Source organism: Stenotrophomonas sp. 10L48, from assembly GCF_056395105.1.
Map to the genome: position 1 here is coordinate 1 of NZ_JBFTIX010000017.1, position 49,915 is coordinate 49,915.

52 protein-coding genes are annotated in these 49,915 nt (G+C 67.6%); 30 read left to right on the plus strand and 22 right to left on the minus strand.

Translation table 11 applies throughout. The annotated features are described in order from the left end of the window. Positions 1–299: 299 nt before the first annotated feature. The 3 genes from AC1DCU_RS19535 to sufT all read right to left on the minus strand — a co-directional run bounded on the left by AC1DCU_RS19535 (position 300) and on the right by sufT (position 4,255). Positions 300–2,039 carry a S8 family peptidase gene (locus tag AC1DCU_RS19535; RefSeq protein ID WP_032977471.1) on the minus strand — a complete coding sequence of 580 codons (1,740 nt, stop codon included), beginning with the start codon at positions 2,037–2,039 and terminating at the stop codon, positions 300–302. 510 nt (positions 2,040–2,549) lie between these two features. After that, positions 2,550–3,644, minus strand: a complete 1,095-nt coding sequence (locus tag AC1DCU_RS19540) for a branched-chain amino acid aminotransferase (RefSeq protein WP_025877977.1) — start codon at positions 3,642–3,644, stop codon at positions 2,550–2,552. A gap of 59 nt (positions 3,645–3,703) precedes the next feature. Then, on the minus strand, positions 3,704–4,255 hold the full coding sequence (gene sufT, locus AC1DCU_RS19545; protein ID WP_025877975.1) for a putative Fe-S cluster assembly protein SufT: 552 nt from the start codon (positions 4,253–4,255) through the stop codon (positions 3,704–3,706). 121 nt (positions 4,256–4,376) lie between these two features. Between sufT and AC1DCU_RS19550 the strand changes: the two genes are divergently transcribed. After that, a complete protein-coding gene (locus tag AC1DCU_RS19550; RefSeq protein ID WP_442252036.1) occupies positions 4,377–4,796 on the plus strand; it encodes a hypothetical protein in 420 nt (139 codons plus the stop codon). Positions 4,797–4,897: 101 nt separating this feature from the next. On the opposite strand, the gene AC1DCU_RS19555 is transcribed toward AC1DCU_RS19550, so the two are convergent. After that, a complete protein-coding gene (locus AC1DCU_RS19555) occupies positions 4,898–6,358 on the minus strand; it encodes an NAD(P)(+) transhydrogenase (Re/Si-specific) subunit beta (RefSeq protein WP_025877971.1) in 1,461 nt (486 codons plus the stop codon). Next, positions 6,355–6,675, minus strand: a complete 321-nt coding sequence (locus tag AC1DCU_RS19560; protein WP_025877970.1) for an NAD(P) transhydrogenase subunit alpha part 2 — start codon at positions 6,673–6,675, stop codon at positions 6,355–6,357. Before AC1DCU_RS19560 ends, AC1DCU_RS19555 begins: the two co-directional genes overlap by 4 nt. 97 nt (positions 6,676–6,772) lie before the next feature. Here AC1DCU_RS19560 and AC1DCU_RS19565 point away from each other — a divergent pair, with 97 nt between their 5' ends. From AC1DCU_RS19565 to AC1DCU_RS19575, 3 genes are read left to right on the plus strand one after another with little or no spacing between them, the layout of a single operon-like run. After that, on the plus strand, positions 6,773–7,357 hold the full coding sequence (locus AC1DCU_RS19565) for an RNA polymerase sigma factor (RefSeq protein ID WP_080149966.1): 585 nt from the start codon (positions 6,773–6,775) through the stop codon (positions 7,355–7,357). Then, positions 7,354–7,680 carry a hypothetical protein gene (locus tag AC1DCU_RS19570; protein ID WP_025877968.1) on the plus strand — a complete coding sequence of 109 codons (327 nt, stop codon included), beginning with the start codon at positions 7,354–7,356 and terminating at the stop codon, positions 7,678–7,680. Before AC1DCU_RS19565 ends, AC1DCU_RS19570 begins: the two co-directional genes overlap by 4 nt. Positions 7,681–7,683: 3 nt before the next feature. Next, on the plus strand, positions 7,684–8,148 hold the full coding sequence (locus tag AC1DCU_RS19575) for a DUF3106 domain-containing protein (RefSeq protein WP_032977476.1): 465 nt from the start codon (positions 7,684–7,686) through the stop codon (positions 8,146–8,148). An 87-nt stretch (positions 8,149–8,235) separates the two neighbouring features. Here the strand turns inward: AC1DCU_RS19575 and AC1DCU_RS19580 are convergent, their stop codons facing one another. Beyond that, on the minus strand, positions 8,236–9,315 hold the full coding sequence (locus AC1DCU_RS19580) for an NAD(P) transhydrogenase subunit alpha (protein ID WP_279208899.1): 1,080 nt from the start codon (positions 9,313–9,315) through the stop codon (positions 8,236–8,238). 52 nt (positions 9,316–9,367) lie between these two features. Further along, a complete protein-coding gene (locus AC1DCU_RS19585; RefSeq protein ID WP_140224692.1) occupies positions 9,368–11,689 on the minus strand; it encodes a DUF1631 domain-containing protein in 2,322 nt (773 codons plus the stop codon). A 332-nt stretch (positions 11,690–12,021) separates the two neighbouring features. Between AC1DCU_RS19585 and AC1DCU_RS19590 the strand changes: the two genes are divergently transcribed. From AC1DCU_RS19590 to AC1DCU_RS19605, 4 genes are read left to right on the plus strand one after another with little or no spacing between them, the layout of a single operon-like run. Continuing rightward, on the plus strand, positions 12,022–12,600 hold the full coding sequence (locus AC1DCU_RS19590) for a nitroreductase family protein (RefSeq protein ID WP_025877963.1): 579 nt from the start codon (positions 12,022–12,024) through the stop codon (positions 12,598–12,600). Further along, positions 12,585–13,541: a 5'-3' exonuclease gene (locus AC1DCU_RS19595; protein WP_442252038.1), complete on the plus strand. Its 957-nt coding sequence runs from the start codon at positions 12,585–12,587 to the stop codon at positions 13,539–13,541. Before AC1DCU_RS19590 ends, AC1DCU_RS19595 begins: the two co-directional genes overlap by 16 nt. Then, entirely contained in the window at positions 13,538–14,092 is a 555-nt protein-coding gene (locus AC1DCU_RS19600; protein WP_025877960.1) for an NUDIX hydrolase, read from the plus strand. Before AC1DCU_RS19595 ends, AC1DCU_RS19600 begins: the two co-directional genes overlap by 4 nt. Further along, positions 14,085–14,882: an N-formylglutamate amidohydrolase gene (locus AC1DCU_RS19605; protein WP_032977480.1), complete on the plus strand. Its 798-nt coding sequence runs from the start codon at positions 14,085–14,087 to the stop codon at positions 14,880–14,882. Before AC1DCU_RS19600 ends, AC1DCU_RS19605 begins: the two co-directional genes overlap by 8 nt. Before the next feature lie 115 nt (positions 14,883–14,997). Here AC1DCU_RS19605 and AC1DCU_RS19610 read toward each other — a convergent pair whose 3' ends face one another. Then, a complete protein-coding gene (locus AC1DCU_RS19610) occupies positions 14,998–15,666 on the minus strand; it encodes a DUF7716 domain-containing protein (protein ID WP_032977482.1) in 669 nt (222 codons plus the stop codon). Beyond that, entirely contained in the window at positions 15,663–17,081 is a 1,419-nt protein-coding gene (locus tag AC1DCU_RS19615) for an MFS transporter (protein WP_442252035.1), read from the minus strand. The genes AC1DCU_RS19610 and AC1DCU_RS19615 overlap by 4 nt, the downstream gene beginning before the upstream one ends. Positions 17,082–17,187: 106 nt before the next feature. On the opposite strand from AC1DCU_RS19615, the gene AC1DCU_RS19620 reads away from it, so the two are divergent. Continuing rightward, positions 17,188–18,072: a LysR family transcriptional regulator gene (locus tag AC1DCU_RS19620; RefSeq protein WP_442252037.1), complete on the plus strand. Its 885-nt coding sequence runs from the start codon at positions 17,188–17,190 to the stop codon at positions 18,070–18,072. 122 nt (positions 18,073–18,194) lie between these two features. After that, positions 18,195–18,515 carry a hypothetical protein gene (locus tag AC1DCU_RS19625; RefSeq protein WP_478013639.1) on the plus strand — a complete coding sequence of 107 codons (321 nt, stop codon included), beginning with the start codon at positions 18,195–18,197 and terminating at the stop codon, positions 18,513–18,515. 38 nt (positions 18,516–18,553) lie between these two features. Here AC1DCU_RS19625 and pip read toward each other — a convergent pair whose 3' ends face one another. Together pip and prmC are read right to left on the minus strand one after the other, a co-directional pair. Then, positions 18,554–19,495, minus strand: a complete 942-nt coding sequence (gene pip, locus AC1DCU_RS19630; RefSeq protein ID WP_032977488.1) for a prolyl aminopeptidase — start codon at positions 19,493–19,495, stop codon at positions 18,554–18,556. A gap of 49 nt (positions 19,496–19,544) precedes the next feature. Then, positions 19,545–20,402, minus strand: coding sequence for a peptide chain release factor N(5)-glutamine methyltransferase (prmC, locus tag AC1DCU_RS19635; RefSeq protein WP_442252034.1), 858 nt, complete (start codon positions 20,400–20,402; stop codon positions 19,545–19,547). A 306-nt stretch (positions 20,403–20,708) separates the two neighbouring features. On the opposite strand from prmC, the gene ahpC reads away from it, so the two are divergent. The 5 genes from ahpC (at position 20,709) to AC1DCU_RS19660 (ending at position 25,668) form a co-directional block, all read left to right on the plus strand. Next, positions 20,709–21,272, plus strand: coding sequence for an alkyl hydroperoxide reductase subunit C (gene ahpC, locus AC1DCU_RS19640; protein ID WP_025877950.1), 564 nt, complete (start codon positions 20,709–20,711; stop codon positions 21,270–21,272). 214 nt (positions 21,273–21,486) lie between these two features. Then, complete coding sequence (gene ahpF, locus AC1DCU_RS19645; protein ID WP_033830402.1) at positions 21,487–23,079, plus strand: alkyl hydroperoxide reductase subunit F; 1,593 nt, start codon at positions 21,487–21,489, stop codon at positions 23,077–23,079. An 80-nt stretch (positions 23,080–23,159) separates the two neighbouring features. Further along, positions 23,160–24,125, plus strand: coding sequence for a LysR substrate-binding domain-containing protein (locus AC1DCU_RS19650; protein WP_025877947.1), 966 nt, complete (start codon positions 23,160–23,162; stop codon positions 24,123–24,125). Between the two features lie 123 nt (positions 24,126–24,248). Next, positions 24,249–24,653: a nucleoside diphosphate kinase regulator gene (gene rnk / locus AC1DCU_RS19655; RefSeq protein WP_025877946.1), complete on the plus strand. Its 405-nt coding sequence runs from the start codon at positions 24,249–24,251 to the stop codon at positions 24,651–24,653. Positions 24,654–24,711: 58 nt separating this feature from the next. Next, a complete protein-coding gene (locus tag AC1DCU_RS19660) occupies positions 24,712–25,668 on the plus strand; it encodes a transaldolase (RefSeq protein WP_442252033.1) in 957 nt (318 codons plus the stop codon). Between the two features lie 618 nt (positions 25,669–26,286). Here AC1DCU_RS19660 and msrA read toward each other — a convergent pair. Further along, entirely contained in the window at positions 26,287–26,952 is a 666-nt protein-coding gene (msrA, locus tag AC1DCU_RS19665; protein WP_032974988.1) for a peptide-methionine (S)-S-oxide reductase MsrA, read from the minus strand. Between the two features lie 30 nt (positions 26,953–26,982). Continuing rightward, entirely contained in the window at positions 26,983–27,246 is a 264-nt protein-coding gene (locus AC1DCU_RS19670) for a putative signal transducing protein (RefSeq protein ID WP_132825899.1), read from the minus strand. Positions 27,247–27,364: 118 nt separating this feature from the next. Between AC1DCU_RS19670 and AC1DCU_RS19675 the strand changes: the two genes are divergently transcribed. The 5 genes from AC1DCU_RS19675 (at position 27,365) to AC1DCU_RS19695 (ending at position 32,128) form a co-directional block, all read left to right on the plus strand. Beyond that, a complete protein-coding gene (locus tag AC1DCU_RS19675) occupies positions 27,365–29,113 on the plus strand; it encodes a glutamine--tRNA ligase/YqeY domain fusion protein (RefSeq protein ID WP_025877940.1) in 1,749 nt (582 codons plus the stop codon). 177 nt (positions 29,114–29,290) lie between these two features. Continuing rightward, a complete protein-coding gene (locus AC1DCU_RS19680) occupies positions 29,291–30,022 on the plus strand; it encodes a DUF6348 family protein (protein ID WP_442252181.1) in 732 nt (243 codons plus the stop codon). 96 nt (positions 30,023–30,118) lie between these two features. Further along, positions 30,119–30,679, plus strand: a complete 561-nt coding sequence (locus AC1DCU_RS19685; RefSeq protein ID WP_032974948.1) for a nucleoside deaminase — start codon at positions 30,119–30,121, stop codon at positions 30,677–30,679. Beyond that, positions 30,663–31,730, plus strand: coding sequence for a 23S rRNA (cytidine(2498)-2'-O)-methyltransferase RlmM (rlmM, locus tag AC1DCU_RS19690; RefSeq protein ID WP_025877934.1), 1,068 nt, complete (start codon positions 30,663–30,665; stop codon positions 31,728–31,730). Before AC1DCU_RS19685 ends, rlmM begins: the two co-directional genes overlap by 17 nt. Beyond that, the gene (locus tag AC1DCU_RS19695) at positions 31,730–32,128 is read left to right on the plus strand and encodes an EF-hand domain-containing protein (RefSeq protein WP_313445973.1); all 399 of its coding nucleotides are present in this window, start codon (positions 31,730–31,732) and stop codon (positions 32,126–32,128) included. The genes rlmM and AC1DCU_RS19695 overlap by 1 nt, the downstream gene beginning before the upstream one ends. A gap of 274 nt (positions 32,129–32,402) precedes the next feature. Here AC1DCU_RS19695 and AC1DCU_RS19700 read toward each other — a convergent pair whose 3' ends face one another. Both AC1DCU_RS19700 and ubiH read right to left on the minus strand, forming a co-directional pair. Further along, positions 32,403–33,584 carry a UbiH/UbiF family hydroxylase gene (locus tag AC1DCU_RS19700; RefSeq protein WP_442252180.1) on the minus strand — a complete coding sequence of 394 codons (1,182 nt, stop codon included), beginning with the start codon at positions 33,582–33,584 and terminating at the stop codon, positions 32,403–32,405. Further along, the gene (gene ubiH / locus AC1DCU_RS19705; protein ID WP_154879417.1) at positions 33,581–34,786 is read right to left on the minus strand and encodes a 2-octaprenyl-6-methoxyphenyl hydroxylase; all 1,206 of its coding nucleotides are present in this window, start codon (positions 34,784–34,786) and stop codon (positions 33,581–33,583) included. Before ubiH ends, AC1DCU_RS19700 begins: the two co-directional genes overlap by 4 nt. 107 nt (positions 34,787–34,893) lie before the next feature. Between ubiH and AC1DCU_RS19710 the strand changes: the two genes are divergently transcribed. The 10 genes from AC1DCU_RS19710 (at position 34,894) to AC1DCU_RS19755 (ending at position 44,744) form a co-directional block, all read left to right on the plus strand. Continuing rightward, positions 34,894–35,478 carry a hypothetical protein gene (locus tag AC1DCU_RS19710; RefSeq protein ID WP_025877927.1) on the plus strand — a complete coding sequence of 195 codons (585 nt, stop codon included), beginning with the start codon at positions 34,894–34,896 and terminating at the stop codon, positions 35,476–35,478. An 8-nt stretch (positions 35,479–35,486) separates the two neighbouring features. Beyond that, the gene (locus AC1DCU_RS19715) at positions 35,487–36,041 is read left to right on the plus strand and encodes a cob(I)yrinic acid a,c-diamide adenosyltransferase (protein WP_025877925.1); all 555 of its coding nucleotides are present in this window, start codon (positions 35,487–35,489) and stop codon (positions 36,039–36,041) included. 6 nt (positions 36,042–36,047) lie between these two features. Next, positions 36,048–36,986, plus strand: a complete 939-nt coding sequence (locus tag AC1DCU_RS19720; RefSeq protein ID WP_313445967.1) for a histone deacetylase family protein — start codon at positions 36,048–36,050, stop codon at positions 36,984–36,986. A gap of 89 nt (positions 36,987–37,075) precedes the next feature. Next, the gene (gene lptD / locus AC1DCU_RS19725; protein ID WP_235189888.1) at positions 37,076–39,556 is read left to right on the plus strand and encodes an LPS-assembly protein LptD; all 2,481 of its coding nucleotides are present in this window, start codon (positions 37,076–37,078) and stop codon (positions 39,554–39,556) included. After that, the gene (locus AC1DCU_RS19730) at positions 39,553–40,896 is read left to right on the plus strand and encodes a peptidylprolyl isomerase (RefSeq protein WP_478014266.1); all 1,344 of its coding nucleotides are present in this window, start codon (positions 39,553–39,555) and stop codon (positions 40,894–40,896) included. Before lptD ends, AC1DCU_RS19730 begins: the two co-directional genes overlap by 4 nt. A gap of 3 nt (positions 40,897–40,899) precedes the next feature. After that, positions 40,900–41,880, plus strand: coding sequence for a 4-hydroxythreonine-4-phosphate dehydrogenase PdxA (pdxA, locus tag AC1DCU_RS19735; RefSeq protein WP_282280400.1), 981 nt, complete (start codon positions 40,900–40,902; stop codon positions 41,878–41,880). Continuing rightward, entirely contained in the window at positions 41,877–42,680 is an 804-nt protein-coding gene (rsmA, locus tag AC1DCU_RS19740; protein ID WP_025877916.1) for a 16S rRNA (adenine(1518)-N(6)/adenine(1519)-N(6))-dimethyltransferase RsmA, read from the plus strand. Before pdxA ends, rsmA begins: the two co-directional genes overlap by 4 nt. A 13-nt stretch (positions 42,681–42,693) precedes the next feature. Next, positions 42,694–43,077 (plus strand): Co2+/Mg2+ efflux protein ApaG, encoded by a 384-nt coding sequence (apaG, locus tag AC1DCU_RS19745; RefSeq protein WP_025877914.1) that lies wholly within the window; start codon positions 42,694–42,696, stop codon positions 43,075–43,077. A 15-nt stretch (positions 43,078–43,092) separates the two neighbouring features. After that, positions 43,093–44,103, plus strand: coding sequence for a symmetrical bis(5'-nucleosyl)-tetraphosphatase (locus AC1DCU_RS19750; RefSeq protein WP_033830390.1), 1,011 nt, complete (start codon positions 43,093–43,095; stop codon positions 44,101–44,103). After that, positions 44,100–44,744: a DUF1287 domain-containing protein gene (locus tag AC1DCU_RS19755; RefSeq protein ID WP_442252178.1), complete on the plus strand. Its 645-nt coding sequence runs from the start codon at positions 44,100–44,102 to the stop codon at positions 44,742–44,744. The genes AC1DCU_RS19750 and AC1DCU_RS19755 overlap by 4 nt, the downstream gene beginning before the upstream one ends. A 48-nt stretch (positions 44,745–44,792) precedes the next feature. Here AC1DCU_RS19755 and AC1DCU_RS19760 read toward each other — a convergent pair whose 3' ends face one another. From AC1DCU_RS19760 to AC1DCU_RS19790, 7 genes are all read right to left on the minus strand, one after another. Beyond that, positions 44,793–45,284 carry a dihydrofolate reductase gene (locus tag AC1DCU_RS19760; protein WP_442252177.1) on the minus strand — a complete coding sequence of 164 codons (492 nt, stop codon included), beginning with the start codon at positions 45,282–45,284 and terminating at the stop codon, positions 44,793–44,795. A 12-nt stretch (positions 45,285–45,296) separates the two neighbouring features. Continuing rightward, entirely contained in the window at positions 45,297–45,860 is a 564-nt protein-coding gene (locus tag AC1DCU_RS19765) for a hypothetical protein (RefSeq protein WP_032974939.1), read from the minus strand. Further along, entirely contained in the window at positions 45,857–46,651 is a 795-nt protein-coding gene (locus AC1DCU_RS19770) for a thymidylate synthase (RefSeq protein ID WP_033830389.1), read from the minus strand. Before AC1DCU_RS19770 ends, AC1DCU_RS19765 begins: the two co-directional genes overlap by 4 nt. Beyond that, positions 46,648–47,535: a prolipoprotein diacylglyceryl transferase gene (lgt, locus tag AC1DCU_RS19775; RefSeq protein WP_025877907.1), complete on the minus strand. Its 888-nt coding sequence runs from the start codon at positions 47,533–47,535 to the stop codon at positions 46,648–46,650. The genes AC1DCU_RS19770 and lgt overlap by 4 nt, the downstream gene beginning before the upstream one ends. An 84-nt stretch (positions 47,536–47,619) precedes the next feature. Further along, positions 47,620–48,114: a TPM domain-containing protein gene (locus tag AC1DCU_RS19780; RefSeq protein ID WP_333622759.1), complete on the minus strand. Its 495-nt coding sequence runs from the start codon at positions 48,112–48,114 to the stop codon at positions 47,620–47,622. Continuing rightward, positions 48,114–48,998, minus strand: a complete 885-nt coding sequence (locus AC1DCU_RS19785) for a TPM domain-containing protein (RefSeq protein WP_033830385.1) — start codon at positions 48,996–48,998, stop codon at positions 48,114–48,116. Before AC1DCU_RS19785 ends, AC1DCU_RS19780 begins: the two co-directional genes overlap by 1 nt. Positions 48,999–49,001: 3 nt before the next feature. Next, positions 49,002–49,622 carry a LemA family protein gene (locus AC1DCU_RS19790; RefSeq protein ID WP_025877902.1) on the minus strand — a complete coding sequence of 207 codons (621 nt, stop codon included), beginning with the start codon at positions 49,620–49,622 and terminating at the stop codon, positions 49,002–49,004. Positions 49,623–49,915: the final 293 nt, after the last annotated feature.

Below are 49,915 nucleotides of genomic sequence, written 5' to 3' on the forward strand. Positions count from 1 at the left end.
CCATAAACCCATCCCTGGGGGCTCGATGGCGCCTTGCTCGTGTGCGCTGTCCTGCGCACACGGCAAGACCGGGGTTGGGCGTCCTGCCCAACCCGCCCGAGGCATGCCTCGGGCCCATGGCGCCAACGGTCCTGCGTCGGGGGGATCACCCCCTCCTGACAGATCATCGCGCGCGGCCAGCAAGGTCAAGGGCAGAGCAAGAGCAAATGCACTGCTGCACATTGCTTTCTCCGCTTCGCCGCCCCTAAAAAAAACACCCCGGCCGAGGCCGGGGCGTGCCCATGGAGAGGGGCTTGGGCTCAGTACTGGGCGTTGACGGTCACGCCCGAGAAGGTGCTGTAGGCCTTCACCCGCACGTACCAGGTACCGGCGGTGGGGCTGTTGACGGTGCAGGTCTCGTTGTTGCCGCTCAGGTACGGGCGGCAGGTGTAGACGGTGTCGGTCGGGGCACTGCCCTGGCGCAGGTACAGGTCGGCATCACCGCTGCCGCCACTGATCGCCACGCGCAGCTGCGTGCTGCCAGCCGGGACGTTGACGGTATAGCTGAGCGATGCGCCGCTGGCTGCGCCGAGGCCGGTAACCGGCACGTTGTTCTGCAGCACGGTGCCACCCGGGTTGGGCGTGGTGCCGTTGATCGCGGCAGTCACCGCGGCATCGGCGTCGATGATGCCGGCGCCGCAACCACCCGAGCACGCACCCGGCAGCGGACGCGCGGTGCTCTTGATGATGCTTTCCACCTGCGCCGGGCTGAGCGGGCTCGGTGCCACCGACTGCATCAGTGCAACCACGCCCGCCACATGCGGTGCCGCCATCGAGGTGCCGTTGTAGGACGCATAGCTGGCGCTGCCCGGGGTGGTGGTGCCGCTGTTGAGGGTGGACAGGATGCTCTGGCCCGGTGCGGAGATGTCGATGCCGGTGCCGTAGTTGGAGAAGCTGGCACGCGCACCCGCCGAGGTGGTGGCCGCCACGGCGATCACGTTCGGGCAGTTGGCCGGTACCGCGCTGGAGACGTTGGTGTTGCTGTTGCCGGCAGCGACCACCACGGTGGTGCCGCGGCCGACCGCGCCGTTGATCGCGTTCTGGTAAGTGGTCGAGCAGCTGCCGCCGCCGCCCAGCGACATGTTGATGACCTCGGCCGGGTTGGCGTTGGCCGGCACACCGCTGACCGTGCCACCGGAGGCCCAGACGATCGCGTCGGCGATGTCGGAGGTGTAGCCGCCGCACTTGCCGAGCACGCGCACCGGCACGACCTTGGCGTTGAAGGCGGTACCGGCCACGCCGGTGCTGTTGTTGGTCACCGCAGCGACCGTGCCGGCCACGTGGGTGCCATGCCAGCTGGAGTTGGAGGCCGGAATGCCCGAGCCGCACTCGTTGGCGCCGTACCAGTCACCCTCATCGTTCGGATTGCTGTCACGGCCACCGCCATCGCGCGCCATCGCCGCGTCGCTGATGAAGTCATAGCCGGGCAGGATGTTGGCGTTGAGGTCGGCATGGTTGGTGATGCCGGTATCGATCACCGCCACGACCACACCGGTGCCGGTGGCCTTGTCCCAGGCCGGACGCACGTTGATCGAGGCGTTGGATGTACCGAAGCCCCATTGCTCGCTGAAACGGGTGTCGTTGGGGGTCAGCGTCGCGCGCATGATCTGGTCGACTTCGACGTATTCGACGTTCGGGTCGGCGGCCAGCTTGCGCATCAGCAGCTCGGATTCGGCCTGGTCCAGCGCACGGTCGGTCCTGACCACGGTGGAGCCGACGGCAAGCCTGCGGACCTGCTGCAGGCCCAGCGCGCGGCCCTGGCTGCTGGCGATGCCGGCAGCGGCCGTCTTCAGCGAAGAGGCCAGCGCGGTGGTGTTGGCCACCGGCGCACTGCCGTCGCGGTACTTCACGATGAAGCGCTGGTGGGTCGGCGCGGACTGCAGGCCGCTGAGCTGGACATCACCGGCCAGCGCAGGCGTGGCCAGCAGCAGCGATGACAGGACGGACGCACCAAGGACCACCCACACACGACGCACACGCGGTTGCGTTACCTGGGACATCGGATTTCCCTTCTAATGGTAGGAATGCCGGAATCGGCAGAAGCACCGGCCTGAACCGTGGGCTGGCTTGCGATGGCGAGGTTCGGGTCCGGCGAGCCAGCGGATTCCCCTGACCATCCGCTGTGTTGATGACGCTAGTGGCTCAAACCGGACACCACAAGATTTTCAGCGTCTTTTCAGCAAGATGAAATGTTGGATCTGAGACTTTCCGGGTCGAGGGTTTGTGAAGGTGAAGGAACTTTCGCGTCAGCTGCACGTACCTGACTGCGGAATGTCCTGTCCCGCCATGTCTTTGCCGACATCGGCGAACAGCCGCCGGGCATGGCCCGGCGCTACCGTGGTACGCGTACATTCGCCGGGCATCGCCGCGCGCTGGCGGGAGCCGTTGATCCTGGTAGCGCCGGGCCATGCCCGGCGGACGTACGCCTGAAACGCAGAAAGCCCGTCGCGGGGACGGGCTTTCCGAAAAGTCACCGGGCATGGCCCGGCGCTACGCGTTCGCGTGGGCGATCAGCCCAGCTTGACCAGCCAGCCGTGGCGGTCCGGCAGGCGACCGTACTGGATGTCGGTCAGTTCCTTGCGCAGTGACATGGTCACTTCGCCGGCCGGCGCATTGATGTCGCCCACCGAGAAGCCTTCGCCCTTCAGCTGGCCGATCGGGGTGACCACCGCAGCGGTACCGCAGGCGAACACTTCGGCGATCTCGCCGGAGGTCACGCCCTGCTTCCACTCATCGATGGTGACCTTGCGCTCTTCGACCTTCATGCCGCGGTCGCGGGCCAGCTGCAGGATGCTCTCGCGGGTGATGCCCTCGAGGATGCTGCCGGACAGTTCCGGCGTGACCAGCGTGCCGTCCTTGTAGACCAGGAACACGTTCATGCCGCCCAGTTCTTCCAGGTACTTGCCTTCGACCGGGTCCAGGAACAGCACCTGCGAGCAGCCCTGTGCCTGCGCCTTCTGCTGCGGCAACAGCGACGCGGCGTAGTTGCCACCGCACTTGGCCGCACCGGTACCGCCCTTGGCCGCACGCGCGTACTCGGTGGACAGCCAGATCGACACCGGGGCGACGCCCTTGGCGAAGTACGGGCCAGCCGGGCTGGCGATGACGTAGTAACCGGCCTTGTGCGCGCCGCGCACGCCAAGGAACGCTTCATCGCCGATCATGAACGGACGGAAATACAGGCTCGACTCATCGGCCGACGGCACCCAGGCGCTGTCGACGGCGATCATCTGCTTCAGCGATTCGACGAAGATCTCCACCGGCAGTTCCGGCAGCGCCAGGCGCTGCGCCGAACGCTGCAGGCGGCGGCCGTTGGCATCGGGGCGGAAGGTCCAGATCGAACCATCGGCATGGCGGTAGGCCTTGATGCCTTCGAAGATCTCCTGGCCGTAGTGCAGCACGGCCGCGGCCGGGTCCAGCTGCAACGGACCGTAGGCGCGCACGTTGGCGTTGTGCCAGCCGGCATCCTTGTCCCAGCGCACTTCCACCATGTGGTCGGTGAAGTGCAGGCCGAAGCCCGGCTTCTCCAGGATCTGGGCGCGCTCTTCAGCGCTGCGCGGGTGGTCCGAACGGGTGACGGCGAAGCTGGGAATGGACTGGGACACCGGAGATTTCCTGTTCTGGTTGCGGGTAATGCCGGGCCCGCGTCACTGCGGGCCGTGGGTCAAAGCATGCCGGTTTCGAGCCGTGCGGCCTCGGACATCATGTGCTGGTTCCACGGCGGGTCGAAGACCAGCTCGACGTCGGCCTCGGCCACCGTCGGGATCATTTCAAGCTTGCTGCGCACGTCGTCGACCAGGATGTCGCCCATGCCGCACGCAGGCGCGGTCAGGGTCATCTTCACGTCGATCTCGCGCTGCCCTTCGTCGAGGTGCTTGATCTCCACCTCGTAGACCAGGCCCAGTTCGACGATGTTGACCGGAATTTCCGGGTCGAAACAGGTGCGCAGCTGCTGCCAGACCAGTTGTTCGACCTGCTCGTCGCTGGCATCGTCGGGCAGTTCCAGCGGTGCCGGCGCTTCCTTGCCGATGGCATCGCCATCCTTGCCGGCGATGCGGAACAGATTGCCCTCGACGAACACCGAATAACTGCCCCCCAGCGCCTGGGTGATGTACCCATAGCTGCCGGCGGGCAAGGTCACGGTGTCGCCCTGCGGGACCATCACGGCCTCGCAATCGCGTTCGAAGTGGACAGGTTCGCTGCTACGGGAATACATGGGGACCGATATGGGGCTGCGGCATAAGCCACGCAAGCGGTCATTCTAGCGTAGGCGCCCCGCCCTCGCCGGTGCACTGCGGCAAACCACAGTATCCTGTGGGCGACCTTCAGGAGCTTCGATGTCCTCCAATGCCGCACGCGCCAGGACCGTTACCTGGCTCTGGCCCTTCATGTTGTTGCTGGCGCTGGCCACCGCCCCCCTCGCCTGGATGCTGATCGCCCTGTTCACCGGCCGTCCGGTCGGCTGGATGGCGGTACTGACCGCCCTGGAACTGGTGTTCATGCTGCGTCTGGGCACGCTCGGTCCCGGCAAGCTGCGCATCGCCCTGGTCGTGCTGGGCACGCTGCTGGTGGCCGCGATCTCGAACTGGGCGATCGCCAGTGCCTGGATGGGCGGCTCGATGGGCCTGAACCCCTGGGACGCCTCGCTGCGGATGGGCCCGCACCTGGCCTGGACGCTGATCACCCTGGCCAATGGCGTGATCGAATGGCTGTGGCTGGCGGTGAGCGTCGCCGTAGGCGCCTGGCTGGCGCGTTGATCGCGCCGGTGATGCCCTGGTAGATCCACGCCATGCGTGGATGGGGTGGTTGGATCCGGGGTCAGAGCCCTTTCCTGCGGAAAGGGATCCGACCCCAACCCTCAATGCCCGCCGTCGAGCGCCTTCAGCTCGCTGACCAGCGACGCCGCTGCCTCGGCACCATCGCCGTACAGCATGCGGGTGTTGTCGGCATAGAACAGCGCATTCTCGATACCGGCAAAGCCGGTGCCCTTGCCCCGCTTGATCACCACCACGTTGCGGGCATTGACCACGTCCAGTACCGGCATGCCGTAGATCGGACTGGCCGGATCGGTGCGCGCCACCGGGTTGACCACGTCGTTGGCGCCGATCACCAGCACCACGTCGGTGGTGGCGAACTCGGGATTGATGTCGTCCATGTCCGCGATCAGGTCGTACGGCACCCCCGCTTCGGCCAGCAGCACGTTCATGTGCCCGGGCATGCGCCCGGCTACCGGGTGGATGGCGAACTTGACCTTCACCCCGCGCGTGATCAGCCGCTGCGCCAGCTCCCAGATCTTGTGCTGGGCCTGGGCCACGGCCATGCCATAGCCGGGCACGATCACCACGCGTTCGGCAAAGCCCATCATCGCCGCCACGTCGGCCGCTTCGATGGGCTTCTGCGAACCGGAAATCGCCTGCGCCTCACCACCGGCGCCACCACCGAAGTTGGAGAACAGCACGTTGCGGATCGGCCGGTTCATGGCCTTGGCCATCAACCGGGTCAGCAGGATGCCGGCCGCACCGACCATCATGCCGGCGATGATCAGCGCCTCGTTGCCCAGCACGTAGCCTTCGAACGACACCGCCAGGCCGGTGAACGCGTTGTACAGCGAGATCACCACCGGCATGTCGGCGCCACCGATCGGCAACGTCATCAACACGCCCAGCGCCAGTGCCAGCACGAAGAAGGCGACGATCGCCCAGGTGCTGAGCGTGCTGGCGGCGATGATGCCCAGCACCACCACGGCCAGCGCCACCAGCAGGTTCATCACCTGCTGGCCCGGCCAGGTCACGCGCTTGTCGAGGCGGCCATCGAGTTTGGCCCAGGCGATCACCGAGCCGGACAGCGACACCGCACCGATCGCCGCGCCCACCACCGCCAGCACCAGCACCGTGCCGGACGGCTGCCGCGCGGCCAGATCGGCCAGCGCCTGCGCACTCCAGTGGGTGGTATCGCGGTTGGCCAGGAAGGCATAGCGCAGCAGTTCCACCGCACCGATGGCGGCCGCCGAGCCGCCGCCCATGCCGTTGTACAGCGCGACCATCTGCGGCATGTCGGTGACGGCGACCTTGCCCGCCGACCACCAGGCGAGGCCGGCCCCCAGCAGCAGTGCCACCAGGATCAGCGGCACGTTGTGCAGTTCGGGCAGGAAGAAGGTCGCCACCGTGGCCAGCAACATGCCCAGCCCCGCCCAGCGGATACCGCTGCTTGCGGTCATCGGCGAGGCCATGCGCTGCAGGCCGAGCAGGAACAGGGTGGCGGCGACCAGGTAGCTGGCCTTGACCAGCCAATCGAGCAGTTCGACGGTGCTGATGTTCAAGCCTGCGGCTCCTTCGGTTCATCGTTGCCGGCCTTGCGCACGCTCGGCTTGAACATTTCCAGCATGCGCGCGGTGACCACATAGCCGCCGGCGGCGTTGCCGGCGCCGAGCACCACGGCAAGGAACCCCAGCACCTTCTCCAACGGCGTCTGTGCGTGCCCCAGCACCACCATCGCGCCGATCAGCACGATGCCATGGATGAAGTTGGAGCCCGACATCAACGGGGTATGCAGGATCACCGGGACCCGGGAAATGATCACGTGGCCGGCAATGGCGGCCAGCATGAAGATGTACAGCGCCACGAACCCGTCACTCACCGGCAACGCTCCTGCTCTGTCTTCGTCGCCCCATCATAACCATGGGCTGAACCCTGCGCGCGTCCCGGTCAACCACGGCCGCGCTCACGCGTTGTCGATGGTGACCCCTGCCGAGGAACCGTACCCTGTGCTGGTGAGCAGCCCTGTCCCCTCAACCACCGATGCCGACGCCGTTCCGGCCTCGCTGGAAGCGTTCCTGGCCAGCGTCGGGCCGCGCGCCTTCCGCTTCGCCGAGGCCGGCCTGCGCCAGCGTGATGACGCGCTGGATGCGGTGCAGGACGCGCTGCTGCGCATGCTGGACTATGCCGACAAGCCGGCCGCCGAGTGGGCGCCGTTGTTCTGGAGCATCCTGCGCCGGCGCGTGATCGACCTGCAGCGCCGCCGCCGTTTCCGCCTGCCGTTCTGGCGCGACAACCAGGATGCCGATGGCGGCGAGATCGACTGGGCCGACCCCGCACCGGACCCTTCGCAGGCGCACGAGCAGCGCCAGCAGTACCAGCAGCTGGTGCAGGCACTGCGCGACCTGCCCGCCCGCCAGCGCGAGGCATTCACCCTGCGCGTGCTGCAGGACCTGGACGGGGCCACCACCGCCCGCGCCATGGGCTGCAGCGAAGGCGCGGTAAAGACCCATCTGGCGCGCGCCCGACAGGCGCTGCAGAATCAACTGGAGATGCACCCGTGAACCGCCCCCTGCCTTCCGATGACGCCCTGCGCAGCCTGCACGCGCAGTCGCTGCAGGCGCTGTCGCCGGCCACCCTGGCACGCCTGCGCAGTGCCCGTCACAGCGCCGGTGCGGCGCACGCCGGTCGCTGGCGCTGGTGGCTGGCCAGCGCCTGTTCGCTGGTGATCGCGCTGGGCATCGGCGTCCAGTTCGTCGGCCCGGGCGATCATCAGGGCGCGATCAGCACGCCGATCGTCGCTGCGGAAGAAGACAATGGCGTGCTGTACGACGAGAATCCCGATCTGTACCTGTGGCTGGGCGACAACGACCTGGCGATGGAGTGAACCATGCTGCGATACCCCTCCCTGCCCCTGCTGATCGCCCTGACCCTGCTGCCCGCTGCATCGGCACTGGCGCAGGCCACCGCGCCGGTGCCTGCCGCGCGGCCGGCACCTGCTGCCGCGCCGCTGCCGAACTGGGAACAGCTGAGCCCGGCCCAGCGCGAAGCGCTGTTGGCCCCGTTGCGTGACCGCTGGAACGGCGCCGATCCCGCGCAGCGCCAGCGCATGCTGTCGCACGGCCAGCGCTGGCAGTCGATGAGCCCGGAAGAGCGCGACAAGGCCCGCCGCGGCCTGCGCCGCTTCGAGCACATGAGCCCGGAACAGCGCGAGCAGGCCCGGGCGTTGTTCGGCCAGATGCGTGACCTCAGCCCGGCCCAGCGCGATGCCATGCGCGAGCGCTGGTCGCAGATGACCGCAGACGAACGCAGGGAATGGGTGCGGGACAACCCGCCGCCGGCGAAGCCGCGGTAACCCGCCATCGAAGGCGGACCGCCGGGCCATGCCCGCGGGTTCACCGGATGTCGCTGCACCCGCCGGGCATGGCCCGGCGCTACCGGCTTACGCCTGCCAGCGCGTTTTCGCCAACAGCTCATCTTCCCAGTCGAAGCCCAGCTGGCCGTCGCGCACGAACAGGGCGACGAAGTTCATCAGGTTGCGCGCATACATCTCGCTGGCCTGGGTTGCACCCCGGCTGGCCAGGCCCAGCGGGCCATCGATGGTCACGCCCTGGTGCTCGATGCATTGGCCGGGCTCGGTCAACGCGCAGTTGCCACCGCTCTCGGCGGCCAGATCGACGATCACGCTGCCGGCAGCCATGCCTTCGACCATCGCGGCGGTGACGATCGTCGGCGCCTGACGTCCCGGCACCGCGGCAGTGCAGATCACCACGTCCACGCTGCGCAGGTGGTCGCCAAGACGGCGCTGCTGTTCACCACGCTCTTCATCGGTCAGCGCCCGCGCATAACCGCCCTCGCCTACCGCGCTCACCCCCAGGTCGAGGAAGCGCGCACCAAGCGACTGGATCTGTTCGCGGGTTTCCGGGCGCACGTCGAAGCCCTCCACCTGCGCACCCAGGCGGCGTGAGGTGGCAATGGCCTGCAGGCCGGCGACACCGGCGCCGATCACCAGCACCTTGGCTGGACGCACGGTACCGGCCGCCGTGGTCAGCATCGGGAAGAAGCGCGGCGCGCGTTCGGCAGCAATCAATGCCGCCTTGTAGCCGGCCATGCCGGCCTGCGAACTGAGTACGTCCATCGCCTGCGCGCGCGTGGTGCGCGGCAACTGCTGCAGCGGGAACAGGTGCAGGCGGTCATCCGAAGCCAATGCGGCCAACGCAGGGTCGGCCGCCGGGGTCAGCAGGCCGACCACACTGGCGCCCGGCTTCAGCTGGGCCAGCACCTCGGCCGGTGGCGCCTGCACGCACAGCAGGATGTCGATCTCGGCCCAACGGGCGGCGTCGAAGGCGCGGGCACCTGCGTCGTCGTAGGCGGCATCGGTGAAACCGGCGGCCTGGCCCGCACCGGGCTGGTACCACACGGTGATGCCCAGCGCACCGAGCTTGCGCGCCGTTTCCGGCGTGAGCGCAACGCGTCGTTCGCCCGGCGCGGTCTCCTTGATCCCCAGCAACGCCACGGCCATGCAGATTCCCGCTGATCGGTGAGTGGGTCCGATCCTAGCAGGCGTACGTGGCTCAGTGCAGCGTCGCACCACCCGGGTCGAGGCGGTCGAGCACGCCCTGCATGGCGCTGTCGAAGGCGCCATCGTCGATGTGGGGACGCAGGCGACCCAGCCGCACCATCACCGCCAGTTCCTCGGGTGAGGCCACGCAGAAGCGCACGCCACGACGGTTGACGAACAGCAGGCGCGAGGAAATCGGGCTGATCCAGGACAGTTTGCCCGCCTGCACCTTGCCATCCTTGTCGACGAAGTCCAGCCAGTTGCCGATCTCCATCCGGCGGAAGCGGTCGGCATCGGCATTGTCGAAATCGTCGGTATTGAAGGTACCGCCCAGTTCCACTGCCGGCGTTTCCGGTGCCGGCGGCGCGGGCAGCACCACCTGCGGCAGCTCCGGCAACGCGCGCTGCAGCTCCGGTCGCGATTCGGCGATGCCCTGCAATGTGTCGTGCAGCGCATCGATGGCTGCGGTGGCTGCGTCGCCATGCACGCCGACGCTGGCAAACACCTTGGCCAGCATCGGCTGCCAGGCCTGCAGCCACGGCTTGCCGACGATCTGCCGGCGGGCCTCGGCCACTTCCTCAAGCAGGCCGTCAGCCAGGGTCAGCGCCTCGGCCACCGAGGCACCCTCCTCGCCCTCGCGCAGCAGCGCCAGGGTCAGATGGTGCTGCCAGGGCTGGCGCAGGAACTCGGCGATGGCCGGCGGCAGGGTGGCATCGCCGATGCGGCGATCCAGTTCGGCACCGGCACGGGTGCGGGCCATTTCCAGCTTTTCCTGGCCGCGCTGGGTCTCGGCGGCCCGCCGCTCGGCGATTTCCACGCGACGGCGGTGCTGTACCAGGAAATCGCGGAATTCTTCTTCCAGGGTCAGGAAGATCGCCAGGTTCTCGTTGAACTCGGCGACCAGCCGCTCGATGATCTCCTCCACCTTGGCCATCAGCATGCGTTCGGCCTGGCTTTCGCCGGTGTTGCCCTCGCAGGCTTCGGCCAGCGAATTGAGCAGCTTGCGCGCCGGATGGGTCTTCTGCACGAACATGCGGCGGTCCAGCATCGCCACCTTCACGAACGGAACCACCAGGCGGCCGATCAGCTCACGCGAGCGGCCTTCCAGTTCGCGCTCATCGAGCATCACGTCGAACAGCATGCCGACCAGGTCGATCGCATCCTCGTCCTGCGCGTCCAGCCGGGTCTGGCCCGGGTCGACGCCCAGCCGGGTAGCGCTGGACAGCACTTCGCTCTTCAGCCGCTGCGCCAACGATTCGCCGTCCTCGCCGATCGCCGCACGCAGGGTCGCACTGGGCGTGGCCTGCAGCAGCGACAGCACCGACATCATTTCGCGCTGGCTCAACGGGCGATGCTGGCCGACCGCGACCTGCGCCGCAGAGGTTGCGTCGTCGCGCACGTGGCGGGTCTGCTGCAGCAGTTCGTGCAGGGCTTCCAGCAGCATGCCCTGCTGGCCGGAATAGGCTTCACCGGACGGGCTCTCTTCGCCACCAGCATGTTGCTGCATGTGGCCACGACGCTCCGACCAGCGCGCGGCAAATCGCTGCGCCCAGGCCGGCGCGGCCTGTTCGTCGTCATTGAATTCGTTGTCAACGCCCGGCGCCGTGCGCTGCTCGACCAGATCATCCAGGCCATGCGGAACGTGCTGCGCCGGGGCCGGCGCCAGTGGTCGGCGCGGCGCACCCATCTGCGACATCACCCCGGCCGCAGCCAGGTGCTCGTCCAGCTTCTCGTAGATGCGGCCCACCGGCGCGCGCAGGTCGCGCTCGCACAGCTTGATCAGCACCAGGTGTACTTCCGGGGCCAGCTCGCAGCCGGCGAAGGCTTCGTGGATGGCCACGCCCAGATGCTCGGGGCTGATCGGGTTGCGGTCAGCGTCGAGTTCGATACCGCCGCCCAGCCAGCCCAGGCGGCGGTCGAGCCGCGCCAGCACCGGCTTGAAGTCGCGCAGCAGCACGGTGGCGAAGTTGCGCACCGCCAGCCGTGATTCCAGTACATGTTCCGGCACCAGGCTCAGGCCATCCTGGGCCTGCCCGGCCAGGGTCAGCTCGGCAGAGACGGGCTCGCCCGCCGCCAGGCCGGCCCAGGCATGGCCGAGATGGGCGGCAAAAGCACCGGCGATCTCTTCACGGCGGCGGCGCAGCTCGCGCATCGCGTCCAGGAACAGCAACTGCGACGAGCCGGCATTGCCGGCACGGTCGAACAGGGCATCGTCGAAGCGGGCCAGTGCCGCGCCAAAGGCCTGGCACAACGCCGGCAGGACGATGTCCCGGGCAAGCTGGAGCTGGGCCGGGTCACGGCCCGGCGATCCCATCGGAGTGGGCGCGCTCATCATTCGGGAAGGCTCCCCACCTTCTCTGGTGCGACAGACATCATGGACATCGCGACGGCCGGTACACCCCATGCACCGGTCCTTCGATGGTAGGCCGCCCAGCCCATCGCGGACAGTGAAACAGTCCTCACTTCAAACCTCATGAACGGCGGCCCGGCAATATTACGTATCGTAAGCCGTGCGGGGCCTGCGAGGCGAGGGGAAGCGGGGCTCCGTGATCCGCCAGTGGCATGATGTTCATCACAGTTTGCTATTCAGGGGTCTGACGCGACACAAACGGCGTCATCTACCTCCCCGACTATAATCAGCGACCCGTGATGACCGGTTCAGACTCCATGCCCGACCCTGCCGCCCTGCTTGCCCTGGATGCCCGCCGCTCGGTGCCCTCGCGGCAACTGGGCGAGCCCGGACCGGACCCGGCCACCCTGCAGCGGATGCTGACCTCGGCGGTCCGCGTGCCCGACCACGGCAAGCGCGTACCGTTCCGCTTCCTGAAGATCGCCGGCGATGCGCGTCACACTCTGGGCGACTTCCTGGCCGCGCGCAGCCGTGAGCGCGACCCGCATGCCGGCGACGCCGTGTTCGAGAAGGACCGCCAGCGCTTCAGCCATGCACCGCTGGTGATCGTGGTGGTGGCCAGCCCCCGCCCGGACCCGAAGGTACCGGCACAGGAACAGCTGATGACCGCCGGCTGTGTGTGCTTTGCTCTGTTGCAGGCGGCACAGGCGCTGGGCTTCGGCGCGCAGTGGCTGACCGCATGGATGGCCTTCGATCCTGCCGTGCACGCCCACCTGGGGCTGGCCGAGGGCGAAGGCATTGCCGGCTTCATCCACATCGGCACGCCCAAGGCCGAAGTCCCCGAGCGCGAGCGCCCCGATGCCGCGGCCCTGCTGCAGGACTGGACCGGCCAGTGAACGCCGTGATTCCCGTGGCGATACCGCCGCCGCTGTACCTGGTCGACGCCAGCATCTACGTGTTCCGCGCCTGGCATTCGCTGCCGGACGAATTCCAGGACAGCCAGGGCTGGCCGACCAACGCCGTGCACGGCTTCGCCCGTTTCCTGCTGGACCTGCTGGAGCGCGAACGCCCCCGGCACATCGCCATCGCCTTCGACGAAGCACTGGACAGCGGCTTCCGCCACCGCCTGTACCCGGCCTACAAGGCCAATCGGGACCCGGCGCCAGAAGCGCTCAAGCGTCAGTTCGTGCACTGCAAGGCGTTGTGCGCAGCGCTCGGCCTGGCGGTGCTTGCCCACCATGATTACGAAGCCGACGACCTGATCGGCAGCGCCCTGCATGGCCACCGCAGCAGCCATCGCGGCGTGATCATTTCCGCCGACAAGGACCTGTCGCAGCTGCTGCTCGACCATGACGAGCAATGGGATTACGCACGCAACCAGCGCTGGGACGTGGCCGGGGTCAAGGCCCGGCACGGCGTACACGCGCACCAGATCGCCGATTACCTGGCGCTGTGCGGCGATGCGGTCGACAACATTCCGGGCATCAGCGGTGTCGGCGCCAAGTCGGCGGCCGTGCTGCTGGCCCATTTCGGCAGCATGGACGTGCTGTACGAACGCCTGGACGAAGTGCCGTTCCTGCGCCTGCGCGGCGCGGCGCAGATGGCCGTGCGCCTGCGCGAGCAGCGCGAGCACGCCCAGCTCTGGCGCCAGCTGACCACCATCGCCCTGGACGCACCCTTGGAAGGTTGCCAGCCCGGCATGCCGCGCCAGGCGGCCGATCCAGAGGTGCTCGGCGGCCTGTGCCAGACCCTGCGCTTCGGCCCCATGACCCGCCGCCGGCTGTTCAGTGCCGCCGGCATTTCCGACCCCGTCCCTACTTCCAGCGAGCCCGCATGAGCCAGCGCAACACCGAAGCACCGCGTGTCGTCTACGAAGGCAAGTACCAGCGCATGGTCGTGCGTGGCAGCTGGGAATACAGCGAACGCACCCACGCCGGCGGCCTGGCCGCAATCATCATTGCCGTCACCCCCGAGGACAAGGTGCTGTTCGTCGAGCAGTTCCGCGTGCCGCTGCAGGCGTCGACCATCGAGATGCCGGCCGGGCTGGTCGGCGACATCGATGCGGGCGAGTCCATCGAAGTTTCCGCTGTACGCGAGCTGGAAGAGGAAACCGGCTGGACCGCCGAGCACGCCGAAGTGCTGATGATCGGCCCCACCTCCTCCGGTGCCAGCAGCGAGAAGATCGCCTTCGTGCGTGCCACCGGCCTGCGTCGCATCGGCGAAGGCGGCGGCGACGAGAGCGAGGACATCACCGTGCATGAAGTGCCGCGCACGCAGGCGGCCGCCTGGCTGGTGCAGAAAATGGCCGAAGGCTATGAAGCCGATGCCAAGCTGTGGGCCGGCCTGTGGATGATCGAGCACCACCTGGACGGCCGGCCCCGTGGCTGACGCCGGCCTGCACATGCTGCAGGCACTGCTGGGCGCCGACGATCCGGCGATCTTCAGCGTGCACCGTGCGCAGGGCGCCTCACCGTTCCTGCTGCTGGCCGACCATGCCGGCCAGCAGGTGCCGCGTGCACTGGCCGACCTTGGATTGCCGCAGGCCGAACTGGACCGGCATATCGGCTGGGACATCGGCATCGGCGGCACCACCCGTGCATTGGCCGAGCGGCTGGATGCGTGGGCGATCGAGCAGACCTATTCGCGGCTGCTGATCGACTGCAACCGGCCGTTGGTTTCGCCCACGCTGATTCCCGAGGTCAGCGACCACACCCTGGTGCCGGGCAATGCCGGGCTGTCGCCCGCGCAGCGGCAGCAGCGCATCGATGCGATCCACGCGCCCTACCATGCACGCATCGATGCCGAACTGGATGCGCGCCGCGATACGGGACGGCCGACGCTGCTGGTGATGATGCACAGCTTCACCCCGGTGATGAACGGCATGCAGCGCCCCTGGCACGCCGGCGTGCTGTACCACCAGGACACACGCTTTGCCCACGCCTTGCTGCAGGCACTGCGCGATGAAGGCGACCTGGCGGTGGGCGACAACGAACCGTATTCGGTCAACAGCAGCAGCGACTACGCGGTGCCCGTGCATGGCGAAGGTCGCGGCCTGGTGCATGTGGAACTGGAAATCCGCCAGGACCTGATCGCCGATGCCGCCGGGCAGCATGCATGGGCGGAGCGGCTGGCGCGTATTTTCAGCGCCTTGCAGCCGCAGTTGTTGGCGTTGGGATAACCCCCATCCACGCATGGCGTGGATCTACTGCAGCGCTGGCGGACATCCGCATTCGGCGAAAAGAAAGAACGAGGCCGGTTCCCAGTAGATCCACGCCATGCGTGGATGATTTTCGTCAACGCAGCACGGGAACATCCATCCACGGGAACGGTTTGAATCCGCGCACCTGCACGCGGACGCCGATCGCTTCAAAATCGTCCTTGATCGCCTGCGCACGACGCCGATCCAGTGCTTCACCCAGCAACACCGGCAGCGCGCGACAGCGTGCCAGCGCTTCGCCCACCGGAATGTCGAGCAGCTGCGCGACGCGCTGTGCCGCAGCCTTGACCTGTTCGCCCGCACACGCCAGCGTCAACTCGAACGCGGCGAAGATGCCCGGCCCGACACCGGCTGCGCGCGCAGCGTCCTGCTCGGCGGCACCCGCCTCGCCCAGCGCTTCATCGACACCGTCCACCTGCAGGAAGGCGTCGTACTCGGCGTAGTACGCCAGCGCTTCGGCGTAATCCTGCAGGGATGAGAGCGGACGCTGGCGCTTCTGCACATCCAGTACGTCAGCGAACGTGGCCGGTTCCAGGCAGGCCGACAGGCCCAGCGCCTGCACGGCCTCGGGCACTTCACCGTCATCATCGAACGCGGCGTCTTCATCTGCCGGCAACCAGAAACGCGCCGCCAGCAGATCGCCCTCGCTGGCATGCACCCAGCCGAACGACGCCCATACGTCGTGGTCGTCATTGCAGGCGGCAAACGCGTCCAGCGTCTGGCGAAGATCCAGCAGTGCAATCATGCGTCGTTTGGCAGGGCGTCGGGAGAGCTGCAGTCTACCCGTGCCGGACGCAGGCCCAGCGCGATGACCACGCCGAGCGCGGCAAACAGCGCTGCGCCGTACTGTGCATTGATCATGCCCTGCAGGGCATCAGGACTGGTTGCCGCCTGCGTGCCGCGTGCGGCGTTGGCCACCATCACCAGTACTGCCAGTCCCAACGCGCCGCCGATCTGCTGTGCGGTAGCCGCCATGCCGGACGCCACACCCTGCTGCGGCCCCGGCACGCCCTGCCCGGCCACGATCCACATCGCCGTCCAGCTCATGCCCTGGCCCACGCTGAGCACCACGATGCCGGGCAGCAGCGGCCAGTAGCTGGCGCCGTGCGGCATCGCCAGCGCCACCGCGGTGATGCCGATTGCACCGGCGGCGAAGCCCCAAGCCAGCACCTGCCGCGGCGAACGGCGCTGCAGCATGCGCTCGGCAATGCGGATGCCGAAGGTGCACACCAGCGTCGGCAGCAGAAAGGCCATGCCGGCCTGCAGCGGGCTCCAGCCATAGCCATCCTGGAAGTACAGCGCCAGGAAGTAGTACTGCACGCCATAGCTGCTCATGAACGCGAAGGTCAGGCCGAGTGCTGCACGCAGGCCGGGCAGGCGCAGCAGCGCGAACTGCATCAGCGGGTCGCGGCTGCGCTTTTCGATCTGTACGAACACCGTCAGCAGCACGGCTGACAGCAACAGGCAGATGAGCGTGGCCGGTGCGGCCCAGCCCCATTCCGGCCCCTGCACCAGGGTGGTGACCAGCAGGCTGCCGCCGGCGGTGACGGTGAGGCAACCAGCCAGATCGAAGGAACGGCCGCGCACGCGCGGGCCATCGGCCGGCAGCCACGCGCCCGCGGCGACCGCACAGGCCGTGGCCAACGGCACGATCACCGCCAGCACCGCCGGCCAGCCGAACGCCTGGGTCAGCACGCCGCCCAGCAGCGTCCCCAGCGCGAGGCCCGCCGCACTGGCCATGCTCCAGATTGCCAGCGCGCGGTTGCGCACCGGGCCTTCTGCATACAGCGTATTGATCAGGGCCAGGGTGGCCGGAAACAGCAGCGCCGCACCGATGCCCTGCGCCGCACGTGCCACGATCAGCAGCGTGGCACTGGGCGCCAGCGCACCCAGCAGCGAGGCCAGCGCGAACAGCAGCATGCCCAGCCGGTAGAAGCGGCGGCGGCCCAGCAGATCGGCCGCACGCCCGCCCAGCAGCAGGCTGCCGCCAAAGGCCACCGTATAGGCGCTGACCACCCACTGCAGCTGCTGCGCATTGATCTGCAGCGCGCGGCCCATGTCGTGCAGGGCGACGAAGATGATGGTGGCGTCCAGAGCGATGATCAGCTGCGCGGTGGCCAGCAGGGTCAGCGCCCAGCGCGGGTATTTCAGGGGAGGCATGCGGCGCCCGGTTCGGAGGGGGGACGGCAGTCTCATTGATGCAGGTGAATCAATAAACCCCCTCAGCGCGATTTCTGTCATGATTTTTCGCATGAATGGATCCTCGATGGACCTCAACGCGGTGCGCATGCTGGTGCAGGTGGCTGAGGCGCGCAGCTTCACCGTCGCCGCCGGCCAGCTCGGCTTGAGCCAGTCCGGGCTGTCACGCGCGATCGGCCGGCTGGAAGCCTCGCTGGGGGTAAAGCTGCTGCAGCGGAATACGCGCAATGTCGCGCTGACCCCGGATGGCCAGCAGTTCGTCGAGCAGGTGGGACCGTTGCTGTGCGGGATGGAAGACGCCGAGCGGCTGCTGGCCGACCGCCCCTGCACGCCATCGGGCACGTTGAAGATCAGCGCTCCGTCGATGTTCGGGCGCAAGGTGCTGGTGCCGTTGCTGGGACCGTTGCTGCAGCAGCATCCGCAGCTGCAGGTGGAAGCGGTGCTCAGCGACCGCCTGGTGGATCTGGTGGAGGAAGGCTTCGACGCCGCCCTGCGCACCGGCACCATCGCCGACCAGCGCATGGTGGCGCGTCCGTTGAAGCCACTGCGCTGGGTGACCGTGGCCAGCCCGGCCTACCTGGCCGCGCAGGGTGAGCCGGCTAATGTGGCGGCATTGCAGAACCATGCCTGCCTGGCGGTGCGCAACCTGCGCAGCGGCCGGCTGGTGGACTGGCAGTTCCTGCAGGACGGGCAGCTGCGCCAAGTCACGCCGCCGACGCGGATGGTGTTTGACTGCGGCGACCCGTTGGTGGAGGCAGCGATTGCGGGCATCGGCATCGTGCAGGTGATGGATTTCGCGGTGGCCGACGCGTTGGCCGATGGCCGCCTGCAGCGCGTGCTGCAGCCGTTTGAAGGCCGCAGCCGCGCGCTGTCGTTGATCTACCCGCCCTCGCGCCAGCACTCACCGAAACTGCAGGTGCTGGCCGAAGCGTTGTTGGCCGGGGATTGGTAGATCCACGCCATGCGTGGATGAGCGTTTCAACGCAAAAGCCGCCGGGCATGGCCCGGCGCTACCGGGCCGTAGTAGATCCACGCCATGCGTGGATGAACGTTTCAATGCAAAAGCAGCCAGGCATGGCCTGGCTCTACTGGGCCGTGGTAGATCCACGCCATGCGTGGATGAGCGTTTCAACGCAAAAGCCGCCGGGCATGGCCCGGCGCTACCGGGCCGTGGTAGATCCACGCCATGCGTGGATGAACGTTTCAACGCAAAAGCCGCCGGGCATGGCCCGGCGCTACCGGGCCGTGGTAGATCCACGCCGCGCGTGGATGAGCGTTTCAACGCAAAAGCCGCCGGGCATGGCCCGGCGCTACCGGGCCGTAGTAGATCCACGCCATGCGTGGATGAACGTTTCAACGCAAAAGCCGCCGGGCATGGCCCGGCGCTACCGGTAAGGCGTTGCCGGCCAGCGGCCGGCACCACCACCACCCGATCAGGCGAAACTATCGGTGGCACGCACCAGCGCGTCGACGTTCTCTGCTTCGAACGCCGAATGCCCCGAGGCCGGGGTGATCTCCAGCTTCGCCTTCGGCCACACCTTGGTCAGGTCCCAGGCATTGGCCAGCGGGCAGACCACGTCGTAGCGGCCGTGCACGATCACGCCCGGGATATCGGCGATGCGATGCGCGTCGCGCAGCAGCTGGTCTTCCACCTCGAAGAAACCGCCGTTGACGAAGTAGTGGTTCTCGATGCGGGCAAACGCCAGCGCGAAGTGCGGGTCTTCATGGCTGTTGATGAAGTCGTCGTCCACGTGCAGGAAGCTGGTCGCGCCTTCCCACACCGCCCAGGCCTTGGCCGCGTCCAGGCGCGTTGCTTCGTCTTCGCTGGTCAGGCGGCGATGGAAGGCGGAAATCAGGTCGTGGCGTTCCACCGCCGGAATCGGCTTGAGGTAGTGCTCCCACGCATCCGGGAACAGGCGGTTCGCGCCTTCCTGGTAGAACCATTCCAGCTCCCAGCGGCGCAGCATGAAGATGCCGCGCAGCACCAGTTCGGTCACGCGCTGCGGATGGGTCTGCGCATAGGCCAACGCCAGGGTCGAGCCCCAGCTGCCACCGAACACCTGCCAGCGATCGACCTTGAGGTGCTCACGCAGCTTCTCGATGTCGGCCACCAGGTCCCAGGTGGTGTTGTCCACCAGATCGGCATGCGGGGTGGAACGACCGGCACCGCGCTGGTCGAACAGGATGATGCGGTACTTGGCCGGGTCGTGGAACTGGCGCATCTTGTCGCTGCAGCCGCCGCCGGGCCCACCATGCAGCATCACCACCGGCTTGCCGTCCGGGTTGCCGCACTGTTCGAAGTACAGCGTGTGGCGGTCGTCGACCTTCAGGGTGCCGACGTCGTAAGGGGTGATGGCGGGGTACAGCGTACGCATGCTTGCAGCTCCGTGGTGGTGCCCTGCCCTTGGCAGGAGAACCCCCATTCTAGGCCGGTCGCCGGCCCAGGGTGACCCGGTCGCGCTGCTCCAGGTCCTGCACGGTCTGCACGTCGATGTAGCCGGCCTGCTCGAACAGCGCGCCGATGGCATCGCCCTGGTCCCAGCCGTGCTCGATCAGCAGCCAGCCGCCGGGCTGCAGGTGGTCGCCGCCGCCGACGATGATGCGACGGATGTCGTCCAGCCCATCAACGCCCGAGGCCAGCGCCGTGGCCGGCTCGAAGCGCAGGTCGCCCTGTTGCAGGTGCGGGTCGTCGCTGGCGATATAGGGAGGATTGCTGGCGATCAGGTCGAAGCGTTCACCGTGCAGCGGCGCGTACCAGTCGTGACCACCTTCGGCAAAACGCACGTTGCCCAGCTCGTGGCGCGCGGCGTTGCGGGCCGCCACCGCCAGCGCAGCGGAACTGGCGTCGGTGGCCAGCACCTGCGCCTGCGGTCGTTCGCTGGCCAGGGCCAATGCAATCGCGCCGCTGCCGGTGCCAAGATCGGCCAACCGCAGTGCACGGTCCGGCGGCAGGCGATCCAGCGCCAGTTCCACCAGCAGTTCGGTTTCCGGGCGCGGAATCAGGGTGGCGGGGTCGACTTCCAGATCGAGGGTCCAGAAACCACGACGGCCGATCAGGTAGGCCACCGGCTCGCCAGCCAGGCGCCGGCCCAGCAAGGCCTCGAACGCGGCCTGCTCGGCGGCGGGCAGTGGATCGGTGGCGTGCGCGAACAACCAGCTGCGCGGTCGCTGCAGCACATGCAGCAGCAGCAGCTCCGCTTCATGACGGGCCTCTACGCCCCCCAGGCGGCCGCTGGCGTCGGCCACGACCTGGCGCAGGGACGGTTCGGAATCGGCGGGCATGGCAGGCACTGGCGCGGGCGGTGGGCCCGCAATTGTAGAGTCTGGATACCGTTCAGGTTCGCTGGGGCGGGATTCGCTGCGGTGGGATATGAGAGACCTATCGACCGGTTTCCGCAGCCGCTGATGATTTCCCTTGTCATACAGCGGGTTGCAGGATGCAGGTGGCCTGATTCATTGCCGGCTCAGCGCACATCAATAGACTGCATCTATCAAATAGATGTAATCAATGCATTGTCCTTATCGAAATGGAACCAGTAACCTAGGTCCTGTCGATTCACCCACTCCCCTTCACCCAGAGGAAAAACGATGTCCCTGATCAACACCCAGATCCAGCCGTTCGAAGCCAACGCTTACCTGAATGGCGAGTTCATCAAGGTCTCCGACAGCACCCTGAAGGGCCAGTGGTCGGTCCTGATCTTCATGCCGGCAGCCTTCACCTTCAACTGCCCGACCGAGATCGAAGACGCCGCTGACCATTACGCCGAATTCAAGAAGGCCGGCGCCGAGGTCTACATCGTCACCACCGACACCCACTTCTCGCACAAGGTCTGGCACGAAACCTCGCCGGCCGTGGGCAAGGCCCAGTTCCCGCTGGTCGGCGACCCGACCCACCAGCTGACCCGCGCCTTCGGCGTGCACATCGAAGAAGAAGGCCTGGCCCTGCGCGGCACCTTCATCATCAACCCGGAAGGCGTGATCAAGACCCTGGAGATCCACTCCAACGAGATCGCCCGTGACGTCTCCGAGACCCTGCGCAAGCTGAAGGCTGCCCAGTTCACCGCCGCCAACCCGAACCAGGTCTGCCCGGCCAAGTGGAAGGAAGGCGAGAAGACCCTGACCCCGTCGCTGGACCTGGTCGGCAAGATCTAAAGCAGCACCGGCCTGCCGCAGCCCCACGCTGTGGCGCGCCCATCCCCGTGCCGGCCACATCGCCGGCGTGGGGGTGAACCCAAGACGGCCGCGCCCGCATCGCCCCTTCCACAGGTCCGCGCTGCCCTCTTGGGTTCACCCCTACCCCCTCGCTGGTCCGCTACCTTCTACAGCGGTGCCACGCCCCCGTTTTGCCTGAAGCCAGGAGAAGACCATGTTGGACGCCAACCTGCAGTCGCAGCTGAAGACCTATCTGGAGCGCGTGACCCGCCCGATCCAGATCACCGCGCATGCCGACGACGGTGCCAAGTCGCAGGAGATGCTGGAACTGCTGCAGACCCTGGAAAGCCTGTCGGACAAGATCTCGCTGCAGGTGCTGCGCGACGGCCAAGGCCGCGTGCCGTCCTTCGACCTGGGGACGCCGGGCCAGGACATCCACCTGACCTTCGCCGGCCTGCCGATGGGCCACGAGTTCACTTCGCTGGTGCTGGCCCTGCTGCAGGTCGGCGGGCATCCGTCCAAGGCCACTGCCGAGCTGATCGAGCAGGTGCAGAACCTGGAAGGCGACTACCGGTTTGAAACCTATTTCTCGCTGTCCTGCCAGAACTGCCCGGACGTGGTGCAGGCACTGAACCTGGCCGCGGTGCTCAACCCGCGCATCCAGCACGTGGCCATCGACGGCGCGCTGTTCCAGGAGGAAGTCGAGCAGCGCGAGATCATGTCGGTGCCGACCGTCTACCTCAACGGCGCGGTGTTCGACCAGGGCCGCATGACCCTGGAGCAGATCGTGGCCAAGCTGGACACCAACGCCAGCAAGCGCGATGCCGAGAAGATCGCCGCCAAGGACGCCTTCGACGTGCTGGTGGTCGGTGGTGGCCCGGCCGGCGCCGCTGCGGCGATCTATGCCGCGCGCAAGGGCATCCGTACCGGCATCGCCGCCGAGCGTTTCGGTGGCCAGGTGCTGGACACCATGGCGATCGAGAACTTCATTTCGGTGAAGGAGACCGAAGGCCCGAAGCTGGCCACGGCGCTGGAACAGCACGTGCGCGAGTACGAGGTCGACATCATGGATCTGCAGCGCGCCAGTGCGCTGGTGCCCGCCGGCGAAGACGGCCTGGTGCAGGTGCAGCTGGAAAACGGCGCGGTGTTGAAGTCGCGCTCGGTGATCCTGTCCACCGGCGCGCGCTGGCGGCAGATGAACGTGCCCGGCGAAGACCAGTACCGCAACAAGGGCGTGGCGTACTGCCCGCACTGCGACGGCCCGCTGTTCAAGGGCAAGCGCGTGGCGGTGATCGGCGGCGGCAATTCCGGCGTTGAAGCGGCCATCGATCTGGCCGGCATCGTGTCGCATGTGACCCTGCTGGAGTTCGATTCCAGCCTGCGTGCCGACGAAGTGCTGCAGAAGAAGCTGCGCAGCCTGGCCAATGTCACCGTGCTGACCAGCGCGCAGACCACCGAAGTGCTGGGCGACGGCAGCCGCGTCACCGGCCTGGTCTACAAGGACCGTGTCGGCGGCGACTCCCATCGCGTCGAACTGGAAGGCATCTTCGTGCAGATCGGCCTGCTGCCGAACACCGAATGGCTGAAGGACACCGTGGCCCTTTCGCCGCGTGGCGAGATCGTCATCGATGACCGCGGGCAGACCAATCTGCCGGGTGTGTTCGCCGCGGGCGATTGCACGACGGTACCCTACAAGCAGATCATCATCGCGATGGGCGCCGGTTCGACCGCCGCACTGAGCGCTTTCGATCACCTGATCCGCTCCTCGGTTCCCAAGAGCAGCGGTGCGGTGGCCGAAGCGGCCTGATCCAACGTTCCCAGGCCATCGGGAGCACCATCAACCGGCTGGGCACGCCCTGCCGGTGCAGTACCCCGAGAGGTCTGAGGATGAACCTGCGTGACCTGAAATACCTGGTGGCCCTGGCCGATCACAAGCACTTCGGCCGGGCCGCCGCCTCCTGCTTCGTCAGCCAGCCCACGCTGTCGACCCAGATCCGCAAGCTGGAAGAGGAACTGGGCCTGCCGCTGGTGGAACGCGCACCGCGCAAGGTGATGTTGACCCCCGCCGGCCACGAAGCGGCCGCGCGGGCACGGGTGATCGTGGCCGAAGTGGAGCAGCTGAAAGAAGCGGCGCGACGCAGCCGCGATCCCGAAGCGGGCACGGTGCGCCTGGGGATCTTCCCCACCCTCGGCCCATACCTGCTACCGCACGTGATTCCGCGCATCCGCACGCGCTTCCCCGAGCTGGAACTGCTGCTGGTGGAGGAAAAGAGCGATGTGCTGCTGGAGCGCCTGCGCGAAGGCAGGCTCGACGCCGCGCTGTTGGCACTGCCGGTGATCGACGACCAGCTGCACGCCGAATTCCTGTTCGAGGAACCGTTCCTGCTGGCCGTGTCCGGCCGCCACCCGCTGGCCACGCGCGAGCATCTGGACGTACAGGAACTGGCCACGCAGAAGCTGCTGCTGCTGGAAGACGGCCACTGCCTGCGTGACCAGGCGCTGGAAGTCTGTCGACTGTTCGGCGCCAACGAAAAATCCGAATTCCGCGCCACCAGCCTGGAAACGCTGCGACAGATGGTCGCCGCCGACGTGGGCATCACCCTGCTGCCCAGCCTGTCGGTACAGCCGCCGGTGCCACGCTCGAACAACATCCGCCTGCTCGACTTCGTCGGCGAGGGCCGTCCCAGCCGTCGCATCGCCATGATCTGGCGGCGCAGCTCGGCAATGAACGAGTTCCTGATGGAGCTGGCCGAGCAGTTCAAGCGCCTGCCCGATGCGCTGTTCACGCTGGAGGCGCTGGCCCCGCCAAGCGGCGATGCTGCCACCCCGCCCACGCCGGTGCTGAACGGCTGAGACACCGCAGCCGGGCATCGAAACCGGCGGGAGTCGATTCCGGCCGCATTTGTCCCCACAATACAGTCAGGCGGCGCCAGCAGGTGCCGCCTTTTGCATGGCTTTCAACCAAGGAGCGTCACCATGAACACCGCCAGCGGCCTTCCGCCGTCGATCACTGTTTCCACCCTCGACATGGACCGCCTGGACGCCATGCTCGAATCCCCGGCACACAGCCAGACGCCGGCCGCGCGCACGCTTGCCGACGAGCTCAACCGCGCAACCGTGTTGCCGCCAGACCAGATTCCCGAAGGCATCGTCATGATGCATTCGCGCGTGGAGTGCGAAGATGAAGTGTCGGGCGAGAAGCATGTCCTGACCCTGGTCTTCCCCCGTGAAGCCAATGTCGATGAAGGCAAGGTGTCCGTGCTGGCGCCCGTCGGCAGCGCCCTGCTTGGCCTGGCCGTTGGCCAGAGCATCGACTGGACCGCCCCGGGCGGCCGCAAGCTGCGGCTGCGCGTGAGCGCGGTCCACAACGACCGTCCCTGACCTGCGCTGCGAACCGCGCGCGATCAGTTTCCCTGCAATCCCCGCACCAGGAGCCGTAATGAGTACCCCGTCCAAACTGTCCCAGCTGCGCGAACTGTCCGTGGTCGTTGCCGATACCGGTGACTACGAGGCGATCAAGCGCCTGCAGCCGGTGGACTGCACCACCAATCCGACCCTGGTGAAGAAGGCGCTGGACCTGCCGGTCTATGCGGAACTGATCGAACGCGAACTGGCCTGGGGCCGCCAGCAGGGCGGCGACCGCGAGGCCGTGGTGCACGCCGTGGCCGACCGCCTGACCATCGGCGTCGGTGCGCTGCTGAGCACGCTGGTGCCGGGCCGCGTCTCCACCGAAGTGGATGCCGACCAGGCCCACGACACCACCGCGACCGTGGCCAAGGCCCGTCAGTTCATCCAGATGTACGCCGATGCCGGCGTGCCGCGCGAGAAGATCCTGATCAAGATCGCTGCGACCTGGGAAGGCGTGGAAGCCGCGCGCGTGCTGCAGGCCGAAGGCATCGACTGCAACCTGACCCTGATCTTCAACCCCACCCAGGCGCTGGCCTGCAGCGAAGCCGGTGCGTTCCTGATCTCGCCGTTCGTCGGCCGCATCCTGGACTGGTACGTGGCCAACGGCCAGACCCCGGCGAACATCGACGAGGACCCGGGCGTGGTGTTCGTGCGTGGGGTGTATGCCGAATTCAAGCGCCGCGGTTCGCCGACCGTGGTGATGGGCGCCTCGTTCCGTTCGACCGCGCAGATCGAAGCGCTGGCCGGCTGCGACCGCCTGACCATTTCGCCGGACCTGCTGGAGAAGCTCGACGCCGACCACGGCGCGCTGCCGCGCAAGCTGGTGGCCGGTGCCGCTGAAGCGGTGCAGGTGACGCCGATCGACGCGGCAAAGTTCGCAGCCGACCTGGCCGCCGATCCGATGGCGACCGAGAAGCTGGCGACCGGTATCGATGCGTTTGCCAAGGATCTGCAGGCGCTGCGCGAGCGCATTCGCTCGGAACTGTGATTCCAGCCAACGGCTGAGCCCCTCGTGGCGGGGGCTTGGTCGCGAACTGCATGAAGCAACAGCCGCGCTGGGTCGGGCGGGTTGGGTTCGCGGGGGACGCCGTGAATCCGTCCCTGGAGGCTTGGCCGCCGCATCCATGCGGCGGACACCCCCGCGAACCCAACCCGCCCGCCCTCTGACAGTTTCCTGCGGCGGTCCGCCACGGAAGAAAGAAAAGAAGAGCAGAAGCGGGTCGCGCGCTGCGCTTGCTCGCAAGCAAACAAACAAAAAGGACGCGGCGAACGCCGCGTCCTTTTTGTTTTCCATCAGTTCGTCAGTAACCCATGCTCTTGCCCACCGTCACCGGGAAACGGTCGGGGGCGGGGCGGTGTGGGTTGGCAGGACCGTTGGCGCCATGGATGGCGCCATCGAGCCCCCATGGGTGAGGGCGCTTTGCTTGCGAAGCACTGCTTCGCAAGCGCCCGAACGCACAGCCGCCAGCGGCTGGGCCGGCCCCCGGAGGGGGGTTTACGGCGTGTCCTGCCAACCCACACTGCCCCGCCCAACCCACAGAAACCCAGCCGCTTTGGCTTTTGCTTTGGCTTTGGCTTCTGCCCGCCGCAGGCGGACCACCGCGCGTCAGCGCGGCACCTCCACATCCAACCCGATTGGGCAGCTCACGCCGGTACCGCCAATGCCGCAGTAGCCGTTCGGGTTCTTGGCCAGGTACTGCTGGTGATAGTCCTCGGCGTAGTAGTACGTCGGTGCCGGATACACGATCTCGGTGGTGATCGGGCCATAACCCGCTGCAGCCAGCTGCGCCCGGTAGGCCTCGCCACTGGCCAGCGCCGCGGCGTACTGRGCCTCGTCGGTGGCGTGGATCGCCGAACGGTACTGGGTGCCGGTGTCGTTGCCCTGGCGCATGCCCTGGGTCGGGTCATGGCTTTCCCAGAACAGCTGCAGCAGCCGCTCCAGGCTGACAACCGCCGGGTCGAACACCACCTGCACCACCTCGGTGTGGCCGGTCAGGCCCGAGCAGACCTCTTCATAGGTGGGGTTCGGGGTGATTCCACCGGCATAGCCCACCGAGGTGCTGTACACGCCCGGCTCGTTCCAGAATTTGCGCTCGGCGCCCCAGAAGCAGCCCAGCGCGAAGCGGATCTGCTGCAGGCCGGCGAAACGGTCCTTCAGCGGATGGCTGTTCACGAAGTGCTGGTTGCTGTGCAGCGGCAGCGGCTGGTCGCGGCCCGGCAAAGCCTCTTCCGGGCGCGGCAGGCGCTGCTTGAAGGCCCCGATGCCGAGGATGCCCTGTCCGATTCCCAACATGATGCGCTCCTACGCCGGAAGCCCGGCAATGTCGTCGGCATCTGAAATGGGGGCGTCTGCGGCGTGGCCCAAGTCCAGCGCCGCCACGATTTCTTCGGCCTGTGCCCGCGCGGCGTCGGGGATACCGACCCGCAGCACGCCGAACAGCGGCAGCTCGCCCATGCCGCCCAGCAGCGACTCGCCGAACACGAACGCCGGGATGCCGGCGTCTTCCAGCGCGTGCTTGACCAGGTGGGCGTCGAACAGATTGTCGGCCTTGTACACGATGTGCATGCAGCGGCTCCGTGGGACAGGATTCCAGCATACGCCCGGCGAGCGTAGCGGCACCCCCGGGCAGCCCTTCCCGGTAAGCGTTAGACTGGCAATCTTTCTGCCTTTCTTTCGCCGACTCATGTCAGAGCACACCCCCGCCAGCCCCGAGACCCCCGCCGACAGCCACGAGAAGCGCGATTTCATCCGCCAGATCGTGCGCGAGGACCTGGCCAGCGGTAAGCACCAGGCGATCAAGACCCGCTTCCCGCCCGAGCCGAACGGCTACCTGCACATCGGCCATGCCAAGTCGATCTGCCTGAACTTCGGCGTCGCCGGCGAGTTCGGCGGCGTCTGCAACCTGCGTTTCGACGACACCAACCCGGCCAAGGAAGACCCGGAGTACGTGGCCGCGATCCAGGACGACGTGCGCTGGCTGGGCTTTGAGTGGAACGAGCTGCGCCATGCGTCGGATTACTTCGACGCCTACTACCTGGCCGCCGAGAAGCTGATCGCCGACGGCAAGGCCTACGTCTGTGACCTGTCGGCCGAGGAAGTGCGCGCCTACCGCGGCACCCTGACCGAACCGGGCCGGCCCTCGCCGTGGCGCGACCGCAGCGTCGAGGAAAACCTGGACCTGTTCCGCCGCATGCGCGCCGGTGAATTCCCCGATGGCGCGCGCACCGTGCGCGCCAAGATCGACATGGCCAGCGGCAACATCAACCTGCGCGATCCGGCCCTGTACCGCATCAAGCACGTCGAACACCAGAACACCGGCAACGCCTGGCCGATCTACCCGATGTACGACTTCGCCCATGCACTGGGCGATTCGATCGAAGGCATCACCCACTCGCTGTGCACGCTGGAGTTCGAAGACCACCGCCCGCTGTACGACTGGTGCGTGGACAACGTCGACTTCGCCCACGATGACGCCCTGACCCAGCCGCTGGTCGACGCCGGCCTGCCGCGCGAAGCGGCCAAGCCGCGCCAGATCGAGTTCTCGCGCTTGAACATCAACTACACGGTGATGAGCAAGCGCAAGCTGATGGCGCTGGTCACCGAACAGCTGGTGGACGGCTGGGAAGACCCGCGCATGCCGACCCTGCAGGGCCTGCGTCGCCGTGGCTACACGCCGGCGGCGATGCGCCTGTTCGCCGAGCGCGTGGGCATCAGCAAGCAGAATTCGCTGATCGATTTCAGCGTGCTGGAAGGCGCGTTGCGCGAAGACCTGGACAGCGCCGCGCCGCGCCGCATGGCCGTGGTCGACCCGGTCAAGCTGGTGCTGACCAACCTGGCCGACGGCCACGAAGAGCAGCTGACCTTCAGCAACCACCCGAAGGACGAAAGCTTCGGTACCCGCGAAGTGCCGTTCGCACGTGAAGTGTGGATCGACCGCGAGGACTTTGCCGAAGTGCCGCCGAAGGGCTGGAAGCGCCTGGTTCCCGGTGGCGAAGTGCGCCTGCGCGGCGCCGGCATCATCCGCTGCGATGAAGTGATCAAGGATGCCGACGGTACCATCACCGAACTGCGCGGCTGGCTGGATCCGGAGTCGCGTCCGGGCATGGAAGGCGCCAACCGCAAGGTCAAGGGCACCATCCACTGGGTCAGCGCGGTGCACGGCGTGCCGGCCGAGATCCGCCTGTATGACCGCCTGTTCTCGGTGCCGAACCCGGACGATGAATCGGAAGGCAAGACCTACCGCGATTACCTCAATCCGGAATCACGTCGCACCGTCATCGGCTATGTCGAGCCGGCGGCTGCCACCGCGGCGCCGGAACAGTCGTTCCAGTTCGAGCGCACCGGCTACTTCGTTGCCGACCGCCGCGACCACACCGCAGCCAAGCCGGTGTTCAACCGCAGCGTGACCCTGCGCGACACCTGGTCGGCCTGAGCACCTGCGCGGGCGCCGCACAGGCGCCCGCGTCATCCCGGCGAGTGCCCCATCCCGTGAAGCCGCATCGCCGACCAGCGGACGCGGCCCGGCCGTGCTGCGCACGTGGCACGCACTGCCGCTGTGCAGCGGATACCGCCATCATCGTCCGTTCTTTCCTACCCATCAGGCCCTGCCATGTCCGCTGCCCCGAGTGCACTTCTGCCGCTGCTGCAACAGGTCCTGCTGGGCCGTGACATCGCCTGCACCGTCGAGGGCGACGGACTGCTGCTCGACAGTGGCCTGCACCTGACCCCGCACGGTGTCGGCAGCAACGAACGCGACAACGGCGGCTGGCAGACCTCCACCGTCATCGAGACCCGTCACGCGGGCTTGTTCGCCGATGGCCTGTTCGAATACCAGCACGCCAATGGCGCGACCGAACAGGAATCCCTGCTGTCCGGCTTCGAGACCTGGGTGCGGGTGGATCTGCCGACCCTGCAGGCCGCCATCGGCGCTGAAGACGCACCGGATCTGCCGATGATGGGGCTGACCTACCCGACCAACGAAGACGGCCGGGAACACGAGCGCACCGTGGTGCTGGGACCACTGGCCCATTACCGCGCCCGCGAACTGGACGACGCTGCTGCGTGCAGCGAAGACGACCACGGCTCCTGCCCCTGCTGCCTGTTCACCAGGAGCATCGACGCCTTCGACGATCTGCTGAAGGCTCATCACTTCCTGGCCATCCGCCTGTTCGCTTCGCGCGACGAGCAGGGCCAGTGCGAAGCCGACTGCCGGGTCAACGGCCATGACTTCGCCCCTGCCCTGCCGCTGCTGCGCGCCTATGCTGCGCGCTGGCCGCAGGCGGGGCTGGAATTCCGCAAGCAGTACGTGGTGATCCGCACCGGCTCACCCTCAGCGGCCTGAATCCAGCGCGCACGCCCGGTACATGCCACTGCCGCTACACTGCGCGCCGACATCTGTTGCACCTGTTCCTTTCACTCCCAACGAGGCACCCCCGCGATGCTGTACGCGCAAGTCCACCTGACCCTTCCCGCCTGGATCCACGACCAGATCGACCTGGATCGTCGATATCCGGGCGACGAGGCCAAGGTCGCGCTGGCGATCGAGCTGTCGCGGCTGAACGTCGACCACGCCAGTGGCGGCCCGTTCGGCGCCGTGGTGTTTGGGCCGGATGACAAGGTGATCGCTGCCGGCGTGAACCGGGTGATGCCGCATTCGACCTCGCTGGCGCACGCCGAGAACATGGCCTACATGCTGGCCCAGCAGCGCCTGCAGACCCCGCGCCTGAACGCGGTGCTGTCGCCGATCACCCTGGCCACCAGCTCGCAGCCGTGCTGCCAGTGCTACGGCGCCACCGTGTGGGCCGGCATCGACCGCCTGCTGATCGGCGCCAGTTCGGCCGACGTGGAAGAACTGACCCCGTTCGATGAAGGCCCGCTGCCGGCCGACTGGGTGGGCGAGCTCAACAAGCGCGGCATCGACGTGGTGCAGGGCCTGAACCGCGATGCGGCGCGCAGCGTGCTGCGTACCTATGGGGAAAGCGATGGCGCCCGTTACTGAGGCCGGCATCGGCCTGCTGTGCCTGTGCCGGCAGGGCTTCGAGCCCGAACTGGCCGGCGAACTGCAGTTCCGCGCAGGCGCCGCCGGTTTTGCCGGTTACGCCCGTACCCAGCGCAACGACGGCTACGTGCTCTTCATGTGCGATGAAGCCGCAGCGCTTGCACCGCGACTGCCGTGGCGCGAGCTGATCTTCGCCCGCCAGAAGCTGGTGGTGCTGGCCGAGCTGCCGCAGCTGGACCCGGCCGACCGCATCACGCCGATGCTGGACGTGCTGGCCGATGCGCCGCGCTTCGGTGATCTGTGGGTGGAGCATCCCGATTCGGACGCCGGCAAACCGCTGTCCGGGCTCGCGCGTGCCTTCGGCAATGCCCTGCGCCCGGCGCTGCGCAAGGCCGGCAAACTCAGCGACAAACCCAACGCACGCCTGCCGCGCCTGCACGTGGTGTTCGTCGATGGCACGCATGCCTTCATCTGCGTGGCCAACCCGGACGACAGTGCACCCTGGGCGTTGGGCATTCCGCGCCTGAAGCTGCTGCCTGACGCGCCTTCGCGTTCGGCATTGAAGCTGGATGAGGCGCTGCTGACCCTGCTCGCCCCGGAAGAACGCGAAGCGCTGGTGCGTCCGGGCATGCGCGCGGCCGACCTGGGCGCGGCACCCGGCGGCTGGACCTGGGTACTGACGCGCCAGCACGTGCATGTGCTGAGCATCGACAACGGCCCGCTGCGCCAGCACGTACTGGACACCGGCCTGGTCGAACACCTGCGCGCCGATGGTTTCCATTGGCACCCGGAGCAGCCGCTGGACTGGATGGTCTGCGATATGGTCGAGCAGCCGCGTCGCGTCGCCGAACGCATGGCCACCTGGTTCCGCGAGGGCTGGTGCAGGCACGCGATCTTCAACCTGAAGCTGCCGATGAAGAAGCGCTGGGACGAAACCCGCCTGTGCCTGGACCTGTTCCAGGAGCAGGCCGGCAAGCCGCTGGTGGTACGTGCCAAGCAGCTGTACCACGACCGTGAGGAAATCACGGTGCTGGCGTCGCCGCTGCGCTGATGAACATCCTGCGCATATCCCTGCTGCTGTGTACCGCGGTGCTGGCGTCGCCGGCACTGGCACAACCGGCGCGCCCGCAGCCGGCACAAAGTGCTCCGCTGCGTGATGACAGTGGCGTGGTCCGGCAGCAGTCGCTGTCGGCCGGCCGCGTGACCGGCAGCGTCGACATCGTGGTGCCGCTGGGCGAAACCCCGGTAACGGTGCGTTCGCTGGCGCCGGCCAGCGTGCTCGGCCAGTACCGCATCCATTTCGCCGAGTTGGACGTGAACGCTGATGGTTTCATCAGCCGTGACGAAGCACTGGCCAATCCGGCGCTTTCCGATGAGTTCAACGCATTGGACAGCAAGCGTCGCGGCAAGCTGGACCGCGCTGACCTTGCCGGTTGGCTGATCGATTGACCCGATTCCGGTAGCGCCGGGCCACGCCCGGCGGGATCGGTGAACCGCGCTGCGCGCTCGCCGGGCATGGCCCGGCGCTACCGGCGGATGATCCGGGGCTCGCGCGCCAACCAAGGTTGACGTCTACAGAAGCGATTCGCTGCAGACCGGCATGGCCCGCTTTTGGTAGGTGCCAACCTTGGTTGGCACAAGGCCGGAAGGCCCTCACTCCAGCTGGGGCGAGGATGCCCGATCGGCGCGCCAACCAAGGTTGGCATGTACCAGGGCCTCGCCGTCACACCCCTGCGGCGCGCTTCCAGAAGGCCTGTACCAGCGGCGGCCACTTGCCTACGCAGCCCAGCGCGCGGCCACGCGCCAGGGTCAGGTGCATCTCGTCGTTGGAGAACAGCCGGTTGATCGCGTCGAAGCTGTAGGCGGCGATCTGGTTGTCGCTGCGACGCTCACGCGCCCAGCGCTGCACGCGCTGCGGCGACAACCGGGGTTGTCCACGCCGTTCGGCCGACGGCGCCAGCCAGTGCTGCAGGGCGGCGACATCGCGCAGGCCAAGATTGACGCCCTGCCCGGCCAGCGGATGCACCACGTGGGCGGCATCGCCCAGCGCCAGCACGCGACCGGCCACGTAGTGGCGGGCCAGCTGCCGGCGCAGCGGGAAGGCTGCGCGCGGCGAGGCCAGCCGCAGTTCACCCAGGCGCGCGGCGAAAGCGCGGGTCAGTTCACGATTGAATGCGTCTTCGTCCAGGGCCAGTACGCGTGCGGCCTCGTCGTCGGGCAATGTCCAGACGATGGAACTGCGGCGCTCGGCCACCGGCAACAGCGCCAGCGGACCGGTCGGCAGGAAGCGCTGCCAGGCCGTGGCCTGGTTGGGCAGCTCGCTGTCCACATAGGCGACTACACCGCGCTGCTGATAGTCGTGGCGTTCAACGTCGATCCCGGCCAGTCCGCGCAGGGTCGATTCAGCACCGTCGGCAGCCACCGCCAGCGCGGCTTCGACGCGACGACCATCATCCAGGCGCAGGCGCACAGCGTGCTCGTCCTGTTCAAGCGCTTCCACGCGCGCCGGGCAATGCAGCTCCACGCCAGCTGCCGGCAGCGCCGCCCACAAGCGATCCTGCAGCAAGCCGTTCTCGACGATGAAACCCAGCTCGCGACGGCCGAAGCGATCGGCGTCGAACAGCAGGTCGTCGCCACCGCCCGCGTCCCACACCTGCATGCGCCGGTATGGCCAGGCGCGTGCCTGGGCGATCGTCGGCCACACGCCGAGACGCTCAAGCAACTGCACGTTGTCGGCGGCGAAGGCGAACACCCGCAGATCCGGCTGTGCGGCCTGCCATGGTGCCGGTTCACGCCCTTCCACCAGCGTTACGGCAAGGCCGGCATCGGCCAGCGCCAGCGCACAGGCGGCGCCGACCACACCGCCGCCCACAATGGCCACGTCCAGGCGTGCGCGCCGGTTCATGCGGCTTCTCCACGGCACAGGCGCGGCACATCGCCACGGAAGCCCATCGCACCACCAACCAGCATCGACTGCACCGAGGCGCGCTGTGCGGCCACCAGGCCCAGGCTGCGCAGGGGGCGCAGCAGCGGCGCCGGATTGCTGGTCAGCCGGGCAAGACCGCCGGAGAACGCCACCGTCTGCCGTCGATCTTCTTCGCGGCGGTCCACGTAGGATCGCAACAGTGCATCGCTGCCGGCATCGCCCTCCACTTCCAGCAGCTCGGCCAACGTCAATGCGTCGCGCAGGCCGAGGTTGAAACCCTGCGCACCCAGCGGGTGGATGGTCTGCGCGGCATTGCCCAGCAGCACCGTGCGCTCCCCCACCAGCGCGCGCGCCAGTACCTGGATCAGCGGATAGGCACTGCGCGGGCCGGAGTCGAGCAGGCGGCCCGCCCGCCAGCCGATGGCCTGCTGCAGGCGCTGCAGCCAGGCGGTGTCGTCCAGCGCCATCACCGCCTCTGCCTGGTCACGGGCAACCCCGTGCACGGTGCCGAAATGGCGGTCGCCACGCGGCAGCAACGCCGTCGGGCCGGTATCGGTGAAACGCTCCCAGGCGGTGCCATCGGGCGCGCGCTGGCTGCGCACGCGGGCCACGAACAGCGTCTGCTGGAAGTCGTGGCGATCAACGTCGATGCCCAACGCATCGCGCACGCCGCTGCTGGTGCCGTCGGCACCGACCACCAGCCGCGCCAGCAGCACCCGCTCGCCACTGTCATCGGCCACCCGCACCTGGCGGTAGCCGTCAATCACCTCGCCCAGGCCAAGGAAACGCATCGGCCGGTAGCGGCGCAGCCGTGACAACTCCTGCAGCCGGCTTTCCAGCGCCTGGCCGAAATCACGCGCCACCACCACCTGGCCGAACCATGGCCGGTCGTACTCTGCGGCATCGAGCTGCACACGGCCGAAATCGCCGGCGCGGCTGACATGGATGCGGCGGATCGGGCCGGGGGCCATCGACAGCTTCTGCATGACCCCCAGCGCGGTCAGCGCGTTGATCGTGGCGGCGGCAAAACTGAGGTTGCGCTGGTCGAACACCGCCGGCAGTTCCCCGGCCGGGCTGGCTTCGAGCAGGCCCACGTCGCGGCCCAGGCGGTCCAGGGCGATGGCCAGGCTGGCACCCACCAGACCGCCACCGACGATCAGCACGTCATGTCGTTCACTCATGGGCGCATGATACGCGCTCGCCGCGCCGGCATGCCCCACGCCGCCCCGCCTGCGCCAAGCGCCGCGCCGGGCTAGAATGAAACCTGAATCCGCTCCGGCCCACCGCCATGTCCGACTCCGCCCCCCGCGCCTTCGTCCTGTCAGTGCTCGTGCTGTTGCTGGCTGCGACCCGCGTCAATCACTTCGCGGCAATCCCTGACGCCTCTTGGGCGGTGTTCTTCATCGGCGGCTTCTATCTCGCCCGCTGGACCCGCTGGGCGTTCCCGCTGCTGATGGTGTTCGCGGTGCTGGTCGACTGGATCGTGATCCGCAGCAGCGGCCTCGACTTCTGGCAGCACTACTGCGTATCGCCGGGCTACTGGCTGCTGTTGCCGGCCTACTTCGCGATGTGGGCCGGTGGCATGTTGCTGGGCCGCAACTACCGCAGCGCGCAGTGGTCGGTGCTGGGCAAGGGTGCCTTGCTGCTGGTGGCGTCGGTGGCGCTGTGCCATCTGCTGGCGCAGGGCGGTTTCTACTGGACCAGCCAGAACGTGGCCGAGCCGACCGTGGCCGGATGGGCACAGAACTACGCCCAGTGGTTCGGCCCCTACCTGCGCACCACTGCGATCTACGTGGCCTTGGCCGCCGCACTGCAGCTGGCCGTGGAGCAGGTGCTCAAGCTCCTGCAGGCCCGCCGCGACATCCACCACTGAGCCACGCCATGGGTCATCGCCTCTCGCGCATCTACACCCGCACCGGCGACGACGGCAGCACCGGCCTGGGTGACGGCAGCCGGGTCGGCAAGGATGACCTGCGTGTTGCGTCCTATGGCACCGTCGATGAAGCCAACGCCACGCTCGGCCTGTTGTTGGCCGTGCCGCTGCCGGAGGACGTCCGCGCGCTGGTGGTGCACCTGCAGCACCAGCTGTTCGATCTGGGCGCCGAACTGTGCATTCCCGGCCATGCCGCCATCCACGCCGCTGATGTGTCGGCGCTGGAACAGCAGCTGGACCACTACAACGCCGACCTGCCGATGCTGAAGGAGTTCATCCTGCCGGCCGGTGGCGAGGCCGCCGCGCGCTGCCACCTGGCGCGCACCGTGGTCCGCCGCGCCGAGCGCGACACGGTCGCCCTGGCCCGCGTGGAACCGGTACGCAGCGAGGCGCTGCAGTACCTCAACCGGCTGTCAGACCTGCTGTTCGTGCTGGCCCGGGTGCTGGCACGGGCCGATGGCCACGGCGAAGCGCTGTGGCAACCACAGCATCGCCAGCGCTGAGCCGCCGTGCTGGTCTTCACCCATCCCGCCTGCCTGCTGCACGATCCGGGCCCTGGCCATCCTGAATGCCCGCAACGCCTGCAGGTGGTGCTCGACGCGCTGCACGAGGCCTTCCCCGGCCAACTGGATTGGCGCGAACCGCCGCCGGCCAAGTTCGGTGAACTGACCCGGGTCCACGACAGCGCGCTGCTGGATCTGGTACTGCAACCGCAGAGCGCACCGCTGCGCCAGCTGGACATGGACACCTGGACCTCGCCGGGCTCGGCCAGCGCCGCGGTGCACGCCGCCGGCGCAGGTGTCGCGGCCGTCGATGCGGTGATGCTGGGCGAGGATCCGCTGGCCTTCTGCGCGGTGCGCCCGCCCGGCCACCATGCCACCAGCAGCACCGCGATGGGCTTCTGCCTGCTCAACAACATCGCCATCGCCGCCGCCTACGCCCGCGACCGCCACGGTCTGGAGCGGATCGCAGTGGTCGACTTCGACGTCCACCACGGCAACGGCACCCAGGACATCTTCCAGCACGACGCACGGGTGTCCTACTACAGCACCCACCAGGCCGGGCTGTTCCCCGAGTCCGGCCTGCGCCGTGACCGCGGTGCCGGCAACCTGATGAACATCCTGCTGCCGCCCGGCAGTGGCGGCTTCCGCTTCCGCAACGTCTGGGCCGACGAGATGCTGCCGGCGATCGACGACTTCCGCCCCCAGCTGCTGCTGATCTCGGCAGGCTTCGACGCCCACCTGCGCGACCCGCAGGCCGACCTGATGCTGGAGACCGACGATTTCGCCTGGATCACCCGCGAACTGCACGCGCTGGCACGCCGCCATGCCGCCGGCCGGGTGGTGTCGATGCTGGAGGGAGGATACGACCTGCAGGCCTTGGCCGAGTGCAGCGTGGCCCACCTGCAGGCACTGATCGACACGCCCTCCGGCAACGGGCCTGGATGAACCCGAACCGGCAACCCGGGGAGGCCTTCATTGCCCCTATGCAAGGGATGGGGCAAGCTACCGTCCGTTTTCGCCCGAATCCGAACCGCGTGCGCCGAGCCCTCCGCCTGCTTCCCCTGCCCCTGAGCATCGCCGTCTGCCTTCCGGCATGGGCTGATGACAAGCCGCTCAACTGGGGCCTTTGCCCGGCCACCGACGTGATCCCTGCGTTCACCGACGCACCGACCCCGGTGCCCGGCCAGGACAAGGCTGCCGCCAGCGCTGCGCGCGAACAGCAGCCCACCGACATCGAGGGCGACCAGCTGCTGGGCACCACCACCGTGCCGCAGTACCAGGGCAACGTGGCGCTGCGCCGGGGCGACCAGTTCGTGGGCACCGACAAGCTCAGCTTCGATACCGAAAGCGGCAACTATGTCGCCGACGGCAACGTCCGTTACCAGGATGCCTCGATCCGGATGGTCGCCAAGCGCGCCGAGGGCAACCAGGAAAGCGACACCCACAAGATCACCGACATCCAGTACCAGCTGGTGTCCCGCCGCGGCAACGGTGAAGCCGAATCGGTCGACCTGCAGGGCGCGGTCGGGCAGATGCACCGCTCCACCTACACCACCTGCGACCCGTCGCAGCCGGTATGGAAGCTGACCGCCCCGGAGATCGAAGTCGACAACGACGAAGGCTTCGGCACCGCCCGCAACGCGGTGCTGCGGATCGGCAAGGTGCCGGTGCTGTGGGCGCCCTACTTCAAGTTCCCGATCGATGACCGGCGCAAGACCGGCCTGCTGTTCCCGCAGCTGGGCATGTCCGGCCGCAACGGTTTCGACTACGCACAGCCGATCTACTTCAACCTGGCGCCGAACTACGACGACACGTTGACCCCGCGCTACATGAGCCGGCGCGGCCTGATGCTCGACAACGAGTTCCGCTACCTCTACAACGGCGGCCGCGGTGAACTGATCACTGCGTTCATGCCCAACGACAAGCTGCGCGACCGCGATCGCGGCCAGGTGATATTCGGTGGCTACCACAACGTGGACAGCCACTGGCAGGCCCGCGCCAACCTGGCCTGGGTCAGCGACGAGCGCTACGTGGAAGACTTCGCCAATCGCCTGGTGGGCGTCACCGCGTCGAACCTGCAGAGCACGGTCGGCCTGTACGGCACCGGCAAGAACTGGACGGCCGGCATCATGGCCGACCGCTGGCAGCTGACCGACTACACGCTTGACGAGCGCGCACTGCCGTACAACCGCCAGCCGCGCCTGTACCTCAACTGGGACAAGCCGCTGCTGCCGTGGCTGGAGACCGGCGTCTACGCCGAGGCCGTGCGCTTCACCCACGACGACATCAACTTCAAGTACGGCGCCGAGGCCGGTCCCGACCTGCAGTACACGCGCAACGGCCAGACCCAGCGCATGTATGGTGGCTCACGCCTGGATGTGAAGCCCTATGTGTCGTTCCCGATCAGCGGCGCGTCCTGGTACATCACCCCGACCCTGGCCTACCGCTACACCGGTTACGAGCTGGACCGCGGGCTGGCCGATGCCACCCGCAGGAGCATCCTGGTCTCGCAGGGCATCGACCCGAACACGGCCACTCCGGAACAGCTTCGCGGAAATACCTCGCCCAGCCGCAGCCTGCCGATCGCCAGCCTCGATGCCGGCCTGTTCTTCGACCGTGAGACGAAGATCGGTGGCAAGTCGTTCCTGCAAACCCTGGAACCGCGCCTGTTCTACCTGCGCACGCCCTACCGCAACCAGGACGAGCTGCCGATCTTCGATACCCGCGACTTCACCTTCAGCTGGGGCCAGCTGTTCCGCGATTCGCGCTATACCGGCGCCGATCGCCAGAACGACGCCAACCAGCTGACTCTGGCGCTGGGTACCCGCTTCATCGACCAGACCACCGGCAAGGAGCGTTTCTCGGCCTCCATCGGCCAGATCCAGTACTTCGACGAGTCGCGGGTGAGCGTGGTCCCCGGTGGCGCGCCGGTTGAAAAGGGCAAGTCGGCCTGGATCGCCGACGGCAACTACATGATCAACGACCGCTGGACCCTGGGCGCCACCTATCAGTGGGACCCCAAGTACAAGCGCGAGGATCTGGCCAGCGTGCGTGCCCGCTACCTGATGTCCAACGACGGCGTGGTCAACCTGACCTACCGCTACCGCATCAATTCCGGCGCCCCGGCCACCGCCAACAAGCATGACCGCACCCTGCTGGAACAGGCCGACCTGTCGTTCCTGTACCCGCTGAACGAGCGCTGGAGCCTGGTCGGCCGCTACTACTACTCGATCCAGGACAAGGAACCGCTGGAGATCATCGGTGGCGTACAGTGGGACAGCTGCTGCCTGGCCGTTCGCGCCGTGGCCCGCCGCTACGTGCGCAACCGCGAAGGCGAAATGAACAACTCCATCCAGCTCGAGTTCGTGCTCAAGGGCTTGAGCTCCCTCGGCCAGGACACGGACCGCACTTTGCGCCGTGCTATCCTCGGCTACAACCGCGACGACCTCTATCTCGTGCCGCCCAGCAACACCGGAGCGACCCGCGATGACTACGATCCGAATCAGATCCCATGACCAAGAGCTTCCCCGTTCTCCTCGCATCGCTTCTGGCGGTGTCCAGCGTGTCCGCCCCCCTGCAGGTTCTTGCGCAGGAGGCCCAGCCGTTGGATCGCATCGCTGCTGTCGTCGATGAGGACGTGATCCTGCAGAGCGAGCTCCAGCGTGCGATCGCCAACATCAAGGCGCAGTACGCCGGCCGCGAGGCCCAGCTGCCGCCCGATGACGTGCTCAGCCGCCAGGTGCTCGAGCGCTTGGTGCTGGTCAAGCTGCAGGTGGCCCGTGCCCAGGGCAGCGGCATCCGTGTCAGCGACCAGGAACTGACCCAGGCGATGAATGCCATCGCCCAGCAGAACGGCTCGACCCTGGATGCCCTGCGCCAGCGCCTGGCCAGTGACGGTATCGATTTCAACGATTTCCGCGCCTCGGTGCGTGACGAGATCACCGTGCAGCGCCTGCGCCAGAGCTTCGCGCAGAGCCGCATCAGCGTCAGCGAAGGCGAGGTCGATGCTGCCCTGAAGCAGCAGGCCGATGCCRGCAACCAGTTCCACCTCGCACACATCCTGGTCGCCCTGCCCGACGGTGCCAGCGCCGAGCAGATCGCCACCGGCCAGAAGAAGGCTGATGGCGTGAAGGCCCTGCTGGACAAGGGCGAACTGGACTTCAATGCGGCGGCCGTGCGCTATTCCGACAGCCCCAATGCACTGGAAGGCGGCGACCTCGGCTGGCGCACCCTGGATGAAATCCCGGCCGCGTTCGCACAGACGATGCAGCAGATGAAGCCCGGCGAAGTGGTCGGCCCGATCCGTGGCCCGAGCGGCTTCCAGCTGCTGAAGCTGGTGGAAGTGCGTGACGCCAGCGCGGCGGCAGGCACCCACACGGTCACCGAGTACCACGGCCGCCATATCCTGGTGCGCGTGGACGATGCCCAGTCCGACGCCGCCGCCAAGGCCAAGATCGACACCCTGCGTGCGCGTATTGCCGGCGGTGCCGACTTCCAGCAGGTGGCCAAGGAATCGTCCGAGGACACCAACAGCAAGGGCCAGGGCGGCGATCTGGGCTGGTTCCCGGCCGACGCGTTCGGCCCGGCCTTCGGCCAGCAGGTGGCAGGCATCCAGGACGGCGGCGTAAGCCAGCCGTTCCGCACCGATGCGGGCTGGCACATCGTGCAGCGCGTGGGCACCCGCCAGACCGACGTCGGCAGTGACAACCAGCGCGCCCAGGTCCGCGAGACCATCGGTCGCCGCAAGCTGGAAGACGAGTACAACCGCTTCCTGCAGGAGCTGCGTGGCGAAGCCTACGTCAGCTTCCGCAGCGGTGACCGGGCGGAAAATACCGCCACGCCTCCGCAGTCCTGAGCCATGCTCCCCGAGCTCGCTCTGGTACCGGGCGAGCCCGCCGGGATCGGCCCGGAACTGTGTGTCCGACTGGTCCAGCAGCCGCGCGATGATTGCCGGCTGCTGGCATTCGCCGATCCGGACACCCTGCGCGCGGCCGCAGCCGCGCTGGATCTGCCCCTGCAACTGCTGCCCGAGGACGCACACGCACGCGTCCCCGGCGATCTGCGCCTGCGCGCCGTCGCCAACAGCGCCCCCAGCCGTTTCGGCCATACCGACCCTGCCAATGCAGGTGCGGTGATCGGTGCCCTGCTCGGTGCGGGCCAGGCCTGCCTGTCCGGTGAACTGCACGGCGTGGTGACCGGCCCGGTGCACAAGGCGGTGATCAACCAGGGCGGCATCGCCTACAGCGGCACCACCGAACTGCTGGCCGACCAGGCCGGTGTGAAGGTGGTGATGATGCTGGCCAACGACATCGTCCGCGTTGCCCTGGCTACGACCCACCTGCCGCTGCGTGAGGTTGCCGATGCGATCACCGCGCCCGGCCTGGAACACACCCTGCGCACCGTGCATGCCGCGCTGCGCCGCGAGTTCGGCCTGCCCGCACCGCGCATCGCCGTGCTTGGCCTGAACCCGCACGCCGGCGAAGACGGTCACCTCGGTCGCGAGGAACTGGATCTGGTCATCCCGCTGCTGCAGCGCCTGCGCAGCGAGGGCATGGACCTGATCGGTCCGCTGCCGGCCGATACCGCGTTCCTGCCCGCCAAGCTGGCCGGCTTCGACACCGTGCTGGCCATGTACCACGACCAGGGCCTGCCGGTGCTGAAGTACTCCGGCTTCGAGCAGGCGGTGAACCTGACCCTGGGCCTGCCCTATCCGCGCGTGGCGGTGGACCACGGCACCGCGCTGGATCTTGCCGGCCGCGGCATTGCCGATCCTTCCAGCCTGCAGGCCGCCACAACGCTGTGTGCGCGGCTGGCGCGGCAACGTACACTGAGCACATGACTTCCCCGCATTCCCCCTCCGGCCCGGTGTTTTCCGCCCCGGCCAAGAAGCAGCTCGGCCAGCACTTCCTTGCCGACCGCTACTACATCGACAAGATCGTGATGGCGGTCAATCCCAAGGACGGCGACCGCCTGGTCGAGATCGGCCCGGGCCAGGGTGCGATCACCCTGCCGCTGCTGCGCGTGCACCCGAAGATGACGGTGATCGAGTTCGACCGCGACCTGATCGCGCCGTTGACCGCCGCCGCCGAGCCCCTGGGTGAACTGACCATCGTCAACCGCGACGTGCTGCGGGTCGATTTCACCGAGCTGGCCGACGGACAGCCGATCCGCCTGGTCGGCAACCTGCCCTACAACATCTCCTCGCCCATCCTGTTCCATGCACTGGAACATGCTGCGGTGGTCTCGGACATGCACTTCATGCTGCAGAAGGAAGTGGTCGACCGCATGGCTGCCGGTCCCGGCAGCAAGGTGTTCGGCCGCCTCAGCGTGATGCTGCAGGCCTACTGCGAGGTGACCTCGCTGTTCGTGGTGCCGCCGGGTGCGTTCAGGCCGCCGCCGAAGGTCGATTCGGCCGTGGTGCGCCTGGTACCGCGCGACCCGGCCAGCATCGACATCAAGGACCACAAGCGCTTCGCCGAGGTGGTCAAGGCCGCCTTCGGCCAACGCCGCAAGACCCTGCGCAATGCCCTGAACAACGTGGTCAGCGCCGAGCAGTTCGTGGCCGCCGGCGTGCGCCCCGATGCCCGCGCCGAACAGCTGGACGTGGCTGAATTCATCGCTTTGGCCAATGCCACCTGATTACACTGCCGGTATGGAAGACGCTGACGTTTATGCCATCTCCGTCGAAGTCGCCCCGCGCTTCCTCGACGACCAATCCGCGCCGGAAGACGGTCGTTATGCGTTCGCCTATACGATCCGCATCCACAACCAGGGCCGCGTTGCCGCGCGCCTGGTCGCACGCCACTGGCGCATCACCGATGCCAATGGCCGCGTCGAGCATGTCGATGGCGATGGCGTGATCGGCGAACAGCCGCGACTGCGTCCGGGTGAAGACTTCCATTACACCTCGGGTGTCATGCTCGGCACCGAGCACGGCACGATGCAGGGCCATTACGACATGGTGGCCGACGACGGCACCGAATTCGCCGCGCCGGTCGCACCCTTCGTGCTGGCCATCCCGCGCACCCTGCACTGACACGGAGGCCGAACGATGAGTGTATGGGCGATCGGCGACCTGCAAGGCTGCTATGACGTAACCCAGCGCCTGCTGGAGAAGATCCGGTTCGATCCGGCGCAGGACACCCTGTGGTTCTGCGGCGACCTGGTCAACCGCGGTGGACAGTCACTGGAAACCCTGCGGCTGGTGCATTCGCTGCGCGAACACAGCGTGGTGGTGCTCGGCAACCACGACCTTTCCCTGCTGGCCGTCGGTGCGCGCACCGAGGAAGAGCAGCGCAAGGTCAACCCGGACCTGCTGCGCATCGTCCAGGCCGAAGACCGCGATGTGCTGCTGGACTGGCTGCGCCTGCAGAAGCTGGTGCACGTGGACCGCGAGCTTGGCTGGATGATGGTGCATGCCGGCCTGGCGCCGAAGTGGACCACGCAGATGGCCGAGAAGCATGCGGCCGAAGTGGAAGTGCAGCTGCACGGCGCCGGCTACCGCAAGCTGTTCCGCAACATGTACGGCGACAAGCCCAGCTGGGCGCCGAACCTGACCGGCTACGAGCGCTCGCGGGCGATCATCAACGTGCTCACGCGCATGCGCTACTGCACCTCGCGCGGCCGCATCGGCATCGAGGACAAGGGCACGCCGGGCACCCAGGAACAGGGGCTGTATCCCTGGTTCGAAGTGCCGGGCCGGGTCGAACGCGACCTGAAGGTGGTCTGCGGCCACTGGTCCGCGCTCGGCCTGACCATCACCCAGGGCATCCACGCGATCGACACCGGTGCCGTGTGGGGTGGCAAGCTCACCGCGATCCAGCTCGACACCGATGAGCTGCGCGTGGTGCAGGTACCGGGACGCGACGTACCGGCACCGGTCGCCAACGCGCGGCCGCCCGCGCGACCGGCACACGAGCGCACGGCAGGCAAGGACAACAGCCAGGGCAACGGCAACGCTGCAACGGCTGGCGCCCCGGGCAACCGTGGTCCGCGCCGGCGCCGCCGCCGTGGTGGTGGTGGCGGTGGTGGCAACAACAACGGAACGCCTCCTTCGGCATGACGCCCGGCAACCGCGCACCATGGACGGTGCTGCTGCTGACGCTGGCCCTGGCCAGCGGCTGCCAGCCCTCATCGTCGCCAGCGACTGCCGGCGCCGACGCTACCGCCGCCCCTGCATCAGCTCCTGCACCTTCGCCGCCGCTGGTCGCTGCCGCACGCGCACAGATCGGCGTCACCACCCGCTACGACCCTGCCTATCAGGTACTGGCCTACCCCGGTGGCGACGTGCCCGCTGATCGCGGCGTATGCACCGACGTGGTGGTCCGCGCCCTGCGTACGCAGGGGCTGGACCTGCAGGTCCGCGTGAACGAAGACATGCGCGCTGATTTCAGCGCCTATCCGGCCCTCTGGGGCCTGTCGCGACCGGATCGGAACATCGACCACCGGCGCGTGCCCAACCTGATGCGCTGGTTCGACCGCCACGGCTGGCAGCAACCGATCAGTGCCCTTCCCAGCGACTTCGCTGCCGGCGACATCGTGGCCTGGAAGCTCAACGGCAACGGCCTGCTGCACGTAGGCATCGTTTCCGACCGGCGCTTGGCCTACGGCACGCCGCTGGTACTGCACAACATCGCGCGCGGTACGCGGGAAGAGAACCTGCTGTTCCAGCACACCATCATCGGCCACTACCGGATGCCGTAGAACGATCCTGTAGAGCCGAGCACGGCCGGGCTCTACAGGACGCCGCGCTCAGCGGCGGACGTAATGCACGAAGCGGAACGCGTAGGCGTGACGCTCATCGGCCGCGTGCGGCTCACTGGCCACCTCCTGCCAGAAGCGCTCATCCACCTCCGGGAAATGGGTATCGGCCGGTACTTCGGCATCCACCCAGGTCAGGTACAGATCACTGGCCTGGTCCAGCAGCTGGCGGAAGATCTCGCCGCCACCAATGATGCACAGCTCGCTGGCGCCCTCGCCCTCTGCAATCGCTTTCGCCTCGTCCAGCGAGGCCACCGCGCGCATGCCCTCGAACGGCACCTGGCCGCTGCGGGTCAGCACCAGGTTCGTTCGGCCGGGCAGCACGCGGCCAATCGATTCGGCGGTCCTGCGCCCCATCAGGATCGGCTTGCCCAGGGTCAACGCCTTGAAGTGCCTGAAGTCGTCCGGCAGGTGCCAGGGCATGGCGTTGCCCTGGCCGATGCCACGATTGCGATCCAGTGCAACGATCATCGAAAGTTTCATGGTGCGGCCTCCTCAGCCGGCGTCGATCTGCAGGCGTGTACAGGCCTCGTTGGCGGCACTGGCCGCGCGCAGCGCCGCAGCCAGCGCCGGGTTCGACGTGGAATTCTCGTCCAGGCCTTCGAGGATCCTGTCCATCTGCGCGTCCTCGATCTCCTTCAGGCCCGGTCCCGACAGGATGTCCCTGGACAGCGTGGCAACGTCGGTGCTGCCGCTGCGCGCCAGGAATCCCTGCAGATCCTTGCTGGAATAGACCACCGCCAGGCGCTGCTCAAGCTCATGCTGATAGGCGGGTTCTTCGATGCCAGCCTTCAGGTGTTCGGCCATCGCCGCGTACATGCCGGTCACCGCTTCGCGCATCTGTGCCTGGCAGCCGGCCGGCATGTCGCTGGGCAGTGGCGCGCTGCCATCGAGCGTCCGGACGAAGCGCTGCAATTCCCCGCGCATGTGCTTGTGCACGATCTGCTCGTTGACCTGCCGGGCCAATGCGAGGGTGTCTGCAGGCGCCGCCTGCACCAGGCTCAGCGGCGCCAGGCCAGCCAACGCCAGCAGCGCCGCAACGCGTGGGCGCGCGCTCATACCGCCACCGGCGCCTTGATCGCCGGATGCGGATCGTAGCCATCAATGCGGATGTCATCGAACTGGAAGCCGAACAGATCGGTCACCTCCGGGTTCAACCACAGCGTCGGCAGCGCGCGCGGTTCACGCGACAGCTGCTCGCGGGCCTGCTCGAAGTGGTTCGAATACAGGTGCGCGTCGCCCAGCGTGTGCACGAAATCGCCGACGCCCAGGCCGGTGGCCTGGGCCACCATGTGGGTCAGCAGTGCGTAGCTGGCGATGTTGAACGGTACGCCGAGGAAGATGTCGCCACTGCGCTGGTACAGCTGGCAGCTGAGCTTGCCGTCGACCACGTAGAACTGGAACAGGTTGTGGCACGGCATCAACGCCATCTGCGAGAGCTCGCCCACGTTCCAGGCACTGACCACCAGCCGCCGCGAATCCGGATTACGCTTGATCTCGTCCACCAGCCACTGCATCTGGTCGATCTGGCCGCCGTCGGCCGTGGCCCAGCTGCGCCACTGCTTGCCGTACACCGGGCCGAGGTCGCCGTTCTCGTCGGCCCACTCGTCCCAGATGCGCACCTGGTTGTCCTTGAGGTAACCGATGTTGGTATCGCCCTTCAGGAACCACAGCAGCTCGTGGATGATCGAGCGCAGGTGCAGCTTCTTGGTGGTGACCAGCGGGAAGCCGTCGTTGAGGTTGAAGCGCATCTGCCAGCCGAACACGCTGCGGGTGCCGGTACCGGTGCGGTCGCTCTTCTCCGCGCCGTGTTCGAGCACGTGCGAGAGCAGGTCCAGGTAGGCCTTCATGCCCTGCCCTCCGCCGTCACCAGCGGCTGCGGCTGCAGCACCGGCGCGCGGCGCGACATCACCAGCAGCACCAGGCCGAAGGCGATCAGCGGCACGCACAGGATCTGGCCCTTGGTCAGCCAGCCGAAGGCCACGTAGACGCCGTTGTCGGGCATGCGCACGAACTCGACGGCGAAGCGGAAGATGCCATACAGCAGCGCGAACAGGCCGCCAATGAGATAGCGATGGCGCGGCTTGGCCGACACCGTCCACAACACCGCGAACATCACCAGCCCTTCCAGCAGCGCTTCATACAGCTGCGACGGATGGCGCGCGAACTGGTTGAGCGCACCGCTGGCGAACTGCGACTGCAGGGTGGCGTGGTCGAGCTGGTTCAACGGTGCCGGCAGGCCGGAAGGGAACACCACGCCCCAGCTGCCGTCGGTGTACTTGCCCCACAGCTCGGCGCCGATGAAGTTGCCGATGCGGCCAAAGCCCAGGCCCAGCGGCACCAGCGGCGCCATGAAATCCATGGTGTCGAAGAAGTGCAGCGCATGCTTGCGCGACCACCACCAGCAGGCCGCGATCACGCCGAGCAGGCCACCGTGGAAGCTCATGCCGCCATCCCACACCTTGAACAGCAGCAACGGGTTGTGCAGGAAATCGCCCAGCGCGTAGAACAGCATGTAGCCGATGCGCCCGCCCAGCACTACGCCGAGCATGGCGTAGAACAGCAGGTCGGAGAAGCCGTTGGCATCGACGCCCGGCAGGCGCCCGTCCGCGATCCGCTTGCGCCCCAGCAGCCAGGCGGCGGTGAAGCCGAGCAGGTACATGATGCCGTACCAGTGCACCTTGATCGGTCCCAACGAGAGGGCGATGGGGTCGATGTCGTGGAAATAGATCATGAAGGGCGCCTTGCAGGGATGCCGATATTCTAGCGCCGCCCGGGAGCGGCCTCGTGGTGGCCGCCATCGCCCGATTGCCGGGCTTCAGCCCAGGATCTGCGGCGTGTCCGGCAAGCCGTCCTGATCGGACCGCGCCGAGGCCGGAAAGTGCCCTTCCACCAGGGAGGAAACCTCGTCGATGGCATCGCGCAGCGCCGCCACCGGCTGCGCGCCGCGCAGGCCTTCGCGCAGATGCGTGCAGACCCGCTGCCACTGCTCGGGCGCGACCCGCCCGTGCAGGCCACGGTCGGCCACGATCTCGATGGCGTGGTCGGCCAGCAGCAGGTAGATCAGCACGCCGTTGTTGTGCGCGGTATCCCAGGTGCGCAGGCGCGCGAAGGCATGCTCGGCCGCCTGCCGCGGGGTGACCTTGTGCCACAGCGCATGCAGTGGCAGATCGGCCTCCACGGCAAACATCACCTGGCCGCCATGGCGCTGCTCGCCCGCGGCGATCGCCTCGGTGATCGCCTGCAGCGTGGCCGGCGGGAACGCCCGCCGTACCGATGGCGAAAACAGATGCCTGCACAGACGTTGGATCATCACCAGCCTCCCGACGCGCCGCCGCCGCCGGAACGGCCACCACCGCCGCCCCAGCCGCCGCCGCCGCCAAACCCACCCCCGCCGCCGAAGCCGCCGCCGCCCCAGCTACCGCCGCCCCAACCGCCACCGCCGGCGAAACGCCCCGGATGGCCGGACAACATCGCCACCACCAGGCCCACCACGCCGGCCAGGCCACTGGCCAGCAAGGTGGAAGTGAACAGGAAGGCGGCTACCGCCGCTCCAGCGCCACCCAGCAGGCCGCGCAGCGGACGCGGTACCCGCGAGAACACGCCGCGCAGGATGCTGCCGGCGAACACGCCGATGAACAACGCCAGGATCCAGGTATCACCGCCCCCGTCCGGGGCGCGTCCCTGCTGGCTGCTGACCGGCGCAGGCAGGGCTTCGCCGTCGATGATCCTCACCAGCACCGCCGTGGCCTCGGTGATGCCGCCGGCATAGTCATTGGCGCGGAAGCGTGGCACCAGGTATTCCTGGATCACCCGGTTGGCGATCGCGTCGGGAATCGCGCCTTCCAGGCCATAGCCCGGTTCGATGCGCACCCGCCGGTCGTCCTTGGCCACCACCAGCAGCACGCCGTCATCCACGCCCTTGCGACCGATCTGCCACTGGTCGAACACCCGGGTGGTGTACTGGGCGATGTCTTCCGGCTGCGTGGTCGGCACCACCAGCACCTGCATCTGGCTGCCCTTGCGCTGCTGCAGGTCCAGCGCCTGCTGCACCAGCGCCTGCTTCTGCGCGGCATCCAGCGTGCCGGTGGTGTCGACCACCGGCGAATCCAGCGCCGGAATCGGCGCCAGCGTCTGCGCCTGCACGGTCACCGGCAGCCACAGCAGCAGGGCCAGCAGTGTGGCGGCCAGGCGCATCGGTCAGTGGCCCGGAGCCGGGGCCGGCTGCTGCTGCGGCGCGTTGCCGAAATCAACCGCCGGCGCGTTGGAGATCTGCGCTTCGTTTTCCACGGTGAAGTTCGGCTTGGGCTGGTAGCCGAAGATCTTGGCGGTGATCAGCTGCGGGAACGAGCGGATGTAGGTGTTGTAGTCCTGGACCTGCTGGATGTAGCGGCCACGGGCAACGGTGATGCGGTTCTCGGTGCCTTCCAGCTGCGCCTGCAGGTCGCGGAAGTTCTGGTCGGACTTCAGCACCGGGTAGTTCTCGGTAACCACCAGCAGGCGCGACAGCGCGCTGCCCAGTTCGCCCTGGGCCTGCTGGAACTGCTTGAGCGAGGCTTCATCGTCGGCGTTGACGTTGATCTGGCCAACGCGCGAACGGGCGTTGGTGACTTCGGTCAGCACCCGTTCTTCCTGGCTGGCGAAACCTTTCACGGTCTGCACCAGGTTGGGCACCAGGTCGGCGCGGCGCTTGTACTGGTTGAGCACTTCGGACCAGCTGGCCTTGACCGCTTCGTCCTTCTGCTGGATGGCGTTGTAGCCGCAGCCGGACAGCAGGGAGGCCAGCAGCAACAATGGGATGAGGCGGGTCAACAGGCGCATGGCCAAGGCTCCGGGTGGACTGAGCGCCGAGCATGCCATGGTCGGTGTTAACGGACGTGTGGAGAGTGCCGGCCATCGGGCGCCGCCCCCTCCGCGGTGGTTATGTCTGCTGGATATCGGGTGGGCCGGGAGGGTGGGTTGGCTGGGGGACGCTGCAAGTACGTCCATGTAAGCTCGGTCGCCGCATCCATGCGGCTCACGCCCCCAGCCAACCCACCCWCGCGGCCACGGACGGTTTCCTGCGCACCGCGGGAAGATCAAAAGAAAAAGAAAAATCAAAAGCGAAAACCGAT

What these genes read in the sequence shown, in the direction of transcription:
- AC1DCU_RS19535 (WP_032977471.1), bottom strand. Translation starts at nt 2,039, where the DNA reads ATGTCCCAGGTAACGCAACCGCGTGTGCGTCGTGTGTGGGTGGTCCTT.
- sufT (WP_025877975.1), bottom strand. Translation starts at nt 4,255, where the DNA reads ATGTATTCCCGTAGCAGCGAACCTGTCCACTTCGAACGCGATTGCGAG.
- AC1DCU_RS19550 (WP_442252036.1), top strand. Translation starts at nt 4,377, where the DNA reads ATGTCCTCCAATGCCGCACGCGCCAGGACCGTTACCTGGCTCTGGCCC.
- AC1DCU_RS19565 (WP_080149966.1), top strand. Translation starts at nt 6,773, where the DNA reads ATGGTGACCCCTGCCGAGGAACCGTACCCTGTGCTGGTGAGCAGCCCT.
- AC1DCU_RS19575 (WP_032977476.1), top strand. Translation starts at nt 7,684, where the DNA reads ATGCTGCGATACCCCTCCCTGCCCCTGCTGATCGCCCTGACCCTGCTG.
- AC1DCU_RS19580 (WP_279208899.1), bottom strand. Translation starts at nt 9,315, where the DNA reads ATGGCCGTGGCGTTGCTGGGGATCAAGGAGACCGCGCCGGGCGAACGA.
- AC1DCU_RS19585 (WP_140224692.1), bottom strand. Translation starts at nt 11,689, where the DNA reads ATGATGAGCGCGCCCACTCCGATGGGATCGCCGGGCCGTGACCCGGCC.
- AC1DCU_RS19590 (WP_025877963.1), top strand. Translation starts at nt 12,022, where the DNA reads ATGCCCGACCCTGCCGCCCTGCTTGCCCTGGATGCCCGCCGCTCGGTG.
- AC1DCU_RS19600 (WP_025877960.1), top strand. Translation starts at nt 13,538, where the DNA reads ATGAGCCAGCGCAACACCGAAGCACCGCGTGTCGTCTACGAAGGCAAG.
- AC1DCU_RS19610 (WP_032977482.1), bottom strand. Translation starts at nt 15,666, where the DNA reads ATGATTGCACTGCTGGATCTTCGCCAGACGCTGGACGCGTTTGCCGCC.
- AC1DCU_RS19615 (WP_442252035.1), bottom strand. Translation starts at nt 17,081, where the DNA reads ATGCCTCCCCTGAAATACCCGCGCTGGGCGCTGACCCTGCTGGCCACC.
- AC1DCU_RS19620 (WP_442252037.1), top strand. Translation starts at nt 17,188, where the DNA reads ATGGACCTCAACGCGGTGCGCATGCTGGTGCAGGTGGCTGAGGCGCGC.
- AC1DCU_RS19625 (WP_478013639.1), top strand. Translation starts at nt 18,195, where the DNA reads ATGGCCTGGCTCTACTGGGCCGTGGTAGATCCACGCCATGCGTGGATG.
- pip (WP_032977488.1), bottom strand. Translation starts at nt 19,495, where the DNA reads ATGCGTACGCTGTACCCCGCCATCACCCCTTACGACGTCGGCACCCTG.
- prmC (WP_442252034.1), bottom strand. Translation starts at nt 20,402, where the DNA reads ATGCCCGCCGATTCCGAACCGTCCCTGCGCCAGGTCGTGGCCGACGCC.
- ahpC (WP_025877950.1), top strand. Translation starts at nt 20,709, where the DNA reads ATGTCCCTGATCAACACCCAGATCCAGCCGTTCGAAGCCAACGCTTAC.
- ahpF (WP_033830402.1), top strand. Translation starts at nt 21,487, where the DNA reads ATGTTGGACGCCAACCTGCAGTCGCAGCTGAAGACCTATCTGGAGCGC.
- AC1DCU_RS19650 (WP_025877947.1), top strand. Translation starts at nt 23,160, where the DNA reads ATGAACCTGCGTGACCTGAAATACCTGGTGGCCCTGGCCGATCACAAG.
- rnk (WP_025877946.1), top strand. Translation starts at nt 24,249, where the DNA reads ATGAACACCGCCAGCGGCCTTCCGCCGTCGATCACTGTTTCCACCCTC.
- AC1DCU_RS19660 (WP_442252033.1), top strand. Translation starts at nt 24,712, where the DNA reads ATGAGTACCCCGTCCAAACTGTCCCAGCTGCGCGAACTGTCCGTGGTC.
- AC1DCU_RS19670 (WP_132825899.1), bottom strand. Translation starts at nt 27,246, where the DNA reads ATGCACATCGTGTACAAGGCCGACAATCTGTTCGACGCCCACCTGGTC.
- AC1DCU_RS19675 (WP_025877940.1), top strand. Translation starts at nt 27,365, where the DNA reads ATGTCAGAGCACACCCCCGCCAGCCCCGAGACCCCCGCCGACAGCCAC.
- AC1DCU_RS19680 (WP_442252181.1), top strand. Translation starts at nt 29,291, where the DNA reads ATGTCCGCTGCCCCGAGTGCACTTCTGCCGCTGCTGCAACAGGTCCTG.
- AC1DCU_RS19685 (WP_032974948.1), top strand. Translation starts at nt 30,119, where the DNA reads ATGCTGTACGCGCAAGTCCACCTGACCCTTCCCGCCTGGATCCACGAC.
- rlmM (WP_025877934.1), top strand. Translation starts at nt 30,663, where the DNA reads ATGGCGCCCGTTACTGAGGCCGGCATCGGCCTGCTGTGCCTGTGCCGG.
- AC1DCU_RS19695 (WP_313445973.1), top strand. Translation starts at nt 31,730, where the DNA reads ATGAACATCCTGCGCATATCCCTGCTGCTGTGTACCGCGGTGCTGGCG.
- AC1DCU_RS19700 (WP_442252180.1), bottom strand. Translation starts at nt 33,584, where the DNA reads ATGAACCGGCGCGCACGCCTGGACGTGGCCATTGTGGGCGGCGGTGTG.
- ubiH (WP_154879417.1), bottom strand. Translation starts at nt 34,786, where the DNA reads ATGAGTGAACGACATGACGTGCTGATCGTCGGTGGCGGTCTGGTGGGT.
- AC1DCU_RS19710 (WP_025877927.1), top strand. Translation starts at nt 34,894, where the DNA reads ATGTCCGACTCCGCCCCCCGCGCCTTCGTCCTGTCAGTGCTCGTGCTG.
- AC1DCU_RS19715 (WP_025877925.1), top strand. Translation starts at nt 35,487, where the DNA reads ATGGGTCATCGCCTCTCGCGCATCTACACCCGCACCGGCGACGACGGC.
- pdxA (WP_282280400.1), top strand. Translation starts at nt 40,900, where the DNA reads ATGCTCCCCGAGCTCGCTCTGGTACCGGGCGAGCCCGCCGGGATCGGC.
- rsmA (WP_025877916.1), top strand. Translation starts at nt 41,877, where the DNA reads ATGACTTCCCCGCATTCCCCCTCCGGCCCGGTGTTTTCCGCCCCGGCC.
- apaG (WP_025877914.1), top strand. Translation starts at nt 42,694, where the DNA reads ATGGAAGACGCTGACGTTTATGCCATCTCCGTCGAAGTCGCCCCGCGC.
- AC1DCU_RS19750 (WP_033830390.1), top strand. Translation starts at nt 43,093, where the DNA reads ATGAGTGTATGGGCGATCGGCGACCTGCAAGGCTGCTATGACGTAACC.
- AC1DCU_RS19755 (WP_442252178.1), top strand. Translation starts at nt 44,100, where the DNA reads ATGACGCCCGGCAACCGCGCACCATGGACGGTGCTGCTGCTGACGCTG.
- AC1DCU_RS19760 (WP_442252177.1), bottom strand. Translation starts at nt 45,284, where the DNA reads ATGAAACTTTCGATGATCGTTGCACTGGATCGCAATCGTGGCATCGGC.
- AC1DCU_RS19765 (WP_032974939.1), bottom strand. Translation starts at nt 45,860, where the DNA reads ATGAGCGCGCGCCCACGCGTTGCGGCGCTGCTGGCGTTGGCTGGCCTG.
- AC1DCU_RS19770 (WP_033830389.1), bottom strand. Translation starts at nt 46,651, where the DNA reads ATGAAGGCCTACCTGGACCTGCTCTCGCACGTGCTCGAACACGGCGCG.
- lgt (WP_025877907.1), bottom strand. Translation starts at nt 47,535, where the DNA reads ATGATCTATTTCCACGACATCGACCCCATCGCCCTCTCGTTGGGACCG.
- AC1DCU_RS19780 (WP_333622759.1), bottom strand. Translation starts at nt 48,114, where the DNA reads ATGATCCAACGTCTGTGCAGGCATCTGTTTTCGCCATCGGTACGGCGG.
- AC1DCU_RS19785 (WP_033830385.1), bottom strand. Translation starts at nt 48,998, where the DNA reads ATGCGCCTGGCCGCCACACTGCTGGCCCTGCTGCTGTGGCTGCCGGTG.
- AC1DCU_RS19790 (WP_025877902.1), bottom strand. Translation starts at nt 49,622, where the DNA reads ATGCGCCTGTTGACCCGCCTCATCCCATTGTTGCTGCTGGCCTCCCTG.